Source organism: Methylobacterium durans (assembly GCF_003173715.1).
Lineage (GTDB): Bacteria > Pseudomonadota > Alphaproteobacteria > Rhizobiales > Beijerinckiaceae > Methylobacterium > Methylobacterium durans.
The window spans coordinates 5,117,804-5,175,259 of record NZ_CP029550.1 but is presented as its reverse complement, the minus strand read 5'-3'; the positions used below and the strand labels follow the sequence as shown (position 1 = coordinate 5,175,259).

At 72.1% G+C, this 57,456-nt stretch carries 44 protein-coding genes and 8 pseudogenes (2 of these 52 only partly in view); 33 read left to right on the top strand and 19 right to left on the bottom strand.

The annotated features are described in order from the left end of the window. Positions 1–690, top strand: partial view of an FAD binding domain-containing protein gene (locus DK389_RS23845; protein WP_109893327.1) — the 3' portion only. It extends 126 nt beyond the left edge of the window; only the last 690 of its 816 coding nucleotides appear in the window; the start codon falls outside the window, past its left edge; the stop codon is at positions 688–690. After that, positions 687–3,469 (top strand): annotated as a pseudogene (locus DK389_RS23840) (molybdopterin-dependent oxidoreductase). The gene DK389_RS23845 and the pseudogene DK389_RS23840 overlap by 4 nt, the downstream one beginning before the upstream one ends. A gap of 71 nt (positions 3,470–3,540) precedes the next feature. Here the strand turns inward: DK389_RS23840 and DK389_RS32800 are convergent. Both DK389_RS32800 and DK389_RS32795 read right to left on the bottom strand, forming a co-directional pair. Beyond that, complete coding sequence (locus DK389_RS32800) at positions 3,541–4,224, bottom strand: putative 2OG-Fe(II) oxygenase (protein ID WP_162560812.1); 684 nt, start codon at positions 4,222–4,224, stop codon at positions 3,541–3,543. A 98-nt stretch (positions 4,225–4,322) separates the two neighbouring features. Beyond that, entirely contained in the window at positions 4,323–4,577 is a 255-nt protein-coding gene (locus tag DK389_RS32795; protein WP_162560811.1) for a DUF6894 family protein, read from the bottom strand. A gap of 335 nt (positions 4,578–4,912) precedes the next feature. Here DK389_RS32795 and DK389_RS23830 point away from each other — a divergent pair. From DK389_RS23830 to DK389_RS23815, 4 genes and pseudogenes are all read left to right on the top strand, one after another. Continuing rightward, positions 4,913–6,717: pseudogene (locus tag DK389_RS23830) on the top strand (adenine deaminase C-terminal domain-containing protein). A 49-nt stretch (positions 6,718–6,766) separates the two neighbouring features. Beyond that, a pseudogene (puuE, locus tag DK389_RS23825) lies at positions 6,767–7,666 on the top strand (allantoinase PuuE); the annotation flags it as partial. 5 nt (positions 7,667–7,671) lie between these two features. Then, on the top strand, positions 7,672–9,306 hold the full coding sequence (locus DK389_RS23820; RefSeq protein WP_109893321.1) for an HAL/PAL/TAL family ammonia-lyase: 1,635 nt from the start codon (positions 7,672–7,674) through the stop codon (positions 9,304–9,306). Between the two features lie 46 nt (positions 9,307–9,352). Then, the gene (locus DK389_RS23815; RefSeq protein WP_109893319.1) at positions 9,353–10,702 is read left to right on the top strand and encodes an 8-oxoguanine deaminase; all 1,350 of its coding nucleotides are present in this window, start codon (positions 9,353–9,355) and stop codon (positions 10,700–10,702) included. Between the two features lie 137 nt (positions 10,703–10,839). Here the strand turns inward: DK389_RS23815 and DK389_RS35760 are convergent, their stop codons facing one another. From DK389_RS35760 to uraD, 3 genes and pseudogenes are all read right to left on the bottom strand, one after another. Then, a complete protein-coding gene (locus DK389_RS35760; protein WP_418292075.1) occupies positions 10,840–11,346 on the bottom strand; it encodes a M20/M25/M40 family metallo-hydrolase in 507 nt (168 codons plus the stop codon). Further along, a pseudogene (locus DK389_RS23810) lies at positions 11,301–12,074 on the bottom strand (hydantoinase/carbamoylase family amidase); the annotation flags it as partial. The pseudogene DK389_RS23810 and the gene DK389_RS35760, both read right to left, overlap by 46 nt. A 4-nt stretch (positions 12,075–12,078) precedes the next feature. Further along, positions 12,079–12,963 (bottom strand): 2-oxo-4-hydroxy-4-carboxy-5-ureidoimidazoline decarboxylase, encoded by an 885-nt coding sequence (uraD, locus tag DK389_RS23805; protein ID WP_109893317.1) that lies wholly within the window; start codon positions 12,961–12,963, stop codon positions 12,079–12,081. Between the two features lie 131 nt (positions 12,964–13,094). On the opposite strand from uraD, the gene pucL reads away from it, so the two are divergent. Beyond that, positions 13,095–13,934, top strand: coding sequence for a factor-independent urate hydroxylase (gene pucL / locus DK389_RS23800; protein WP_109893315.1), 840 nt, complete (start codon positions 13,095–13,097; stop codon positions 13,932–13,934). Positions 13,935–13,939: 5 nt separating this feature from the next. On the opposite strand, the gene DK389_RS23795 is transcribed toward pucL, so the two are convergent. Then, the gene (locus tag DK389_RS23795) at positions 13,940–15,136 is read right to left on the bottom strand and encodes an MFS transporter (protein ID WP_109893313.1); all 1,197 of its coding nucleotides are present in this window, start codon (positions 15,134–15,136) and stop codon (positions 13,940–13,942) included. A gap of 97 nt (positions 15,137–15,233) precedes the next feature. Between DK389_RS23795 and DK389_RS23790 the strand changes: the two genes are divergently transcribed. Beyond that, positions 15,234–16,028, top strand: a complete 795-nt coding sequence (locus DK389_RS23790) for a helix-turn-helix domain-containing protein (protein WP_109893311.1) — start codon at positions 15,234–15,236, stop codon at positions 16,026–16,028. A 212-nt stretch (positions 16,029–16,240) separates the two neighbouring features. Here DK389_RS23790 and DK389_RS23785 read toward each other — a convergent pair whose 3' ends face one another. Next, a complete protein-coding gene (locus DK389_RS23785) occupies positions 16,241–16,642 on the bottom strand; it encodes a hypothetical protein (RefSeq protein ID WP_162560810.1) in 402 nt (133 codons plus the stop codon). A 354-nt stretch (positions 16,643–16,996) separates the two neighbouring features. On the opposite strand from DK389_RS23785, the gene DK389_RS23780 reads away from it, so the two are divergent. The 4 genes from DK389_RS23780 to DK389_RS23765 all read left to right on the top strand — a co-directional run bounded on the left by DK389_RS23780 (position 16,997) and on the right by DK389_RS23765 (position 19,055). Then, complete coding sequence (locus DK389_RS23780; RefSeq protein WP_109893307.1) at positions 16,997–17,245, top strand: hypothetical protein; 249 nt, start codon at positions 16,997–16,999, stop codon at positions 17,243–17,245. Positions 17,246–17,375: 130 nt separating this feature from the next. Continuing rightward, the gene (locus DK389_RS23775) at positions 17,376–17,792 is read left to right on the top strand and encodes a thioesterase family protein (protein WP_109893305.1); all 417 of its coding nucleotides are present in this window, start codon (positions 17,376–17,378) and stop codon (positions 17,790–17,792) included. A 252-nt stretch (positions 17,793–18,044) separates the two neighbouring features. Next, positions 18,045–18,512 carry a Ros/MucR family transcriptional regulator gene (locus tag DK389_RS23770; protein WP_236960314.1) on the top strand — a complete coding sequence of 156 codons (468 nt, stop codon included), beginning with the start codon at positions 18,045–18,047 and terminating at the stop codon, positions 18,510–18,512. Positions 18,513–18,719: 207 nt separating this feature from the next. Next, positions 18,720–19,055: a hypothetical protein gene (locus DK389_RS23765; RefSeq protein ID WP_109893301.1), complete on the top strand. Its 336-nt coding sequence runs from the start codon at positions 18,720–18,722 to the stop codon at positions 19,053–19,055. Positions 19,056–19,077: 22 nt separating this feature from the next. Here DK389_RS23765 and DK389_RS23760 read toward each other — a convergent pair whose 3' ends face one another. The 3 genes from DK389_RS23760 to DK389_RS23750 form a co-directional block, all read right to left on the bottom strand. Beyond that, a complete protein-coding gene (locus tag DK389_RS23760; RefSeq protein ID WP_109893299.1) occupies positions 19,078–19,428 on the bottom strand; it encodes a hypothetical protein in 351 nt (116 codons plus the stop codon). Positions 19,429–19,455: 27 nt separating this feature from the next. After that, on the bottom strand, positions 19,456–19,698 hold the full coding sequence (locus DK389_RS23755) for a hypothetical protein (protein ID WP_109893297.1): 243 nt from the start codon (positions 19,696–19,698) through the stop codon (positions 19,456–19,458). Positions 19,699–19,861: 163 nt separating this feature from the next. After that, a complete protein-coding gene (locus DK389_RS23750) occupies positions 19,862–20,359 on the bottom strand; it encodes a Mut7-C RNAse domain-containing protein (RefSeq protein WP_109893295.1) in 498 nt (165 codons plus the stop codon). 151 nt (positions 20,360–20,510) lie between these two features. Here DK389_RS23750 and DK389_RS23745 point away from each other — a divergent pair. Next, a pseudogene (locus tag DK389_RS23745) lies at positions 20,511–21,466 on the top strand (oxidoreductase). A gap of 7 nt (positions 21,467–21,473) precedes the next feature. Here the strand turns inward: DK389_RS23745 and DK389_RS23740 are convergent. Beyond that, the gene (locus DK389_RS23740) at positions 21,474–22,271 is read right to left on the bottom strand and encodes a fumarylacetoacetate hydrolase family protein (RefSeq protein WP_109893293.1); all 798 of its coding nucleotides are present in this window, start codon (positions 22,269–22,271) and stop codon (positions 21,474–21,476) included. Between the two features lie 245 nt (positions 22,272–22,516). Here DK389_RS23740 and DK389_RS23735 point away from each other — a divergent pair, with 245 nt between their 5' ends. From DK389_RS23735 to DK389_RS23720, 4 genes are all read left to right on the top strand, one after another. Then, positions 22,517–22,702 carry a ribosome modulation factor gene (locus DK389_RS23735; RefSeq protein ID WP_109896786.1) on the top strand — a complete coding sequence of 62 codons (186 nt, stop codon included), beginning with the start codon at positions 22,517–22,519 and terminating at the stop codon, positions 22,700–22,702. Positions 22,703–22,951: 249 nt separating this feature from the next. Then, a complete protein-coding gene (locus DK389_RS23730) occupies positions 22,952–23,746 on the top strand; it encodes a TIGR01458 family HAD-type hydrolase (RefSeq protein WP_109893291.1) in 795 nt (264 codons plus the stop codon). Positions 23,747–23,938: 192 nt separating this feature from the next. Then, positions 23,939–24,199: a hypothetical protein gene (locus tag DK389_RS23725; protein WP_109893288.1), complete on the top strand. Its 261-nt coding sequence runs from the start codon at positions 23,939–23,941 to the stop codon at positions 24,197–24,199. Positions 24,200–24,360: 161 nt separating this feature from the next. After that, positions 24,361–24,612: a pilus assembly protein PilZ gene (locus DK389_RS23720; RefSeq protein ID WP_109893286.1), complete on the top strand. Its 252-nt coding sequence runs from the start codon at positions 24,361–24,363 to the stop codon at positions 24,610–24,612. Between the two features lie 162 nt (positions 24,613–24,774). Here the strand turns inward: DK389_RS23720 and DK389_RS23715 are convergent, their stop codons facing one another. The 3 genes from DK389_RS23715 to DK389_RS23705 form a co-directional block, all read right to left on the bottom strand. Then, positions 24,775–25,236 (bottom strand): hypothetical protein, encoded by a 462-nt coding sequence (locus DK389_RS23715; protein ID WP_236960312.1) that lies wholly within the window; start codon positions 25,234–25,236, stop codon positions 24,775–24,777. Between the two features lie 98 nt (positions 25,237–25,334). Further along, positions 25,335–25,826 carry a hypothetical protein gene (locus DK389_RS23710; RefSeq protein WP_109893284.1) on the bottom strand — a complete coding sequence of 164 codons (492 nt, stop codon included), beginning with the start codon at positions 25,824–25,826 and terminating at the stop codon, positions 25,335–25,337. A gap of 283 nt (positions 25,827–26,109) precedes the next feature. Continuing rightward, positions 26,110–28,242 (bottom strand): molybdopterin-containing oxidoreductase family protein, encoded by a 2,133-nt coding sequence (locus DK389_RS23705; RefSeq protein WP_109893282.1) that lies wholly within the window; start codon positions 28,240–28,242, stop codon positions 26,110–26,112. A gap of 315 nt (positions 28,243–28,557) precedes the next feature. Here DK389_RS23705 and DK389_RS23700 point away from each other — a divergent pair, with 315 nt between their 5' ends. Then, a complete protein-coding gene (locus tag DK389_RS23700) occupies positions 28,558–29,454 on the top strand; it encodes a dihydrodipicolinate synthase family protein (protein ID WP_109893280.1) in 897 nt (298 codons plus the stop codon). A gap of 9 nt (positions 29,455–29,463) precedes the next feature. Here DK389_RS23700 and DK389_RS23695 read toward each other — a convergent pair whose 3' ends face one another. After that, positions 29,464–29,937 carry a CYTH domain-containing protein gene (locus DK389_RS23695; RefSeq protein WP_109893278.1) on the bottom strand — a complete coding sequence of 158 codons (474 nt, stop codon included), beginning with the start codon at positions 29,935–29,937 and terminating at the stop codon, positions 29,464–29,466. 169 nt (positions 29,938–30,106) lie between these two features. On the opposite strand from DK389_RS23695, the gene DK389_RS23690 reads away from it, so the two are divergent. The 9 genes from DK389_RS23690 (at position 30,107) to bcsN (ending at position 44,864) form a co-directional block, all read left to right on the top strand. Then, positions 30,107–30,589: an NUDIX hydrolase gene (locus DK389_RS23690; RefSeq protein WP_109893276.1), complete on the top strand. Its 483-nt coding sequence runs from the start codon at positions 30,107–30,109 to the stop codon at positions 30,587–30,589. A 35-nt stretch (positions 30,590–30,624) separates the two neighbouring features. After that, complete coding sequence (locus DK389_RS23685; protein WP_109893274.1) at positions 30,625–31,794, top strand: aminotransferase; 1,170 nt, start codon at positions 30,625–30,627, stop codon at positions 31,792–31,794. A 179-nt stretch (positions 31,795–31,973) separates the two neighbouring features. After that, a complete protein-coding gene (locus DK389_RS23680; RefSeq protein ID WP_109893272.1) occupies positions 31,974–34,406 on the top strand; it encodes a response regulator in 2,433 nt (810 codons plus the stop codon). Between the two features lie 148 nt (positions 34,407–34,554). Continuing rightward, positions 34,555–35,325 carry a cellulose biosynthesis protein BcsS gene (gene bcsS, locus DK389_RS23675; RefSeq protein WP_236961036.1) on the top strand — a complete coding sequence of 257 codons (771 nt, stop codon included), beginning with the start codon at positions 34,555–34,557 and terminating at the stop codon, positions 35,323–35,325. 415 nt (positions 35,326–35,740) lie between these two features. Continuing rightward, positions 35,741–38,128, top strand: a complete 2,388-nt coding sequence (gene bcsA, locus DK389_RS23670; RefSeq protein ID WP_109893268.1) for a UDP-forming cellulose synthase catalytic subunit — start codon at positions 35,741–35,743, stop codon at positions 38,126–38,128. A 7-nt stretch (positions 38,129–38,135) separates the two neighbouring features. Further along, positions 38,136–40,679, top strand: a complete 2,544-nt coding sequence (locus tag DK389_RS23665) for a cellulose biosynthesis cyclic di-GMP-binding regulatory protein BcsB (protein ID WP_109896780.1) — start codon at positions 38,136–38,138, stop codon at positions 40,677–40,679. Continuing rightward, positions 40,676–41,857 (top strand): family 8 glycosyl hydrolase, encoded by a 1,182-nt coding sequence (locus DK389_RS23660; protein WP_109893266.1) that lies wholly within the window; start codon positions 40,676–40,678, stop codon positions 41,855–41,857. Before DK389_RS23665 ends, DK389_RS23660 begins: the two co-directional genes overlap by 4 nt. Continuing rightward, a complete protein-coding gene (locus DK389_RS23655; RefSeq protein WP_236960310.1) occupies positions 41,842–43,827 on the top strand; it encodes a hypothetical protein in 1,986 nt (661 codons plus the stop codon). The genes DK389_RS23660 and DK389_RS23655 overlap by 16 nt, the downstream gene beginning before the upstream one ends. Then, complete coding sequence (gene bcsN, locus DK389_RS23650) at positions 43,824–44,864, top strand: cellulose biosynthesis protein BcsN (RefSeq protein ID WP_236960308.1); 1,041 nt, start codon at positions 43,824–43,826, stop codon at positions 44,862–44,864. The genes DK389_RS23655 and bcsN overlap by 4 nt, the downstream gene beginning before the upstream one ends. Positions 44,865–45,087: 223 nt before the next feature. Here the strand turns inward: bcsN and DK389_RS23645 are convergent, their stop codons facing one another. From DK389_RS23645 to DK389_RS23630, 4 genes are all read right to left on the bottom strand, one after another. Further along, complete coding sequence (locus tag DK389_RS23645) at positions 45,088–45,258, bottom strand: hypothetical protein (RefSeq protein WP_236960306.1); 171 nt, start codon at positions 45,256–45,258, stop codon at positions 45,088–45,090. Between the two features lie 103 nt (positions 45,259–45,361). Next, positions 45,362–47,338, bottom strand: coding sequence for a hybrid sensor histidine kinase/response regulator (locus DK389_RS23640; RefSeq protein WP_109893264.1), 1,977 nt, complete (start codon positions 47,336–47,338; stop codon positions 45,362–45,364). A 136-nt stretch (positions 47,339–47,474) separates the two neighbouring features. Next, a complete protein-coding gene (locus DK389_RS23635) occupies positions 47,475–48,035 on the bottom strand; it encodes a Ros/MucR family transcriptional regulator (protein WP_109893262.1) in 561 nt (186 codons plus the stop codon). A gap of 63 nt (positions 48,036–48,098) precedes the next feature. After that, a complete protein-coding gene (locus DK389_RS23630; protein WP_109896776.1) occupies positions 48,099–49,790 on the bottom strand; it encodes an AMP-binding protein in 1,692 nt (563 codons plus the stop codon). 133 nt (positions 49,791–49,923) lie between these two features. Between DK389_RS23630 and DK389_RS23625 the strand changes: the two genes are divergently transcribed. The 6 genes and pseudogenes from DK389_RS23625 to DK389_RS23605 form a co-directional block, all read left to right on the top strand. Then, complete coding sequence (locus tag DK389_RS23625; protein WP_109893260.1) at positions 49,924–51,099, top strand: acyl-CoA dehydrogenase family protein; 1,176 nt, start codon at positions 49,924–49,926, stop codon at positions 51,097–51,099. 8 nt (positions 51,100–51,107) lie between these two features. After that, positions 51,108–52,714, top strand: a pseudogene (locus tag DK389_RS32790) (carboxyl transferase domain-containing protein). An 8-nt stretch (positions 52,715–52,722) separates the two neighbouring features. Then, on the top strand, positions 52,723–54,690 hold the full coding sequence (locus tag DK389_RS23620) for an acetyl/propionyl/methylcrotonyl-CoA carboxylase subunit alpha (RefSeq protein WP_236960304.1): 1,968 nt from the start codon (positions 52,723–52,725) through the stop codon (positions 54,688–54,690). After that, positions 54,687–55,189, top strand: a pseudogene (locus DK389_RS23615) (MaoC family dehydratase). Before DK389_RS23620 ends, DK389_RS23615 begins: the two are co-directional and overlap by 4 nt. A 2-nt stretch (positions 55,190–55,191) precedes the next feature. Further along, positions 55,192–56,068, top strand: a pseudogene (locus DK389_RS23610) (HpcH/HpaI aldolase/citrate lyase family protein). A 120-nt stretch (positions 56,069–56,188) separates the two neighbouring features. Beyond that, on the top strand, positions 56,189–57,456 hold the 5' portion of the coding sequence (locus DK389_RS23605) for a sensor histidine kinase (protein ID WP_109893256.1). Its footprint extends 181 nt past the window's final position; 1,268 of the gene's 1,449 nt are visible here — the first part of the coding sequence; it begins with the start codon at positions 56,189–56,191; its stop codon lies beyond the right edge, outside the window.

The window sequence follows — 57,456 nt, the reverse complement described above, 5'->3', positions numbered from 1 at the left end:
CGACGGCTGATCGACCTGTGCGGCCTCGGCTGGCCCGCGGCCGAGATCTCGGCCGAGGGCCTGAGCCTGGCGGCGACCTGCACCCTCGCCGCCCTCGACCGGCTGGACCTGCCGCCCGACTGGCGCGCCGCGCCCCTCGTCGGGCAATGCTGCCGGGCGCTCCTCGGCTCGTTCAAGATCCAGAACCGCGCGACCGTGGGCGGGAACCTCTGCCTCGCGCTGCCCGCGGGGCCGATGATCGCGCTCACCGCGGCCCTCGACGGGACCTGCCGCCTGCAGGGCGCGGATGGCGGGCGGCGCCGCCTCTCCGTCCTCGACCTCGTGCGCGGCCCGCTGGAGACCGCGCTCCGCCCGGGCGAGCTCCTGCTCGGGATCGACCTGCCGGCCGCGGCTCTGAGACGGCGCAGTGCCTTCCGGCGCGCATCGCTCTGCCCGAACGGGCGCTCCGGCGCCCTCCTGATCGGCACGCGGGATCCGGGCGGAGCCCTCGCCCTCACGGTGACCGCCTCGACCCGGCGCCCGGTCCGCCTCGCCTTCCCCGAGCCGCCGGACGGAGGGACCCTCCGGGCGGCCCTCGCGGCGGCGATCCCCGACGATGTCTGGTACGACGACGTCCACGGGGCTCCCGACTGGCGGCGGCACGTGACGCACGCTCTCGCCGAGGAGATCCGCGCGGAGCTTTCCCGATGAGGCTCACCGTCAACGGCCTCGCCCAGGAGGCGGCGCCGCGTCCCGGCCAGTGCCTGCGCACGCTGCTGCGCGAACTCGGCTGGTTCGGCGTCAAGAAGGGCTGCGACGCGGGCGATTGCGGGGCCTGCACGGTCCATCTCGACGGCGAGCCGATCCACGCCTGCCTGCTGCCGGCCTTCCGGGCGGCGGGCCGCACCATCACGACGATCGAGGGCCTCGCGGGCCCCTGCACGCCGGGCTCCCCGCCGCCCGCCGCGCTCCACCCGATGCAGGAGGCGTTCCTGGCCGCCCAGGGCTTCCAGTGCGGCTTCTGCACGCCCGGCCTGATCATGACCGCGGCGGCGCTCGACCAGGGGCGGGCGCGCGATCTCGACGACGCCCTGAAGGGCAATCTCTGCCGCTGCACCGGCTACCGGGCGATCCGCGACGCCATCGACGGGGTCGGCCACGCGGAGGATCCCGCGGAGGCCGACCCGGTCGGGCGGAACTGTCCCGCCCCCGCCGCCCGCGCGGTCGTCACCGGCACCGCGCCCTTCACTGTCGACCTCGCTGTGCCGGGGCTGCTCCACCTCAAGGTGCTCCGCTCCCCCCACGCCCATGCCCGCATCGAGGGCATCGAGACCGCGGATGCCCTCGCCGTCCCCGGCGTCGTGGCGGTGCTCACCCACGCCGATGCGCCGGACCGCCTGTTCTCGACCGGCCGCCACGAGATCCCGGAGGACGACGCGGCCGACACCAGCCTCCTCGACCGAGTGGTCAGGTTCGCCGGCCAGCGGGTCGCCGCGGTGGTGGCCGAGAGCGAGGCCGCGGCCGAGGCCGGCTGCCGGGCGCTGCTTGTGCGCTACGCGCTCCGACCGGCGGTCTTCGACCCCGAGGCGGCCCTGCGGCCCGACGCGCCCCTCGTGCACGATCCCGCCGACCGGGGGACGACGGAGGCCGGGGCCGACGCGCCGCCGCTCCACGCCCACCCGAACCTCGCGGCCGAGGTGCACGGGGCGATCGGCGACGTCGCGGCGGGGTTCGCCGAAGCCGACCGCGTCCACGAGGCGACCTTTTTCGCCCAGCGCGTGCAGCACGCGCATCTGGAGACCCACGGCGCGGTCGGCTGGCTCGACGGGGACGGCCGCCTCGTGATCCGCTCCTCGACGCAGGTCCCATTCCTGACGCGGGACGCGCTGGCCACCCTGTTCGGCCTCGACCGGACCCGGGTGCGGGTTCTCGCCGGCCGCGTCGGCGGCGGCTTCGGCGGCAAGCAGGAGATGCTGACCGAGGATCTCGTCGCGCTGGCCGTCCTGAAGACCGGCCGCCCGGTGAAGTGGGAATTGACCCGCGCCGAGCAATTCGCCGCCACCACCACGCGCCACCCGATGCGGGTGCGGGTACGCCTCGGCGCCAGGGCAGACGGCACGCTCACGGCGATCGCCCTCGACGTCCTCGCGAACACGGGCGCCTACGGCAACCACGCGGGCGGCGTGATCCACCACGGCTGCAACGAGGTGATCGGCGTCTACCGCTGCCCGAACAAGCGGGTCGACGGGTACAGCGCCTACACGCACACCCTGCCGGCCGGCGCCTTCCGGGGCTACGGCCTCAGCCAGACGATCTTCGCCCTCGAATCGGCGATGGACGACCTCGCCCGGATGCTCGGGCTCGACCCGTTCGAGATGCGCCGCCGCAACGTCGTGCGCCCCGGCGACCCGATGGTCTCGACGAGCCTGGAGCCCCGCGACGTGGAATACGGCAGCTACGGCCTCGACCAATGCCTCGACCTCGCCGCCGCGGCGCTCCGGGCCGATCCTGGCGAGGCGCCGCCCGGCCCAGAATGGCGGGTCGGCACCGGCATGGCGCTCGCCATGATCGACACGGTACCGCCCCGCGGCCACCGGGCGCAGGCGCGCATCCGCCTCGAGCCGGACGGGACCTACAGCCTCGCGATCGGCACGGCGGAGTTCGGCAACGGCACCGCGACGGTGCACGCCCAGATCGCGGCGCGCGCGCTCGGCACGCATCCCGACCGGATCCGCCTCCACGCCTCGGACACCGACGCGGTCGATCACGACACCGGCGCCTACGGCAGCACCGGCACGGTGGTGGGGCGCAGGCGGCGCTCCGCGCCGCCGAGGCGCTCGCCGCCGCGATCCGCGACCGGGCGGCGCGCGGGCTCGGCGCGGACCCTGCCGCCTGCCGTCTCGGGCCCGACGCGGTCTCCTGCGGGGCGGGGCGGATGAGCCTTGCGGAGCTGGCCGCGGACGATCCTCCGGCGGCGGAGGGCTTCGCCGACGGCACGCCGCGCTCGGTGGCCTTCAACGTCCAGGCCTTCCGCGTCGCCGTGCACCCGACGCGGGGCGAGGTGCGCGTCCTGAAGAGCGTCCAGGCGGCCGATGCGGGGCGCGTCATCAACCCGATGCAGTGCCGCGGCCAGATCGAGGGCGGCATCGCGCAGGCGCTCGGCGCCGCCCTCTACGAGGAGGTCCGCATCGACGGGGAGGGCCGCGTCGCGAACGGGAGCTTCCGCGCCTACCACATCCCGGCGATCGCCGACGTGCCGCGCAGCGAAGTGCTGTTCGCGAAGACCCACGACCGGATCGGCCCGCTCGGCGCGAAATCGATGAGCGAGGCGCCGTTCAACCCCGTGGCGCCCGCGCTCGCCAACGCCATCCGCGATGCCACCGGCGCCCGGCTGACCGCGACCCCCTTCGCGCCGGACCGGATCTTCCGCGCGGTGATGGCGGCGCTGGAGGCGCAAGGAGATGAGGACGCCGGCGCCCGGCACCCCTGACCATCCGCCCTGTCCCGGGCGCCAGGACCGACGGCGGACCGGGGATCCGGGCCGGGAACGGGCCGCTCGCCTCAGGTCTCCGCCTCGGCGCTCGCGTTGAAGGAGAGCGAGCGCCGCTCCCCGGGCCCCGTGAAGGGCTCGACGCCGTGCAGGAGCCAGCCGGGGAAGGTGTAGAGCACTCCCGTCTCCGGCGGCACGCTGAGGAGCGTCCTGGCGAAGCGCTGCTTGCCGCCGGTCAGGAAGTTCAGGTAGCCGGCCTGCCGGCCGGAGATGTAGGTCCTGTCGAGCTCGCTCTCCGGCGGCGGCTCCGGCGCCTTCAGGTAGAGCACGCCCGAGAGGTCGCCCGAGTGGAAATGCACCGGGCTCGGCGTGGCGGCGAACTGGCTGACGATCCAGATCCGGTCGATCGCTATCCGCTTCGCCGGCACGCCCTCCGCCGCCAGCACGTAGCGCCGGAGCCGGTCCTCGATGACGGCGACGAGCGAGGACGCGCCTCCGGCGCAGGCCACGGACGGGGGAACCAGGAACTCGCGACCCCCCGACGCCGCCTCGCCGTCGGCGAAGGCGTTGAGATGGGCGAGGAGATCCGCCGGCACCCGCGTCCGCGCGATCATCGGGCCGAACGGCGAGAACATCTCCAGCGGCGGCTCGCCGCCGTCCCGGCCCGGCGGCGCGAGCGCGGCCTCGTACTTGCGCAGGGCGCGCCGCTTGTGCGCCGCCTCGCGCCTGTGCACCTCGTCCGTCCCGCCGGTCATCGCAGCTCCCGCGGCGTCTCGCGCGCCGGAGCCCGTCATAGCGCGACCCGGCAAGGCCCCGCCAGAGACAAAGCCCCGCGAGAGGCCGGGGCGGGCGCTCAGCCCAGCGAGAACGGCACCCGGAACAGCGTCGTCCGATCCGCGTACTGCACCTCGACCCACCACGAGGTCCAGTCGAACCCGGTCTGGTTCGGGGCGCTCAGCATCTGCCGAATCATCTGCTGCGCCTCCCGGTAGGCCAAGCCGACATTGTTGCAGAACGACCCTTCCAGATCCGAGATCCGCTCGTTCTGCGAACACACATCGAAGAAGAAACGCGCCATCTCTCCGCCACCCCCGCGCAGGATCGTCATCGAGACCTGATGTCCCGGCAGGCGTCTGGTAGCAGTGACTGTCCGGCTCAGGCACTAACATTTGCCGATCCCCCACGTATTCCGCGCGCAGGATCACAGCAAAACACCGTGGATGATCAGAAAATTTGTGCGCAATTACATTTTGCGCTCGGACCTTTCTGCGTTGGTCGAAACACGAATACGGAATTCGAAACGCGTGGATGCTGCCCGGCCAAGCTGCTTCACTCCCCTGCGATCGGTCCTCCGCGGCGGTGACGGACAGCGATGTACCGCTCAAGGGACGCCCGTGGCATGATTGCTGCCCCGTCAGGGCGTCTCAAGGATCGAAGGACCCGATGACGCAATCCGCGCCGCTCAACCGCTTCGCCGTCGCGCCGCTCGCGGCGATGACACGCCGCCTCGCCGACGTCGCCGCGGGCCGGGCCGAGCCCGATCGCGTGGTCACCGGCGCGCGGATCCTCTCGACCTATTCCGAGCGCATCCTGCCCGACCGCGAGGTGTGGATCGCGGGCGGGCGCATCGCCGCGGTGAAGCCCGCCGGCAGCCATCGGGGCGGCGCGGCGCGCTACGACGCACAGGGGGGCCTGATCGCGCCGGGCCTCGTCGATCCGCATCTCCACATCGAGAGCAGCATGGTCACGGCCTGCGCCTACGCCGAGGCCGCGCTCCTCAACGGCACCACGACGATCGTCTGCGACAGCCACGAGATCGGGAACGTCCTCGACGCGGAGGGCGTCGCCTGGATGCTGGAGGATGCCCGGGAGGCGCCGCTCAACATCTTCCTCACGGTGCCGAGCACGGTGCCGGCCACCAGCCCCGACATCGAAAAACGCGGGGGCGACCTGACGCCCGACAAGATCGCCGCCCTTTTCGATGCCTGGCCCGAGGCGCTGGCGCTCGGCGAGAAGATGGATTTCGTGGCGGTGGCCGAGGGCGACGCCCGCGCCCACGCGATCATCGCGGCGGCGCTCTCCCGCGGGCGCCCGGTCTCGGGCCACATCTTCGGGCGGGACTTCGTCGCGCCCTACGCGGCGAGCGGCGTCACCGACACGCACGAGGCGATCGACCGCGACATCGCCGACGACCTCCTCGAGGCCGGTCTCTGGATCTTCCTGCGGGGCGGGCCGCCGACGACGCCCTGGCACAGCCTGCCGCGGGCGATCGGCACCGTGACCGAGTACGGCGCCGCCTGGAAGCGGGTCTGCGCCTGCACCGACGACCGGGATGCCGACGATCTCCTCGCCTACGGCCTCGACTGGGTGGTGCGCGAGGCCGCGCGCCACGGCATCCCGAAGCCCGCGGCCTGGGCGATGGGATCGCTCCACCCGGCGACCCGCTACGGGCTCGACGGGGAGGTCGGTGGGCTCGGCGGCGGGCGACGGGCCGACCTCGTGCTCCTCGACGACGACCTCATCCCGCAGGCCACGTGGTACGGCGGCGAACTCGTCGTGGAGGACAGGCGCATCACGCCGAGGCTGGAGGCCGCCCTCTCCCGGCCCTACCGCTACCCGGGCGCCGCCTACGCGACCGTGCATCTGCCGGACCCCCTCCCCGCCCTCGTGCCCCCGCTGCCGGCCGGACCCTGCACCGTCAACGCCATCCGCACGATGCTGCCCGGGATCGAGCTCGTCCACGAGCGCGTCGCGCTCACGCCCGGCGCCGATTGGGCCGAGACGCTGCGGGCGCACGATCTCTGCCACGTCGCGGTGGTCGAGCGGCACGGGCTCGGGGCCGGGTGGCGCACGGGCTCCTGCGGGCCTTCGGGCTGACGCGGGGCGCGGTGGCGAGCAGCGTCGGCCACGACGCGCACAATATCGTCGTGGCCGGGCTCGACGCGGCCGACATGCGCGTCGCGGTGGCGGCGCTCGCCGCCGAGCAGGGCGGCGTCTGCGTGGTCGAGGACGGCATCGTCGTCGCGATGGTGCCGTTGCCCGTGGCCGGCCTCCTCTCGGACAAGCGCGTCGGGCAGGTCGCGGCCGAGATGCGCGACCTGAAGGAAGCCTGGGCGCGGGCCGGCTGCGCCATCCCCTACATGGGCTTCAACCTGATCCCGCTCTCGGTGATCCCGCAGATCCGCCTGACCGACATGGGTCTCGTCCTCGTGCCGGAGATGCGGCAGGTGCCGCTGTTCGAGCCGTGAGCGGCGACCGGGGGCCTGCCCCTGCCCCATCCTCGATCGGGAGGTGCCGATGGACCCGACCTACCCGCGCGACCTGATCGGCTACGGCCGCGAGCCGCCGCAGGCCCGCTGGCCGGGCGGCGCCCGCCTCGCCCTCCAGATCGTGCTGAACTACGAGGAGGGCGGCGAGAACTGCATCCTGCACGGGGACGCGGCATCGGAAGCCTTCCTCAGCGAGATCGTGGGCGCCCTGCCCTTTCCGGGCGAGCGCCACATGAGCGTCGAGTCGATCTACGAGTACGGCTCGCGCGCCGGGTTCTGGCGGCTGTGGCGGCTCTTCACGGGCCGCGCCGTCCCGGTCACCGTGTTCGGCGTGGCGCAGGCGCTCGCCCGCAACCCGCAAGCCGTCGCCGCCATGCGCGAGGCCGATTGGGAAATCGCGAGCCACGGCCTCAAATGGATCGACTACGCCCATGTCTCCCGCGACGACGAGGCGGCCCACATGGACGCCGCGATCCGCCTGCACGCGCAGGCGACGGGGGCGGCGCCGCTCGGCTGGTACACGGGGCGCTTCTCGGTCCATACCCGCGACCTCGCGATGGAGCGGGATCTCGTCTACCTCGCCGATTCCTACGCCGACGACCTGCCCTACTGGATCCCCGGGCCGAAGGGGCCGGGCCTCGTCGTGCCCTACACGCTCGATGCCAACGACATGCGCTTCTCGGCGCCGCAGGGCTTCAATTCCGGCGACCAGTTCCTCGCCTACCTGCGCGACACGTTCGACGTGCTCTACGCCGAGGGCGCCGAGACGCCGAAGATGATGTCGGTGGGGCTGCATTGTCGCCTCGTCGGGCGCCCGGGCCGGATCGCGGCGCTCATGCGCTTCCTCGACCACGTCGCGGCCCATGACGGGGTCTGGGTCGCCCGCCGCATCGACATCGCCCGCCACTGGATCGCCAACCACCCGCCGGCCGCATGAGCACGACCACGATCATCGACGGCCACAGCCTCGCTCCGGCGGGCATCCTCGCCGTCGCCCGGCCCGACGCCGCGGGCGAGCGCGCCGTGGCCGCCCTCGACGACGGTGCCCGCGCCGCAGTGAGCGCGACCCGCGCCTACATCGACGCGCATTTCATGACCGACGACGCGCCGCTGATGTACGCCTTCAACACCGGCGTCGGCCTGTTCAAGGACCAGCGCGTGCGCATGGCCGAGATGGAGGAATACCAGCGCCGCACGGTCTACGCCCACGCCACCGGCACGGGCGAGCCCTTCGAGGCGGAGGTGGTGCGCGCCACCATGCTGCTGCGCGCCAACGCCTTCGCCTCGAACCATTCGGGGCCGCGGGTCGCGGTGGTGGACCGGCTGCTCGCCTGCCTCAATGCCGGCCTCGTGCCCATCGTCCCGCAGAAGGGGTCGGTAGGCGCCTCGGGCGACCTCGCGCCGCTCGCCCATCTCGCCGGGGCGATCTGCGGCTTCGACGAGGCCGAGATGATCTTCCAGGGCGAGCGCCTGCCCGCCCGCGAGGCGCTCGCCCGCGCCGGGCTCGACCCCGATTTCCCGTTGGAGGCCAAGGACGCCTCGGCGCTCATCAACGGCTCGACCGTCTCCCTCGCTCTCGGCGTGCTGGCGCTTGAGGACATGAAGCGTGTCCTCAAGCACGCCGAGATCGCTCTGGCGCTGACGCTCGAGGCCCTGCGCGCCGAGAAAGCCGCCTTCGACCCCCGTCTCCACCGCGCCCGCCCACACGCGGGTCAGGCGGCGAGCGCGCGCAACGTGCTGCGTCTCATCGGCGATTCGGAGCGCTGCACGGAAGGCGCGCGGCTGACAATCTTCCCCGAGGAGGGTCGCCAGCCGGGCCAAGCCCCGCCGCCACGGGTGCAGGACGTCTACTCCCTGCGCTGCGCGCCGCAGGTGCACGGGCCGGTTCGCGAGGCGCTCGCCTATATCGGCGGCATCATCGGCACCGAGATCAACGCGGCCACCGACAACCCGCTGATCTTCCCCGATGCGGGCGGCTACGCCTGCATCTCGGGCGGGCATTTCCACGGGGCCTACGTGGCGCAGGCGATGGATCTTCTCGCCATCGCCGCGACCGACCTCGGGGCGATCTCCGAGCGGCGGCTCGCCCGCCTGATCGACCCGACCCTCAGCTACGGTCTCCCCCGCAACCTGCTCGCCGGCAGGAAGGGCCTCAACACGGGCTTCGCCACGGTGCAGTGCACGCTCTCGGCGCTGGTGATGGAGAACCGCACCCTCGCCACGCCGGGCTCGGTCGATTCGATCCCCGGCAAGTCGAACGCCGAGGACCACGTCTCGAACTCGACCTGGTGCGGGCGAAAGGCGCGCACCATCGTCACCAACGTCGAGACGATCGTGGCGGGCGAGATCCTGATGGCGGCCCAGGCGCTGACCCTGGTCGCCGAACTCGCTCGCGATCATCCGCTCGGGCGCGGCAGCCGGGCGGCGCTGGAGGCGGTGCGCGCCGCGATCCCGCCGGCGCTCGACGGGGACCGCTGGTACCACACGGAGATGGAGCGGGCGCTGGCGCTCCTGCGCTCGGGCGCGATCCTGGCGGCCGTCGAGGACGCGGTCGGCGAACTCGAATAGACAGGATCGCGACCGCCCGCGCCGGGCGACCAGCAACGAGGATGGGATGACGGCAACGCGCCTCTGGATCAGGGACCCGCTGGCGATCCTCGCCGAGGGGGCGGGCGGCGGGATCGTGGTGGAGGGAAGCCGCATCGCGGAGCTGGTGCCCGCGGGCGGCCGGCCCTCGGCGCCGGTCGACGAGACCGTCGACGCCTCCCGCCACGTGGTGATCCCGGGCCTCGTCAACACCCACCACCACGTCTTCCAGACCCTGACCCGGGCCCACCCGGCCGCGATCAACAAGCCGCTGTTCCCCTGGCTGAAGGCGCTCTATCCCGTCTGGGACAAGCTGAACCCGGAGGCTTTCCGGCTGGCGACCCGGCTCGCCTTCACCGAACTCCTGCTCTCGGGTTGCACCACGGCGGGCGACCACCACTACCTCTACCCGAAGGGGCTGGAGGCCGCCGTCGACATCCAGGTGGAGGAGGCCCGCGCGCTCGGCATCCGCGCCGTCGTCACCCGCGGCTCGATGAGCCTGTCCGAGAGCGAGGGCGGCCTGCCGCCGGACACGCTGGTGCAGGACGACGACGCGATCCTCACCGACAGCGAGCGGGTGCTCGGCCTGTTCCACGATCCCCGTCCCGGGGCGATGGTGCAGATCGGTCTCGCTCCCTGCTCGCCCTTCAACGTGACGAAGCGCCTGATGCGGGAGAGCGCGCGGCTGGCGGACGCGCACGATTGCCGCCTGCACACGCATCTCGGCGAGACGCTGGACGAGGACGCCTATTGCCTGGAGGTGTTCGGTCAGCGGCCGGTCGATTACCTCGAGGAGGTCGGCTGGATGAACCCGCGGGTCTGGCTCGCCCACGGCATCCACTTCACCGATTCGGAGGTGGCCCGCCTGGGCCGGGCGGGCGTCGGCGTCTGCCACTGCCCGACCTCGAACATGACGCTGGCGTCGGGCCGCTGCCGCACCTGCGAGCTGGAGGCGGCGGGCAGCCCGGTGGGCCTCGGCGTCGACGGCTCCGCCTCGAACGACAACTCGAACCTGATCGAGGGCGTGCGCCACGCCGTCATGCTGAACCGCCTGACGTACGGGGCCGAGGCCGTCACCCATCTCGATGCCCTGCGCTGGGCCACCGAAGGCTCCGCCCGCTGCCTCGGGCGCGACGACATCGGCCGCATCGCGGCAGGCCGCGAGGCCGACCTCGCCCTCTTCACCCTCGACGAACTGCGCTTCTCGGGCGCCCACGATCCGCTCGCCGCCCTCATCCTCTGCGGCGCCCATCGGGCCGACCGGGTGATGGTGGCGGGGCGCTGGCGCGTCCTCGACGGAGAGCCCCTCGGGGTCGACACTGGGCGTCTGCGGGAAGAACATTCGCGCCTCGCCCGCACGCTGTTCGGGGGCGTATGAGGCAAACGCCCTCTCCCGTTCGGGAGAGGGTTGGGGTGAGGGGTGTGACATCTCCGGAAAGACCTGTGTCCCTCACCCGGTGCTCTGACGCGCACGCGACCTCTCCCGAACGGGAGAGGTGAACCGTGGCGGTTCGTTCATCGCACGTGGTCCGCGCCCAGCGCCCGCAGCGTCCGCAGCATCACCCGCGCCCCCACCTCGATATCGGGCAGGCTCGCGAACTCGGCCGGGTTGTGGCTGATGCCGCCGCGGCAGCGCACGAAGATCATCGCGATCGGCGCCAGCGCCGCCACCGCCATGCCGTCATGCCCCGCCCCGCTCGGCAGGCGCAGCACCGCGTGCCCCTCGGCCGCGATCGCCTCCGCGACCGCCTCGGTGAGGCACGGATCACAAGGGGTCGCCGCGGCCTCGTGGGTCCGGATCGTCGCGAGACCGAGGCCGCGGCGATCCGCGATGGCGCGCCAAGCCGCCTCGATGTCGGCGAGCGCGGTGAGGCGCCGCGCATCGTCCGGCGCGCGCAGGTCGAGGCTGAAGCGGGCCTCCCCGGGATCACGTTGACGGCGCCGGGGCGGATCTCGGCCGTGCCCACCGTCCCCACCAGACCGGCCTCCGCCCGGCAGCGCGCCTCGACGGCGAGCACGCATTCGGCGGCGCCCGCGAGCGCGTCGCGCCGGCCCGCCATCGCCACCGTGCCGGCATGGCCCGCCTCACCGCGAAGCGTGACGGCGAGCCGCGTCGCGCCGCTGATCGCGGTCACGGCGCCGACCGGCAGGCCCGCCCCTTCCAGCATCGGCCCCTGCTCGATGTGCAGTTCGAGATAGCCGAGGATGTCGCCCGGCCGGCGCGACGCCTCCCCGATCCGGTCCGGGTCGAGGCCGAACGTCCGGAGCGCCTCGGCGAGGCTGATCCCCGCCGCGTCGGTCGCGGCGAGCAGCGCCGGATCGAGGCAGCCGGCAAATGCCCGGCTGCCGATCAGGGTGGAGCCGAAACGCGTCCCCTCCTCGTCGGCGAAACCCACCACCTCGACGGCGAAGGGGGGCGGCCCGTCCTCCCGAAGCCACGCCGCGACGCAGGCAAGGGCCGTCAGCACCCCGAGCGGCCCGTCGTAGTGGCCGGCGTCCCGGACCGTGTCGAGGTGGGAGCCGAGCACCAGGGCCGGCCCGCCGGGCGCGCGCCCCTCGACGCGGCCGATCAAGTTGCCGGCGGCGTCGAGGCGTGGGCTCAGGCCTGCCTCGCGCATCCACGCCCCCACGAGGGCGTCGGCGCGGGCCTGCTCGGGGCTGAGATAGACCCGCGTGAGGGCGCCCGCCTCCGCGCTGATCGCTGCCAGCGCGTCGAGGCGGGCCTGGATCCCGGCGGCGAAGAGGCTCACGCCGTCAGCTCCCCCGGTAGGTCTGGTAGCCCCACGGGCTCGCCACCAGCGGCACGTGATACTGCCCCTCCGGATCGGCGACGCCGAAGCGCAGCGTCACCACGTCGAGGAAGGGCGGCTCCGGCAGGTCGAGCCCGGCCGCGCGGTGATAGTCGCCGAGACCGAAGCGGAGTTCGTAGGCCGCGATCGGAACCGGGCGTCCGCCGATCAGGGGCGCGTCGGTGCGCCCGTCCGCGTTGGTCTCGGTGCGGGCGACGACGACCGCCTCCGTCGCCGAGACGATCTCGGCGAGCTCCACCGCGACGCCCTCGGCCGGGCGCCCGCTCGCGGTGTCGAGGACGTGCGTCGAGAGGCGGCCCGCGGTTCGAAGTGCCCCCTCCCCGCTCACCAGGGCGGCGAGGCGGATCGCGGCGATGCGCAGCACCTCGGCCTCCGCGTTCCGGCGCTCGGCCTCCTCCGTGCCGGCGAGCCGCGCCGCGAAGGTCCTCAGGAGCGAGGCGCGCCCGTGCCGCTTCACGCAGACGATGAAGGGGAAGCCGAAGCGGGCGCGGTAGGCGGCGTTGAGATCGTCGAAGCGGGCGAACTCGGCCTCCGACAGCCGGTCGAGCCCGGCGGCCGCCTGCTCGGCGATCGAATCCGCGGCGATCCGCCCGGCGCGCGCCTCCCGCCCGGCGAGCTCGGGATGGCCCGTCAGCAGAGTGCGGCGCTGCGCTTCGGGCGCGGCGGCGACCGCCTCGCGCATCGCCGCGAACAGATCCTCGACGCGGGCGAAGGGCCGGCGCCGGGAGGTGGCTTCCGCGACCCAGGGCGCGTGCTCGAACACCGCACCGAGGGCCGCGACGACGTCGGCGCGCGGGGCCGTGTTCAGGGTGCCGAGATCCCAGCTCATCGCCCGCGCAACGCTCCTCCGGTGCCGTGGCCCGCGACCGTAGCAGACAACGGGCCAGGGCGGGGGGGCGGCGGCACGGGGCTTGCCGATCCTCCGGGCGGGATCCGAATATCACCCCCGGAGGAACGACCATGCCCCTGACCGCGTCGCGCTATGGCAAGGCCCGCGTGCGGGTGATGCGCCTCACCCGCGACGGCGACCACCACACCCCCCGCGAGCTCGACCTCACGGTCCTGATCCGGGGCGGCTTCGATGCCGCCTGGACGGAGGGCGACAACCGGGCCTGCATCGCCACCGACAGCCTGCGCAACATCGTCAACGTGGCGGCCGCCAACAACCTCTCGGCGGGCGCGGAGGATTTCGTCGGTGCGGTCGCCGCGATCCTGCTCGAGACCTACCCGCAGATCGCGGAGGTGAGCGTCGAGGCGCGGGAGACCCGCTGGAGCCGACACGCCGTCGATGGGGCGCCGCACGGCCACACCTTCCTCCGCGACGGCAACGGCTTCGGCTATGCCGGGCTCGTGGCGGAGCGGGGCTCGCGCCGCCTGCGATCGGGCCTGCGCGGCTTCACCTTCATGAAGACAACGGGCTCGGGCTGGGCCGGCTTCGTGGACGACGGCTACCGGACGCTGCCCGACACGACCGACCGGATCGCCGCGACCAGCATGGACGCCACCTGGACCTGGGCGCGCGCGCCCCACGATTACGCGGCGGCGAACGCGGCCGTGCTCGCCCGCCTCCTGGAAATCTTCGCCACCACCTACAGCGCCGGCATCCAGGACAGCCTGTACCGGATGGGCGAGGCGGCGCTCGCGGCCCTGCCGGAGATCGCCGAGATCCACTTCGCCATGCCGAACAAGCACTACATTCCGCTCGACCTCAGCCCCTTCGGGCTCGCCAATCCGGGCACGGTGTTCCTGCCGACGGACGAGCCGCACGGGCAGATCGAGGCGACGATCGGCCGGACTTGAGCGCTCTACTCGGCCGGGGCGAGGGCCTTCGTCCCGTCGCTCCGGGTCAGCCCGAGGAAGCCGAGGGCCGCGGCGAAGATCACTAGCCCGAACAGGGCCGCCGTCCCGAGGACGAGGCCGAAGCCGCCGCGCTCGTGCATCAGCGCGATCATCGGCACCACGAAGCCCGCGACCGTGAAGCCGAGGAAGTAGCGCACGCTGTAGGCCCGGGCCCGGTATGCGGGCGGCACGTAGCGGGCGATCATCGCGTCGTTGATGACGACCTGCCCGTAGAGCGCCGCGATCGTGATCACGAGCCCGATCAGGAGCGGGATGCCGGAGGTCACCGCCGCGAGGCCGAGCCCGATCGGCTGCAGCACCGACAGGCCGGCGAAGAGGACCGGCAGGGTGAAGCGGTCGACGAGGCGGCCCATCGCGAGCTGGGTCAGGGCGCCGAACACGAAGATGATCGTCGCGACCGAGCCGATCAGCTGGAGCGACAGCCCCGCGGCGAGGCGTTCGTCGATCACCTTGGGCAGGGCGATGGTGGTGAGGTTGAAGGTCAGGCCACCCGCCACGATCGCGATGCCGAACACGGCGAGCAGCGCTGCCGGGCGCGAGACCGGGATCACGCTCGCCCCGGCGCCTTTCCGCGCGGCGCCCTCGCCGTCGCCCGGCACGAGGGCCACGAAGGCGATGCCGCAGACGAGACAGATCGTGCCCGGCACCAGGAAGGCCGCCTGCCAGCCGAGATGGGCGGCGAGGATGGCGGTCGCGCCAGAGGCGAGCGCCGCTCCAAAATTCCCCCAGACCCCGTTGATGCCGAGGTCACGCCCGAGGCGGCGGGCATGGCTGACCAGCATGGTCGAGCCGACCGGATGGTAGATCGCCGAGGCGAGGCCGAGCACGCAGAGCCAGAGGGCGAAGGCGGTGGGGCTGCCGGCGCTCGCGACCCCGAAGCAGGACAGGCCGTAGCCGAAGAAGAACACCGCCAGCATGTTGCGCCGGCCGTAGCGGTCGGCGAGCCAGCCCATCGGCAGCGAGCAGAGGCCGAAGCCGACGAAGGCGCCCGTGGCGAGCCCGATCAGCTCGCCGTAGCCGAGGCCCGTCTGGGCCGCGATGGCGAGCACCGCGGTCGGGTAGATCAGCAGCACGTAATGGTCGAGGCCGTGCGCCACGTTCACGAAGCGCAGGGTGCGGCGGGACAGGAGCTCGGAATCCATCGGGCGGGTGCCTTCGCAGTCTCGCACCTGTGTACCTGACCCGTTGGACGGTGTCGGGCCGAAGGTGTACGCGATCGGGCCAGGTTGGGGGGCGGCCATGCGTTCGATCCGGGCCGAGGATTATCAGGACGTCCCGCGACGGGTCGCGGTGATGCCGAAGCACTTCGCGGCCGGCAGCCGTACCGAGCGCCACTTCCACAAGCGGGCGCAGCTTCTCTACGCCACCACCGGGCTGATGATGGCCACCGCCGAGGACGGGACCTGGGTGGTGCCGGAGGGGCACGCCCTCTGGATCCCGCCGCGCCTGCCGCACGCGGTCGTCATGCACGGTGCCGTCTCGATGTGCTCGGCCTACCTCGCCGCGGAGGCGGTGGCGGCCTTCCCCGAGCGGGCGCAGGTCATCGAGGTCTCGGACCTCCTGGCCGCCGCGCTCGCGGCCCTGACCCGGGAACCCGTCCTCTACGACGAGGCGGGCCGCGGCGGCCATCTCGCGGCGCTCGTGCTCGACGAGATCGGCCGCGCGCCGGAGACGCCGCTGACCCTGCCGCTGCCGCGGGACGGGCGGCTGCGCCGCGTCTGCGTCGGGCTCATCGACGATCCCGCCTCGCCCCTCGATCTCGATGCCTGGGCCGAGCGCGCGGGCTTGAGCCGGCGCACCCTGACGCGGGGCTTCCGCCGGGAGACCGGCCTCAGCTTCGACGCGTGGCGGGCCCGGGCCCGGGTCGTGCGGGCGCTGGCGCTCGCGGCCGACGGGCGCGCGGCCCGCGAGATCGCGTCCGCGGTCGGCTACCGCAGCCTCCAGGCCCTGCGCGGACGGATGAGCAGCCTGCTGCCCGATCGGGGAACGCGCGACGCCGGGGCGGGAAATGTCCGCGCTCGGACAAATCAGTAATCGCCGCCGTTATCGCGCCGTTCATCTCGGATAGGCTAGGACAAAGCGAATCCCCCCGGAGACCGCGCGATGATGAGTGACGATTCCCCAGATCGGAATCAGCAGGCCGCCTCGCGCGTCGCGCTGATGTTCATCCTTCTCGGCCTCGCCATCGTCGTCTACGCCCTGATCCTGACGACCATGCACTGAGCGCTCGGCGGGCCGCCGGACGCCTACGGGAACCGGCAGGAGCCGTAGCTGATGCTGACGTCGCTCTTCGATTCCGGATTCATCTGCGATTTCGCGAATTTCAGCTGCGAATAGTCGATCGTCAGGAAGTAGATTCCGTTCTGGCATTTCATCGTGTTGCGCGGCCGGCCCTCGTTGAGGCGCGGCACGACCTTCTGGCACTCGTAGAACTCCGATCGCCCGGCCGAGATCAGGTTCAGCGTGTCGCCGCCCGAGGTCAGCGAGAAGGAGCGCCGGTCGATCTCCTCGCTCCGCGGCGCGTCGGGCTTCGCCGGCTCGCTCAGGCGGATCGCGACTTCCTCCGAACAGATGAGTGCGCGCCGCGTCTGCGCCATGATGGGTGACGCGCTCGCGAGCAACAGCGCGATACCGATCACCATCCGCATGATGATGCCCCCTGCTGGGCCGCGTCGGCGACGATTCCCGTCGTCCTGCGCGCCAGATCCTTTTGTTCCCCGGCCTCAGGCCGGTTTCAAGAAGCGCGCCGGCCACACCACGGGTATACTGCATCGGTCCGTTAGCGCACGCTCCGATGGGCGGGAGCCTATTCGGTTCTCGCGCAGCCGAGCTTTCCCGCTCATGACCCTTGGCAAGTCACCGATCGCGATCCGAAGCCGCCAGGACAGATACCGATTCCAATCGATCCGAAGAGGCAGGATTGAGGTTGCGAAGAGCTGTTTAACCGAATGATCACATCGGTGCCTTAGCTTCGGCTTCTCAGCCGCCGGAGATCGCCGTTCGTGCCGTTCTGGATCCCAGCACTATCCCTCTGCGGTCTCGTCTGCCTGATGATCATTCCGGCTCCGGGATACTGGGGCGTCCTCATCGGCGGCCTTTGTCTTCTGATCATCCTCGTCTGGGCCGTGCTCGCCCTGCTCGACCGGGTGCTGGAGCCGCTCCGGCGCAGGCTCGCATTCTGGCGGGAGACGCGGGCCCGGAAGCGCCGCCGCGCCGTCCATTCGGGCTCCGGGATCGCCCGGAAGGTCTGACGGCGCGGGCGGCCGGTCCGGCCACTGCAGATCCGGGCAGCGCGGAACCGGGCCCTCCCCTTCCTGCATACCTGTCTGGCGTCGGCGCCCGAGGGGCCCGGCGCAACGACAGCGTTCCGAGAGGATTCGGATGAAGGATGTACCCCTGGGGGCCAAGGGCAGTTTCTCGATGCTGGTCGGGCCGCAGCATCTCGCGAACCAGTTCAAGGACGCGATCCTGCCGCCCGTCTTCGCGACGCCGATGATGGTGCTGGCCATGGAGAACGCCGCCCTCAACGCGATCCGCGCCTATCTCGAGCCGGGCGAGAGCGCGGTCGGCTCAAAGGTCGAGGTCACGCACTTGGCCGCGACGCCGGTCGGCCATTGGGTGCGGGCGGAGGCCGAGGTCGTCGCCGTGAAGGGGCGCCACCTGCAGTTCAACGTCGCCGCCTACGACGAGGCCGAGAAGATCGGAGAGGGCGCGCACGAGCGGGTCGTCGTCGAACTCGATCGTCTCCGCGCGCGGCTCGAGGCCAAGCAGCCCGCCGCGCAGTTCGGCCGTCCCTGACGATTCGCGTCGCGGGCGGCACCCTCCGCCGCCGCGTCAGCGAAGCGTGGCGGGTCCGCAGGCCGACGAGATCAGGAAGGTCGTCGGCGAGCGTGGGCGATAGGGTAAAGGATAAGCTGCCCTATATCGCTGCCGGCGCAGTTGCCGATAGTGTGCGGATTCCTGCAGATTTCTTGTGTGGCTCTCTTGATTCGCTTGCCCGCCGGGTGATCTATGCGCGAGAGGGGTAACGAGAACTATAGGATTGCACACGTGGTGGATGAACCTCAGGTACAGAACCTCGACTTCGTAGAGCTCGCCGGCGACATCGTGTCCGCCTACGTTTCCAACAATTCTCTGCCCGTGGCCGAGCTGCCCGCGCTGATCATGAGCGTTCACACGGCCCTGAATGGCCTCATGAAGGGTGGCGCCGCCGCCCCGGTCGAGACGGTCGAGAAGCCGACGCCGGCGCAGGTTCGCAAGTCGATCACGCCGGACGCGCTGATCTCGTTCATCGACGGCAAGCCCTACAAGACGCTCAAGCGCCATCTCTCGACGCACGGGCTCGACCCCTACAGCTACCGCCAGCGCTACGGCCTGCCCAACGACTACCCGATGGTGGCGGCAAGCTACGCCGCGCAGCGCTCCGAGCTCGCCAAGTCGATCGGCCTCGGACGCCCCGGCGGCCGTACCGAGGACGAGCCGTCGTCGAAAGGGCGCCGGAGCCGCAAGGCCGCCTGACCCGGGCCCCGTGGCCCGATGCCAAGGCCGCTCGACGCGCGATCGGAGCGGCCGGCCGGGCTCGTTCCGACGTTCCGGGCTTTCCCGCAGGGCACACCTGACGGCGCCCCGGAACGTCGATCGCCCGCGTTCCGCGCGGTGCCCCGATGATGAGAATGCGAACGGTTTCGTTCGGCGGATCGCCAGGTTTCGCGGTGATGCTGCGGCATGATCCGCGACCCGCTCAATGCGCGCGTCCTCGCCGCCGCCGCCGCCCTCGGTGGTCTCGTGGTGATGATGCTCGAGCCCGCGCCGAACTGGCACACGGTCGCCGTCGGCCTCCTGGCGCTCGCCGCCTTCGCGGGTCTCTCGCTCGCGGGCGGCCGCCGTCCGGCCGGCGCGATCCAGGGCCCGCGCCGGATCACCGTCGAGGTGATCGTCGAGGATCGGCCGCTGCCCGGGCCCGCCTCGTCGCCGGACGCGTCCCCGGCCCGGCAGCGGGAGGGCATCTCGGCGCATCCGGCGATGCTCGCGGGCGTGCGCGCCCGGCGCGCCCGGCGCTAGCCGGCGATCGGACCGACTCGCATCAACGCGTCCGTTCGCTGCTGGAACTCATGCGGCGCGCGACGTAGTCGCCCGAGCGCGACGCCTGCCCGAAGATGAGCCAGGCGAGGCCGAAGCCGATCGCTCCGGCGATCAGGAGGCCGGTGGCGGTGGTGCCGTCGACCTCACCGACGGCCCGGCTGCCCTGTCGATAATAACGGGCGCCGCGCTTCGAGAGGTCATCCCAGGTGTCGGACGCCCGGTCGCCGACGTCCTGAAGCGTCTCCCTGGCCTGCTGCGCCATCCCGGGGCCGCCATCGGCCGGCCGCCTCGTGCCGGATCCGGCCTGCCCCGACGAGGCTCCGTGCGGATCGTTCGCGTGGATGTCTGCCACGGCGTGTCTCCCTAGCTGGCACGGCCCTCAGGCCGGCGTGCCCTTCCTGCTGGTCATCCGGCTGCGGTCCGCCGGCTGCTCGTTGCCGATCTCTGGGTTGCCGCGCGGCTCGGTCTTCGGATTGGTCCCGCTCTGGATCGATCTGTCCTCGGCACCCCCGAGATCGAAGCCGGGCCGGTCCGCGCCGCCGCTCGGTCTGCCGGCCGCCTTCGGATCGGGGCGCTCGGTCGGAACCTTGGGCTCGATGCCTCCGTCCTTGCCCTGATTCATCGCGGCATCTCTCCCTTCGCCCCTGCATCGCGGCATCTCTCCCTTCGCCCCTGCATCGCGGCATCTCTCCCTTCGCCCCTGCACGGCATGATCGAATTTTGAACGCCAGGTTGTAGTCCGATGTTCCTTCGACGGGCGTGACCGCGCGCTTCGCCGCAAAATCTCACGTAGAAGTTGAATTTTCGGGGCGGCCCGCGCTGGTGCAGAGGCCGGCCAGGCGATCGAGGCAGATCCGCATCCGCCTGACATGGCTGCCCGGCCAATAGAGGCGCGCGCAGGCCGGACAGATTCGGAACGGCCCCGGCAGGACCCGGCTCGATGCCGGGGCCCGGGCGATCTCGTCGGCGCCCGCTTCGCGCAGGGGCGTGTTGTCCACGAGGCAGCGGCTGAAGGCGGCGGAGCGCCAGTCGACCGGCCGGATCCGGCTCAGCTCGGCGGCCTGATCGTCGGCGCGCCCCTCCCGCAGCAGGAGCGCGCCAGCGCCCACCCGTGCCGCGAAGGCGCGGTCCCGGGTCAGCAGGAGGCGCTCCTCGTTTGCGGCCAGGGCCAGGAGGTCGGCATCCGGCGCGCCGGGCGCGGCGAGGCGGGTATCGTGCCCGGCCGCCCTCAGCAGGCGGGCGAGGCCCCCCATCATCGCGTCGCAGAGGTAGCGCTCGTCCATCCGGGGGTGGCCTCATCGTCCGATTCCGTGAACCAAGCGCTGGGCGCTCCGGCGGTTCAGCGGCCCGGTGATGCGCCGCGGGCTGAACCGTGGCCGCCCCCGCCGACTTTCCGAGCGACAGGGACAAGCATGGACCGGGAGATCGTGGCCGATGACGAAGAGCCGCTGGAGTGATGCCGACATCCCTTCCCAGGCGGGGCGCCTCGCAATCGTAACCGGCGCGACGAGCGGCCTCGGCTACGAGGCGGCGCGCGCGCTCGCGGGCGCGGGAGCCCGCGTCGTGCTGGCGGCGCGTGACGCGAACAAGGCCGCCCGCGCGATGGCCTCGATCCGGCGGGTCCATCCCGAGGCACGGCTGGATTTCCGGCCCCTCGACACCGCGAGCCTCGCCTCCGTGCGCGCCTTCGCTGACGGCTGGCAGGCCGAGGCGCAACCGGTCGACGCGCTCCTGCTCAATGCCGGGATCGCCTCCGTCCCGCGCCGGGAGGAAACCGCGGACGGGTTCGAGCGCCAGCTCGGCACGAATTATCTCGGCCATTTCGCCCTCGCGGGGCTGCTCCTGCCGCATCTGCGGCCGGGGCCCGCCACGCGCGTCGTCGCGGTCGCGAGCATCGCGCACCGGTCGGGCCGGATCCATTTCGACGACCTGCAGCTGCGCCACGGCTACGCGCCCCAGGTCGCCTATCGCCAGACGAAGCTCGCCCTGCTGATGTTCGCGCTCGAACTCGACCGGCGCCTGCGGGCGGCCGGATCGGCCGTTCGCGCCCTCGCCGCCCACCCGGGGCTGGCGCGAACGGACATCACCCGGCGCGGCGACCGGGCGGGCCCCTGGCGCGGCTCGCCGGACGCGCGATCTTCGGCGCCATCGGCCAGTCGGCCGCCCGGGGCGCCGGCCCGATCCTCCACGCGGCGACCGCGCCGGAGGCCGAGGGCGGAGCCTATTACGGGCCGGACGGGTTCCGCGAGTTCTGGGGCGATCCGGCCGTCGCGGACGTCGCGCTGCACGCGTGCGACGCCGACGCGGCCCGGCGCCTCTGGGCCCTCTCGGAGGCACTGACGGGCGTGCGCGTCCCTCTCCCCGGGCCAACCGCCGCCCCGCTCGGGTGAGCCGCCCCTACACGATCCGGATCGACAGGTCGGGCAGACCCTCGATCCGGCCCCGCAGCACGTCGCCACGCACCACCGGGCCCACATTCTCCGGCGTGCCGGAATAGATGATGTCGCCGGCCTTCAGCTCGAAGGCCTGGGACAGGTGCGCGATCTGCTCGGCCACGGACCAGATCATGTCGGAGAGGTCGGCCCCCTGACGCACCGCGTCGTTCACCGCGAGCTCGATGCGGCCCCGCACCGGGTGGCCGATCCGCTCGGCCGGCGTGATCGGCGTGATCGGCGCGGAATGATCGAAGCTCTTGCCGATCTCCCAGGGCTTCTTCTGGTCGCCCATGCCCCGCTGCAGGTCGCGGCGCGTCATGTCGAGGCCGGTGGCGTAGCCGTAGACGTGGTCGAGCGCCCGCTCCTTCGGGATGTCGCGCCCGCCCGACCTCAGCACGGCGACGAGCTCGATCTCGTGGTGGTAGTTCTTCGTCAGCGTCGGATAGGGATGCTCGCCCACCTGCCCCGGCTCGACGACCTGGATCGCGTCCGCGGGCTTCTGGAAGAAGAAGGGCGGCTCGCGGACCGGATCGGAGCCCATTTCGCGGGCATGCGCGGCGTAGTTGCGCCCGATGCAGTAGATGCGCCGGACCGGGAAGGCCTGCGCCTCGCCGAGGATCGGGATGACGGCCTGCGGCAGGGCGAACAGGGCCGGCGCGGCCGCGGGCTCCGCCGCGGCCGTCCGCGCGAAGGTATCGGCCGCCGTGGCGGCGAGGCCGCCGGCGACGCTGAGGGCAAGGCGGCGGGTGATGGTGCTCATCGATCGGATTCCACGGGTGCGGGGGCGGCCCGCGATGCCGGCGCGCCGGTACGGAACGCTACCGCAGGATGCGCGGCGCGGGTAGCCGACTGCGCGACCACGGTGCGCCGGAGGGCGTCCGCCCCGGCGGTGCCGAGGGCTCCGGGCTCGGTGACGAACGCTCTTTGCGCGCGGCCGGAACCTCGGGCGCGGCCGGTGTTGTCTCCAGTGAGGGCAAATCGCCGCCGATCCTCAAGGAGGCAAGCATGACCGAGCGACATGCGCAGATCACCGATCCCATCATGGAAGGCGCCCATGCCCGGGCGGTCGGGCGGCCGAAGGACGCCTGTCCCTACCCGGCGGGCTCGGCCGAGCGGCGGGCCTGGTTCGAGGGCTACGACGGCGCGCCCGCCGACGACGGTCCGGACCTGCCCCTCGATGCGGGCGGCTGAGGCGGGACAGAAAAACGGGCCGCCGGCGCGGCGGCCCGAAGTCGAGGGAGGAAACGCCCGTCCGTGACGGGAGGCAGCCCCGCCGAGACGACACGACGGGGACCAGCCCACCAACCGGTGCCCCTGGCCCCGGTTCCTGGAAAGGAGTCTTGCGCCGCTCCGCCCGCGCTGCGGGGGTTGACCGGACCCCGGCTTCGGCGCCACCGCTGGAGCGCTGCGCACGACGCGCAGCCCGCGTGCGAGGCCGCCATGCCCGAGACCGCGCCGAGGGATCCGCCCAGGATCACCGGAATCCTCCTCGACCTCAGCGGGGTCGTGTTCCTCGGCGACGCGGCGATCGGCGATGCGGTCGCGAGCCTCGCGGATCTGCGGGCGAAGGGCCTCCCGCTGCGCTTCGTCACCAACACGACCTCGAAGCCGCGCCGCGTCCTCCTCGACAGGCTGCACCGCCTCGGCATCCCGGCCGAGGGCGGCGACGTGTTCACGCCGGCTCTCGCCGCCCGGGCGCTCGTGGCGGAGCGGGGACTCTCGCCGTACTTCCTGGTGCATCCGGACCTCGCCGAGGATCTCGACATGCGGCCGACCGGCCCGGTCGACGCGGTGATCGTCGGGGATGCCGCACGGGGCTTCTCCTACGACGCCCTCAACGCCGCCTTCCGTCTGATCGACGGCGGCGCGGCCTTCATCGCGCTTGCCCGCAACCGCACCTTCGAGGACGGGGACGGACGGCTCAGCCTCGATGCGGGACCCTTCGTCGCCGCGCTCGAATGCGCCGCGCGCCGGGAGGCCGAACTCGTCGGCAAGCCGGCCGAAGCCTTCTACGCCGCCGCCGTGGCGGATCTCGGCACCGCGCCGGCGGAGACGGTGATGGTGGGCGACGACGTGGAATCGGATGTGGCCGGCGCGCTCGCCGCGGGGATCGCGGGCATCCTCGTCCGGACCGGCAAGTATCGGGTGGGCGACGAGACGCGGATCGATCCGGGGCCGACAGCGACGGTCGCCGATCTGCGCCGGGCCGTGGACTGGATCCTCGAGCGCGCCTGAGGACGCCTCGCCGATCCGGCCGGCCGGTTGCGGTCCGGCACGGCCCGGGGCGGGGCGTTGCCCGCCTGCCGCACTCGCGATCGCGCGCTCCGAACCCCTCGGAATCAGGCCGCTTCCCGCCCGTTCCGGTAAGGAACCGTTAACGAATGGGGCGGAGAAATGATCTTGCCAATACTTCGCGGGATCATCCCGATGTCAGAAAATCGCAGCCTTGTACGTCGGCAGACATTTCGGCATGCCGAGATCATCATCAGCGCGGCCCTCGCCTTCACCTGCTCCGTCGCGAACCTCACGGAAGCGGGTGCGCTCCTCCTCGTGCGCAGCGAGAGCGCCGTTCCGGACGTGTTCGATCTGACGATCGGCCCGAGCGACGACCGGCACCCGTGCCGCGTGATCTGGCGGCTTCCGGGCGAGGTGGGCGTCTGCTTCGAGACCACGCGGGCCGAAGCCTGAGCGCGGACACCTTTCGCGGGCGCGCTTGCCTCTTCCGAGGTATCGCGCAGAGCATTCGAGCCCTCGAATTGACAGTGCCGGGCGGCTGAACTCTGCTCAGATCAAGACGAATACGGTCTAGGAGGACGCCGGCTTCCGCAGGGCAGCGACAGGAGCTTGGCATGTTGATCGATCGGCACGGGCCATTCACCCGAATCGTGTTCGGGCTCGGCAAGGTGGCCTTCGACGGGCGGCCGGACGACCTCGACTGCGTCGTCTGGGGGACGACCGACACCGGGGCGACGATCGAGGTCGATCCGCAGATCGCCCTGCCCTACACGGTCCGGTTGCGCGTCGAGGGCTACGCCTTCGACAGGCTCTGCGTCGTGGTCTGGCGCCAGGGACGCAAGCTCGGCCTCGACTACGCCTGCTGAGCGGTAACGAATTCTTAATCGCTCCCGCGCGAGCCTGGCAGGGTCGCTGCGGCCTCGTCCCTCTCGGGGGCCGAACGGCACACGGGCCGCGCAGCTCCGGTGCTCCCACCGAACTGCCGGCCCGCTGTGATTCCCCCGCCCTCTCTCCGGCGGGTGCCCCCGTCAGCCGCGGCGGCTGAGGGCGGCGGGGACGGGGCAGGCCGCCTCGAACGGCCCCAGCACGACGTCGCCCTGCCGCGGATTGTTGACCGTGAAGGGCTTCGTACCCTGTTGCCCGAAGAAGCCGCGGCCGAGTTCCGCAACGAAGAACTGCGTGCCGAACTCGACGTAGCAGCGGTCGATGAGCGCTTGATAGCGGAACTGCGTGCGCATGACGGGCTCGCCGCCGGAGCCGAGGCACTGGACGCCAAGATCGAGCGTGCCGGGCTGCGCCAGGCGCAGGGTCGCCGACCGTCCCGGGCGAACCGCGATCGGCGGTCCGCCGTCCTGGCTGACGATGAGGAGATTGGCCGAGCGATTGTAGACTCGCCGCAGGCAATCCGCGGAGGCGTCGCCGGCCCATCCGGCGAGCGTGGCGGCGGCGACGAACGCGGCACAGAGTTTCGATTGCGGGCGCATGGCCATTCCGTCTCCCCGGGCCGCCGGCGGATGCCGGGACGCGCCCCATCTCGATCCTTCCCGGGATCTAGGGCGCAACCTGCGCCCTGGCAGGGGCGGCCGGCTCAGCAGCGGTTGCAGATCGACCGGGCCGCCTTCGCGCCCTCGTCGAGCAGGTCGCTCATCATCTTCTCGCGGTCGTAGGAGGGACCGAGCACTCCCGTGCCCGCGGCGAGCGTGCCCTTCCCGGCGCGGACGCTGGCCGTCGCGTGCGGTTCCTCCGCGGGCTTCGCGTCGTCCTCGGCAGCCGGAGGATCCCTCAGCGCCCGCCCGGTCAAGTTCACCGGAGGCTCGATCTTCGCGTAGTCCACGCGCGGCTGGGCCTCCCAGCGGGCGCGCGCCGTCGCCGTCCGCTTGAGGGCCGTGTAGGGCTCGACGGCCCCGCGCCCGGCTCCGCCGCGGCCGAGCAGAGTGCCCGGTATCGCGACGTCGGGCATGGCGGCCTCGGGCCCGTTCACCTCGGGAATGACCGTCCCGGGCCCCGTCGCCGGCATCGCGGCGGGTGCGAGGGAGGCGTACTGCGCCGAGGGCGGGAACAGATGGTTGCACCCGCTCACGGAGAGGAGAAGCCCCCGCCCACCAGTAGCCGCTTGCTCACCATGCCGGATGCTCCCTCAGCTCTGGCCTTCCTCGCAGATGGGGCCGGAGCTTAGGCGTAAAGGGAGTCTTAATGACAGTGCCGAATGGTCACACCGCACCGACGGTATTGCTTACGACGTTGGGATTATTTGCGGAGCATGCCAGAAGCGGTGGGGCATTATTTCCGCGACGGTTGCCGGCCCCGCGCGGGCGGGGCCGGTGATTGTTCGAGTCCCGGAGAGCAGGAGGCCGGGCGGTGCCCTACTGCGCCAACCCGACCTCGACGAGGTTGTCGCTGTAGGTCGGCGAGTGCCCCATGCCGCCGTAGGTCGACGCGCTGATCACGTTGACCGCCCCGTCGCGGTTCAGCGCGTGCCAGTAGCCGAGCGAGGCCACCACCATGCCGGGCGGCACGTCCTCGGTGACCCTGGCCTCCCCGTGGAAGGCGCCGCGGTCGTTGAAGACCCGGACGAGCGCCCCTTCGGTGACCTGCCGCATCAGCGCGTCCCGCGGGTTGATCAGGATGGCCTGCTCGCCCTGCGCGCGGATCTTGTGCGCCTCGTTGGCGTATTGCGAGTTCAGGAAGCCGTGGCTCTTCGGGGAGACGATGTTGAGCGGGTAGCGCTCGGCCAGGGCCGGATTGGATTCCGGCCGCTCATTCGCCGGCACGTAGCCGGGCAGCGGGTCGAGGGCCTCGCCGCCCTGCTTCGCCTCGTACATCTGGCGGAAGGGCGGCGCGACGAAGTTGCCCGCATCGAGGGCGGCCTGCGAGAAGAACTCGCACTTGCCCGTCGGCGTCGGGAAGTTGCCCTCCGCGTGCGGCGTGCGGGTCTCCGGATCGCCGATGTCGAGCCGGTACCAGCCGTGCTCGCGGAAATGCGCCATCGTGATGCCGCCGAGCTTGGGGCTGTCCCAGTCGAGATACCACTCGATCAGCTCGGCCTCGCTCATCGCGAATTGCGGCTCGGTGAAGCCGAAGGTTCGAGCGAGCCGCCGGAACAGCTCGGCGTTCGAGACCGCCTCGCCCGGCGGCTCGATCGCCTTCTGGTTGAGGGTGAAGAAGAAGTGCCCCCACGAGAACATCATGTCGTCGTGCTCGGCGGCCATGGTGGCGGGGAGCAGGATGTCGGCGTAGCGCGCCGTGTCGGTGACGAAATGCTCGCTGACGACCGTGAACAGGTCCTCGCGGGCGAGGCCGCGCTTGATCTTTCCCGTCTCCGTCGCGTTCGAGACCGGGTTGGCGTTGTAGACCATCAGGGCGTGGATACCCGGCTCGATGCCCGCCTCGCCGGTGAGGATCTCGCCGAGCTTGAGCACGTTGAGCGCCCGCGTCCCCTCGGGGATCAGGTCGGGCCGGCAGACCCGGTCCCAGTGCACGGGGAATTCCCAGAGCGGCATCTGGTAGACGCCGCCGCCCGGATCCTTCCAGGAGCCGGTCAGCGCCGGGAGCGAGAAGATCGCCCGCAGCGCCTGGGCGCCGCCCGCGCTGCGCTCGACGGCGATGCCGGGCCGCAGGGCCGCGTTCCGGGTGGTGGCGTATTCCCGCGCGAGTTGCCGGATGTCGTCGGCGGGGATGCCGCAGATCTCGGCCGCGTATTCCGGTGTGAAGGAGGCGGCGCGCTCCTTCAGGGCGTCGAAGCCGACCGTGTGCCGGGCGATGTAATCGTCGTCCGTCAGCCCCTCGGCGATGATCACCTGGATCATCGCCATGGCGAGCGCCCCGTCCGTGCCGGGCTTCGGCATCAGGTGCCAGTCGGCCTCCTTGGCGGTGCGGGAGCGGAAGGGGTCGATCACGACGACCTTGGCGCCGTTGCGCTGCGCCTCCTTCACGATGTGCCAGTGGTGGAGGTTCGTCGAGACGGAGTTGCAGCCCCAGATCACGATGTACTTCGACTGGGCGAAGCTCAGGGGATCGGTGCCGTTCGTCGGGCCGACCGTCAGAAGCCAGGCCGTGCAGGAGCCCGAGCCGCAGAAGGTCTTCTCGGCGACCGTGGCGCCGAGCCGGTTGAAGAAGGCGTCGCCGACCGTGAGCCCCTGCACCACGCCCTCGTTGCCGAGGTAATTGTAGGGTAGGATCGCCTCGGCGCCGTGCTCCGCGATGATCCCGCTGAAGCGCCGGTGGATCTCGCCCAGCGCCTCGTCCCAGCTGATGCGCTCGAACTGGCCCGAGCCCTTCGGACCGGTGCGGCGCATCGGGTAGAGGACGCGGTCCGGATTGTAATGGTGCTTGTCGAAGTCCTTGACCTTCGCGCAGAGCGCGCCGCGGGTCATCGGGTGGTCCGGATTGCCGCGAACGTTCGTGAGACGGCCCGCCTCGACCGTGTAGATCATCGAGCAGGTGTCTGGGCAGTCGTGCGGGCACGCGCCGAGCTTGGTTGTGGCCTCTTCGAGCATTGTCCGATCCCTATGGTTTGATTTGGTTTTTATGATTTTGCTTCGGTGCGGCCCGGCGCCGTTCGGGCGCGCGTTTCGGCGGCCGGAGGCCGGCCTGGGCCCCGGTTCGACACGGTGCGGAGATCGCCTGCCGCGATCGATCCGTGAGAGACGTGGACCACGGCATCGGGCGCGTCCGGGCCTTGCTCAGCCAGCGCGCCGAGGGTGCATGAATCTGGAAGCGTTGCAAGGTGGCGCGTCGCGCGCTCCCGTCGTGACGCACGATCCCCCTGATTCGGCCGCGGCCGATCCGATCCTCGGCCCGGGAGCCCCGCGATGCGCCTCTTTCACGGCCTCTCGGCCTTTCCGCTGACGCCGGCCGACGCGAGCGGGCGGGTCGACACCGAGGCGCAGGGCCGGCTCCTGGATCCTCTCTGCGCGGCCGGCGTCGATTCGATCGGTCTTCTCGGCAGCACGGGCATCTACGCCTACCTGACGCGCGAGGAGCGGCTGCGCGCGGTCCGGGCGGCCGTCGCCCGCGTCGGGGGACGGACGCCCCTCCTCGTGGGTATCGGCGCCCTGCGGACGGATCAGGCGCAGGGGCTGGCGCGGGATGCCGCCGACGCTGGGGCCGACGCGCTGCTCCTCGCACCGGTCTCCTACACGCCGCTGACGCAAGGAGAGGTCTACGAGCATGTCCGCGCCGTGGCGCGGGCGACCGACCTGCCGATCTGCCTCTACAACAACCCCGGCACCACCCACTTCACCTTCGGCCGTGAGCTCATCGAACGCCTCGCCGGCCTCGAGGCCGTCGCGGCGGTGAAGATGCCCCTGCCCGCCGACGGGGACTTCGCGGGCGAATTGACGGCCCTGCGCTGCCGCACCGCCCTCTCGATCGGCTACAGCGGCGACTGGGGGGCGGCCGACGCGCTCCTGGCCGGGGCCGACGCTTGGTACAGCGTCGTCGCGGGCCTCCTGCCGCGTCTTGCCCTGTCGCTCGTGCGGGCCGCGCGAGCCGGCGACGAGGTGGAGGTGCGGCGGATCGACGAACGCTGCCGGCCGCTCTGGGACACGTTCAGGACGTTCGGCAGCCTGCGGGTGATGTACGTCCTGCAGGATCTCCTCGCGCTCGGGACGGCCGAGCCTCCGCGCCCTCTCCTGCCGCTCGGCGACGCCGACCGCGAGCGCATTGCGGAGGCGCTCGCGCCGCTGCGTGCCGGGGAGGCAGGTTGACGCGCCGCCTCAGGCGGCGAGCTCGATCGGGAGCCTCGCGCGGGCGAGGCGCGAATTCCGGTAGCGCTCGTCCTGCGTCACCTCCCGGCCGATCCAGGGCGGCAGGTCCACGGGCTGGTCCTCGTGGGTCAGCTCGACCTCGGCGAGGATCAGGCCCGCCAAGCGGCCCTCGAACACGTCGACGTCCCAGACGAGGCCGGCATGCTCGATCCGATAGCGGGTCTTGGCGACGCATTCGTCGGTCCTGAGAGCCAGGAACATCGCCTCTCCCACCTCGGTCGAGACCTCGCGTTCGACCTCCTCCCGGGATGCGCCCCTGCGCCTGCCCTTCCAGGTGAAAAAAGTCCGGTTGCCCGCCCGACGCACCCGGAGGGTGTTCTCGGCATCGGTGTGCAGGTAGCCCTGCAGCATGGGCAGCCCGAACCGGCAATGCTCCAGCACGGCGCGGCTGGCGAGGAACTTGCGCTCGATCTCAAGGGCCATGCAGGAGCCAGACGCTGTTGCGGGGCGGGGTCGGTACGCACGGGCTTCACGCGAGGGCACTCGCAGGAGCGGTGCGCGTTGTCATGTCCTCGTCGCCGCAGTCCGGAGCCTGCGATCCACTAACCAAGGTGAATGCCCCCATTTTGGTTGCAGCGGCGCAGAGCACCGGATGGCAGGCGCACCCACAAGCGCACCTAACGAGGAGGCGGAACTGAAGAAGAAGCGGCGCTCGCCCTACGCACAGGTCGCGGCCCTGCCGTTCCGGCTCGGCGTGAAGGGCCGGCCCGAGATCCTGCTGGTCACGTCGCGGGAAACGCGGCGCTGGATCATCCCGAAGGGCTGGCCGATGCCGGGGCGCAAGGACCATCGGGCCGCCGAGCGCGAGGCGTACGAGGAGGCCGGGCTGAAGGGACAGATCGGCAAGAAGGCGGTCGGCAAGTATCGGTACGACAAGCGGCTGGGCGACGGCAGCACCGTGGCCTGCGCCGTCAAGGTGTTCCCGCTCGAAGTGTCGGACGAGCGCAAGCGCTGGCCGGAGAAGAAGCAGCGCCGCCGCCGCTGGTACCGACCGGCCGAGGCGGCCGACCTCGTGAACGAGCGCGACCTGCAGAAGCTCCTGTTGAGCTTCGGGGCCGAGATCGACCGGGGCTGACACCCCATCCCCTGCCCGGCCCGGAAATACCCTCGATGCACCCGTTGAACCCGCTGCTGCGCGCCACGGACCGGCCGGCCATCCCGCTCGTCCAGGCCTGGGCCTCGCGCTACGCGCAGGATCGGGGGCCGTTGCTCGACCTGTGCCAGGCCGCTCCGGGCTACCCGCCCCCACCCGGCCTGCTGGTGCGCCTGGCCGAGGAGGCGCGGGACCCGTCGAACGCGCGCTACGGCGCCATCCTCGGGGAACGGTCGCTGCGAGACGCCTACGCGCGGCAGGTCTCGGACCGGCTCCGAGGGCGGATCGAGCTCGATCACGTCGCGATCACCGCCGGCTGCAATCAGGCCTTCACCCTGGCCGTCCTCGCCCTCGCCCAGCGCGGCGACGCCGTCGTGCTGCCGAGGCCGTGGTACTGGAACCACAAGATGACCCTCGACATGCTGGGCATCGAGGCGGTGCCGCTTCCCTGCGCCGAGGCGGCCGGCTTCGTGCCGGATGCCGGGGCGGCGGAGGAGCGCATCACAGCGCGGACGCGGGCGCTGGTCCTCGTCACGCCCAACAACCCGACCGGCGCCGTCTATCCGCCCGCGACCCTCGCGGCCTTCCGCGATCTCTGCCGGCGGCGCGGCATCGCGCTCATCCTCGACGAGACCTATCGCGACTTCCTTCCGGACGGCGCGGCGAGACCGCACGACCTGTTCTGCGACCCCGACTGGGCCGACACGCTCGTCAACCTCTACAGCTTCAGCAAGGCCTACGGCATTCCGGGCTACCGGCTCGGGGCCGTCGTCGCGGCCCCTGCGCTGATCGAGCAGGCCTTCAAGGTTCTGGATTGCCTCCACGTCTGCCCGCAGCGGCCCGCCCAGGCCGCCATGGCGGCTCTGCTGCCCGCCCTCGACGATTGGCAGGCGGCCAACCGCGCCGAGATCAACCGGCGCGGCCGGGCAATCCGCGCGGTCTTCCGGGACCTGCCGGGCTGGTCGGTCGCGTCTCAGGGTGCGTTCTGCGCCTTCGTCCGCCATCCCTTCGCGGGGGAGACCGCCGCCCGAATCGCCGAGCGGTTGGGCTGCGAGCACGGGGTGGCGTGCCTCCCCGGCAGCGCGTTCGGCGACGGGCTCGAGGCCTATCTGCGCCTCGCCTACGGCGGGATCGGCGAAGCCGATATCCCCGAACTCGGAGCGCGCCTGTCTCGCTGGCCGGCCTGAGACCCGCAAGGGTAGGGAGCGCGGGGGCGGCGTGAGCCGGGGCGCTTGCGGCCCGGGATCTCAGCCGGGCGACCGCATCGTTAACCGGACCTTAAACGCTTCGCGCCCTCGTTGGGCCAGTCGAGAGAACTCAACCCCGGCTCCCTGATGCCTGCGGGGCGCGCCGGCGGAGCAAGTGCATGCTGGACTCCGTCCGGATTCCGCTCAAGGTCTTGAACGCCGTCCAGACGGCCGGTGTCGCCGCGGTCGCGATCTGGCTGGCCTCGCTCGGCCTCGGCGACGCGCGCGTCGACATCGGCGAGCCGCAGCGCACGGCGCTCGCGGCCTCACGCGCCTTCTCCGAGGCCGTCGACGATGGCCTGAACACCCTCGTTTCGGATGTGCGCGGCGCCGCGCTGCTGCTGCGGCCGGACGATCCCGGGCTGTCCGATCCATCCCGGTCCGCGCTGCTGCGGGACTGGATCGCCCTGAACCCGGCCTACAGGTCCATCCTCCTCGTCGCGCCGAGCGGCGAGGTGCGGGCGGCGGATCTGGGCCATCTGGCCGGAATGACGCTCGCGCGGGAGCCGTGGCTCGGGCGGGTCCGCAACGCGCAGATCGCGCTCGCCACGGCCGCGGACGGCGCGGGCAGCGCCTTCGAGGTTGCGCTCGCCCTCGGTGTTCCGGGCCGCTCCGACCGCCTTCTGCTGCGCGTCGACGCCACCTTCTTCTCGCGGATCGAGGAGCGGGTCCGCCGCGCGCTCGACTTGCCAGCCTCGGTCGCGTTCCTGGTCACGGCCGCGGACGGGCGCGCGCTGGCCGGCATCTCGGCGGCGGAGGGCGGCGCGCAGGCCAGCGCGTCGACGCCGACGCGCGGCTTCCGCGACCTCGGCAGCCCGGGCTGGCTCGTCACCGCCCGCGCCGAGGGCGCGCCGGGCGCCGGCGGCCGGTCCGGCGCGCCGTGGCTGGCGCTCGCGCTGGTGCTCGCGGCGGCCGGGATAGGCTATGCCCTCGGCGGGCGCATGGCCCGGCCGTTGAGGGACCTCGTGGCGCGTTCCGGCGCGGACGACGCAGGGACGGGCTCGCCCGTCAGCGAGATCGATGCGGTCGCGCGGTTCGTCGCCGGCCGCGCGCAGAGCTCCGACTCGCTGCTCGCACGGGCCGGCACCGGCATCGATCGGGTCAGGGGGCGCCTCCAGACCTTCGAGGCGATGTCGGGCTGGACCTACTGGGAGGTCGATCCGCAGACGCGCCGGGTGATCTGGTCGGACCGGGATCTCGTCGGTGCGCCGGCTTGCCTCGACCGGACGGCCGAGTGGTCCGACCTGACCGGGCGCATCGATCCGGACGACCACGCCCTCCTCGAACTCACATTGACGGCCGCCCTCGCGGCCGACGGACCGCACGACATGGTCCTGCGGACCCGCCCGTCCGGGTCCGCCGGGTGCCGCCGGGTGCTCGTGCGGTTCCTGCGGAGCGGCGAGCCGGCCAGCGGCCCGCTCCGGCTCCACGCCCTCAGCCGGGAGCTGCCCGAGGGCGAAGCGCCGGGCCAGGACCTCGCGGCCAGCGCGAACGAGCGGCGGCGCAGCCTCGTCCTGCGGCGCGTCACGGACGGGATCGTCCACGATGTCAACGACGTCCTGACCGTCATGCTCGTCAATCTCGGCGTTCTGCGCCGCCGCCACCGCCTCGACGGGGAGCAGATGCGCTTGGTCGACGGCGCGCTTGCCGGGGCGCTGCGCGGCTCGGCGCTCACCCGGCGCATGCTAAGTCTCGTGCGCGGCGAGGCCGAGAGCCTCGCCGCGTGCGATCTCGCCGCTACGGTGGCCGCCGTCCTGCCCTTCCTGCAGTCGAACGTCCTGCAGGGCACCCCGGTGATCGACCGCGTGCCGAGCGATCTCCCGCGGGTCCTGTGCAGCGACCGCTTCCTGGAGGTGATGCTCCTGAACGTCGCGTTCCATTTCCGCGATCTCGGCCTCGATGGTTTCGCGATCGGCGCCGCCGAGCACGAGGGCCGCCCTGCGCCGGACCTCGATCTGCCACCGAGGGCCTATATCCGCGTGCTCCTCGCGAGCGGGCGGCCGAGGCCCGGCACGCGGCCGCGCCCGGCCTCGACGCGGGCGCTCGAGGCCGCCTCCCGGCTCATCGCCGAGGCCGGCGGCGGCTGGCGCCTCGTGGCCGATGGAACCGGCGAGGCGGCCTTCCTCGCAGAAATCTGGCTGCCGGCCGCCGTGCGCGGCGCGGCGGCGGAGCCCGCCGCGTGGCAGCCTTCCCTGCGCATCCTGCTCGTCGAGAGCGACGGCCTCGTGCGCGCGAGCCTGGCCGAGGCCCTCGGCGATCTCGGCCACACGGTCGTCCAGGCGGCCTCCGGCGACCACGCCCTCGCCCTCCTCGCCGAGAGCGCCGCCTACGACGCGATGATCGCCGACCAGTCGATGCCGGTGATGACCGGGCTCCAACTCGCCGCCACGGTGGTCGAGCGCCATCCCGGCATCCGCATCATCCTGGCGAGCCCGCACGGGCAGCTGCCCGTGGCCGCCCGGCGATTTCTGCAGCTCGACAAGCCGTTCCGGCAGGAGGATCTTGCGGCGATTCTCGCCGAGGCCGCCATACCCGAAGCGCGCGCCGCCTGAGCGGATCGCGCCGTCTTTCCCGGCCTTTTACAACTTGAAGATGAGCGATTGTTAACCCTCGTCGCGGATAAGTCGGTGGATCGAGGCACCGGGATCCGGGGAGGGAGCGGCCGTGGGGACGTTCAGCCGCCAAAGCGGGATCCGTGGCCTGGGCCGGCCCGCCTTTCTCCTCGCCGCTGCGTGGCTTGCACCCGCGGACCGCGTCCGTGCCGCCGACCTCTCGGCGAACGCGGGCGGCGTCGATTGGTATACCGGCGCGCAGCAGCAGGCGGTCGACGACAGCTGGGCGGTGGCGGTCGACGGCTCGACCAGCGTCACCTCGAACAGCTCGGCCTTCGGCTCCCTCACGGTCACGGCCGCGCCCGGCGGCGCGCCGACCCAGAGCGGCGTGCGGGTGCGCGTCGAGGCGCTGGCCGGCACCTACTCCTATCCCGGACAGGCCGTCACCTCCCGGGTCACCGGCTACCAGCAGGAGGGTGCGCTCCTGACCGGCTACGAGTGGATCTGGCGCGACGCGGCGCTCGCCGGCTTCATCGGCTTCAACGTGCGCAGCAACCAGCTCTCGATCCCCGATCCCGGCAACCCGGTGGTCGGCACCGGCGTCGGCCTGAAGGTCGCGGGCAGCTTCTACGCGAACCCGACCGACCGGACGATGGTCTCTGCCTACGGGTCGTACTCGACCAAGTTCAACGCGTATTACTCGCGCTTCCGCGTCGGCTACATGGTCGCCGACGGCGTCTATATCGGCCCGGAGGCCCTGTTCCTCGGCGACGACTTCTTCCGCCAGTACCGCGTCGGTGCGCATCTCACCGGTGTGAGCTTCGGTCCGGTCCAGATGTCGCTCGCGGCGGGCTACGTCCGCGACCGGGTCCAGGGCTCCGGCTACTACTCGAGCGTCGAGGCGCGCGCGAAGTTCTGATCCGGGCCGTTGGCCGGGCGCCATTCGCCGCTCCGGCCGGCCGCCGGCCGTTCCGGATCCGGAAAACTGTTTTGCAGGGCCGCAAAAATCGCGGGCACGGGCGACGTGCGTCGGTGGCTCGGCGCGCCGTTCGATCACCTGGATCGTGCATCTGCCCATACGGAATGAAGCAAATTTTAAGCAATCTTGGCGTGTACATCCGCCGAAACAATCATCTGGGAAGAATTTTCTATCGCACGCTGAAACTTGTGCTCAGTGACACTCTGTCTCTTGCTGGAAACGCAGCATCTCTGACTTAATTGAGTTCTTCAATGATACCGCTGGCGTGGGGTTTCGGTTGGAATTTCGTGGATTGATCGAGAAATGGACATAATCCGATGATGTGCCGAGTGGCGGCGCGGGAGATGCAGGCGTGATGCGTGCGGTGCGGTGGCTGGTATGGATGGGGACGACGGCGGCCGGCCTCGTCCTCCTGAGCCAGCCCGTCGGCACGCAGAACCAACTCGCCATGAGCCTCGCCGCCATGGCGGCGATGATCGGGCTTTGGCTGTTCCTCGACGGGCCGCGCACGCGCTTCGTGTTCCTGGCGATGGGAAGCCTCGTGGTGCTCCGCTACATCCTGTGGCGGGTCACCAACACGCTGCCCTCGCCCGGCGACCCGGTCAGCTTCGGCTTCGGGCTGCTCCTCCTCCTCGGGGAGCTCTACTGCGTCTTCATCCTGTTCGTCAGCCTGATCATCAACGCCGACCCCCTGCGCCGCCGGCCGCCGACGCCGCAGCGGGCCGCCGAGCTTCCCACCGTCGACGTCTTCGTCCCGAGCTACAACGAGGATGCGTCGATCCTCGCGATGACCCTCGCCGCCGCGCGCCAGATGAACTACCCGCCCGAGAAGCTGACGGTCTGGCTCCTCGACGATGGCGGCACCGACCAGAAATGCGCCGATGCGGACCGCGGGAAGGCCGAGGCGGCGCGGGCTCGCCGGGCCCAGCTTAAGGCGCTCTGCGCCGAACTCGGCGCCCGCTATCTCACCCGCGAACGCAACCTGCACGCCAAGGCCGGCAACCTGAATAACGGGCTCGCTCAGGCGAGCGGCGACATTGTGGTCGTGCTCGACGCCGACCACGTGCCGTTCCGCTCGTTCCTGCGCGAGACGGTCGGCTACTTCGCCGAGGATCCGCGCCTGTTCCTCGTGCAGACGCCGCACGCCTTCCTGAATCCCGACCCCGTCGAGCGGAATCTGCGCACCTTCGAGCGGATGCCGTCCGAGAACGAGATGTTCTACGCGGTGACGCAGCGCGGGCTCGACAAGTGGAACGGCTCCTTCTTCTGCGGCTCGGCCGCGCTCCTGAGGCGCGCGGCCCTCGACGAGGCGGGCGGATTCTCGGGCATCACCATCACGGAGGATTGCGAGACCGCCTTCGAGCTTCACGCTCGCGGCTGGACCAGCGCCTACGTGGACAAGCCGCTGATCGCCGGCCTCCAGCCGGACACGCTCGCCGACTTCATCGGCCAGCGCTCCCGCTGGTGCCAGGGCATGTTCCAGATCCTGCTCCTGAAGAACCCCGCCCTGAAGGCGGGGCTCAAGCCAATCCAGAAAATCGCCTACCTGTCGAGCATGACCTTCTGGTTCTTCCCGATGCCGCGGCTCGCGTTCATGTTCGCACCGCTACTGCACATCTTCTTCGATCTGAAGATCTTCGTCGCGAGCGTGGCCGAGTCCATCGCCTATACTGCGACATACATCATCATCAACCTGATGATGCAGAACTACGTCTACGGCAAGTTCCGCTGGCCCTTCGTCTCCGAGCTCTACGAGTACATCCAGGGCCTCTACCTCTCGAAGGCCATCGCCTCGGTGATCCTGTCGCCGCGAAAGCCCACCTTCAACGTCACGAGCAAGGGCGCCAGCCTCGACCACGACCACCTGTCGCCGCTCGCGCTGCCGTTCTTCGCGGTCTACGCGCTGTTGCTCGCCGGCTGCGCGGTGGCGGGCTGGCGCTACCTGTTCGAGCCTGGCGTGACCAACCTGATGCTGGTGGTCGGCCTTTGGAACTTCTTCAACCTGCTGACCGCCGGCGCCGCCCTCGGCGTCTGCGCCGAGCGGCGCCAGCTCGAGCGGATGCCCTCCCTGCCGGTCGACCGGCGCGGGGTGCTGAGCCTCGGCGGCCGGGCCGTCGACGTCTCCGTGACGCGCGTCTCCGCCGAGGGCTGCACCCTGCGCCTGCCGGGCACACTGCTCGCGCCCGGCGCCGGCCAGCGCGCCATGAGCGGGAGCCTGACTGTGATCCCCGTCGACGGCGCGCGGCAGGCGGCTCCGCTGCCGGTGATCCTGGAGGGCGTCGTGCGCGACGGCGACGAGGCCGTCTGCCGTCTGACCTTCGGCGCCCTGCAGGCCCCGGACTACGTGGCGCTGGCCGGCCTGATGTACGGCGACGCGGACGCGATGCAGCGCTTCCAGCTGCGCCGGCGCCGGCACAAGGACATCCTGACGGGCACCCTGCAATTCGTCTGGTGGGGGCTCGTCGAGCCCCTGCGGGCCCTGCGCTACGCGCTGGCCGGCGACGCGCGGCCCGTCGCCGATGAGACCGCCGCCGCTCCGTTTCCGGCCTACGATGCGCCCGAGTCCGCGCCCGTCGCCGCCGCCCGCCCGAGCCTCCCGCTCAACCTGCCCGCGCGCCCGGTCGAGCCCGTCCGCGCCGGCCCGGTTCCGGCCGAGGCGGAGGGCGACTGGGTCCGGCTGATGCTCGAATTCGAGAACGACCGCCTGCTGGCTGCCGAGGGGCGCCGCACGGGTGCCCGGTGAGGCGGCCATGAGGGCCTCACCGCGCCTGCTGGCGGCCGCAGCGGCCGCCCTCGTCCTCGCCTGCGCCGGTCCGGCCCTCACGGCGCGGGCGCAGAGCTTCCTCGGGGCGGGGCCGGCCGAGCGGCTCACGGTCCCGCCCGCGGGCGACGCCATCCGCTCCCCGCCTCCCGCGCCCCGGCCGGAGGCGGCCCCGGCGCCGCGCCCCGATGCGGGCTCCGAGGCCGCGCGGCGTCTTTCCGTCCAAGCCACCATCGCGGCGGCCCGGCGCTTTCCCGCCGGAACCCGGGGCTTCCGCCTCGCGGGCGAGGAGGACACCCTGCAATTCCCGGTCTTCCTGACCGAGGCTCAGGCCCGCGGGCCGGCGCGCCTGCGGGTCTCCTACCTGTCCGCGATCTCGGTCGCGCCCGAGGTCTCCGAACTGACCGGCCTCGTCAACGGCACCAAGGTCGGCTGGACCCGGATCCAGGCCCCCGGCGCCGTGAAGGTGGTGGAGTTCACACTACCCGAGGGGCTGCTCAAGGGCGGCTACAACGCGGTGAGCTTCATGGCGAGCCAGCGCCACCGGGTCGATTGCTCGACCGGGGCGACCTACGAGCTCTGGACGCAGATCGACCCGTCCCGCTCGGGGCTCGTGGTGGCGCCGGCCTCCGACCTCGACCTCCGATCCCTCGCGGCCCTGGAGCCCGATGAGAGCGGGGCGCTACCGGTCGGCATCGTCCTTACCGAGAAGCCGAGCCTGGAGCGCCTGGAGCGCATGATCGGCGCGGTGCAGGCGGTGGCCCTCGTCGGGCGGCTCGCGCGGCCGGCCGTGACGTTCGGGCCGCCGCTCTCCGGGCGCACCGGGGTCAACCTCGTCGTCGGCACGGCGGCTGAGATCCGCGGGGTCGAGGGCGTCGAGGAACTGGGGCCGATCACCGGGCCGAAGCTCGCGCTCCTTCCGCCGCGGGCGAACCGGGCGCCGGTCCTCGTCGTCGCCGGGGCGAACGACGCCGATATCCGCCAAGCCATCGCGACGCTCGCGGCCACCGGGGACGCGGCGGGCACGCCCGCGGGGACGCGGCTCGCCAGCCTGACCCGGGGCTACAGCGTCTCGGGCGGCGAGAGCCTCACCCTTGACCGCCTCGGGGTCGCAACCCGGGAGTTCAACGGTCGGCTGCTGCGGGTCGGCTTCGAGATCCGCTTCCCGGCCGATTTCGTCCCGGCCGATTACGGCAAGGTGATGCTGCACCTCGCCGGCGGCTACGCGGCCGGGCTCGAGCCGAGCGCACAGATCGTCGTCGACATCAACGGGCGCAACGCCGCCAGTGTGCCGCTGCCCTACGCCCGCGGCGAGGTGTTCGAGGACAGCGCCATTCCCCTCCCCTTGAGCCTGTGGCGGCCGGGGCTGAACCGCGTCGAGATCTCGGCGCACCTGCCGACGGCCTCCGACCGCGCCTGCGACACGCTCGCGCCGAGCGCCCGGCAGGCCCGGTTCCTGTTCCTCGACCGGACGCGTATCGAGGTGCCCGCTCTCGCCCGCGCCGCCCGCAGCCCCGATCTTTCCGCCATCAAGGGCGGCGCGGTGCCCTTCGTGGCGGAGGGCATCCGCCCGCGCCTCGTCCTGCCGACGCCCGACCGGGATTCGGCGGACGCCGCCGCCATGCTGGCGGCCCGGCTCGCCATCGCGGCCAAGCGCGTCATCGACTTCGAGGTGACGTCGGACGAGCGCTCGGCCGACGGGGCCATCAGCCTCGTGGTCGCCCCGGCGCGCGCGCTGAGCCCGCTGACGATCGCATCCGTCGGCCTCGATCCCGATCAGGTCCGGCGGATCTGGGAGGGTCGCGCCGAGACAGTGGCGACGCCCGGCCAGTTCGGCGCGGAGGGCGTGCTGACCCTCGACCGGATGCGGCGAAACCTGCCGATGCGCTGCGCGCTCCCACCCGCGACCATGCCGCTGCGCGTCGCCTCGGCCGCCGCCGCTCCCCCCGCGCCTGCTCCCGCGACGGCCCCCACGCCTGCGCCCGCCCCGGCCGGTCAGGATCCGCTCGCGCGCTGGGGCGAGAACCTGCGGGGACCGGGTTCGGTCGGGACGATCCTCGACGGCGCCCGGGACGAAGTCGTCCGGCGGGGTTCGGAGGCCCGGGAGGCGATGCGGGACTGGCTGCGCTGGCCCACGGAGGGCGAGGCCGTCCCGGTCGATCCGCGCGCCTCCCTCGTCCTTGCTGAAGGGGCCGCCGGGCAGCTCGGCGGCCGGATCGTGCTGGTCACCGCCCCGAACGCCTCGATGCTGAAGGCCTCCGTCTCCTGCCTCGTTGATCCCGTCGTATGGACCCGCCTCGTCGGGCGGGCCGCCTTCCTGGACGCTTCGGACGGCAGCCTCAGCATCGTCCAGCCGGATCAGGTCGATCTCGTCGAGACGCAACCCTGGACGCTGCCGAACTTCCGGCTGGTCTCGGCCGCGTGGCTCTCCCTCAATCCGGCCTATTATGTCGGCATGACGCTGCTGATGGCGCTCTGCCTCGGCCTCGCCACGACGAGCCTCGTGCGCCAGCTCGGCAGGAAGAATTCATGACGGCCCGCACCGGAGGCGCGCGCCGCCGCGGATCGATCCTTGCCGCCGCGCTCGCACTCACCGCCCTCGCGCTCGCGCCGGCGCGGGCCCAGCAGCCGGAGACCGGTGCCGTGCCCCCCGCGACCGCCCAGCCCAGCACGCCCCGCCCGGACAGCCCGTCGCCCCCGGCCGCCGGCCTCCCGCTCGCCGGCACGCTCGGCGACCACCCGGGCTGGCGCGCCTACCGGGCCCGCTTCGTCACAGAGCAGGGCCGCGTGATCGACACGGCGAACGGGCAGATCAGCCACAGCGAGGGCCAGGGCTACGGCATGCTGCTCGCGGTGGCGGCCAGCGACCGGGCGAGTTTCGAGCGGATCTGGGGCTGGACGCGCGCCAACCTGATGGTGCGCTCCGACGCATTGCTGGCTTGGCGCTGGACGCCGGACCACCGGCCCGCGATCGCCGACATGAACAACGCCACAGACGGCGACATCCTGGTCGCCTGGGCGCTGACCGAGGCGGCCGAGGCCTGGGGCGAGGCGAGTTACCGCACGGCCGCGCGGCGGATGGCGGTGGAGTTCGGGCGCAAGGCGATCCTGTTCAAGGACCCGCACGGGCCCCTCGTCCTGCCGGCGGTCTCGGGCTTCTCGGCCCGCGAGCGCGCCGACGGGCCGTTGCTGAACCTGTCCTACTGGGTCTTCCCCGCCTTCCAGCGCCTGCCCATTGTCGCCCCCGAATACGATTGGGCGGCCGTGATCCGCAGCGGCGTCGACATCCTGCGGCAGGCCCGCTTCGGGCCGAGCGGTCTGCCGACCGAGTGGATCTCGGCCAAGGACGCCCCGCGACCGGCGGACGGCTTTCCGGCCCTGTTCTCCTACAACGCGATCCGCATCCCGCTCTACCTTGCCTGGGCGGGGGCCGGGCGGCCCGAGGATCTCGCGCCCTTCCGCAGCCTCTGGGGCGGGCTCGACCGTGAGCGGCTGCCGATCGTCGACACCGCCAACGGACGGCCCGTCGAGTGGCTGACGGAGCCCGGCTACGTCGCGCTGTCGGCCCTCGTCGCCTGCGCCCAGGACGGCACCCCCTTCCCCGACGGGATGGACGCGGTACAGGACAACCAGAACTACTATCCGACCACCCTGCACCTCCTCGCGCTGATCGCGGCCCGGATGCGCTACCCGTCATGCGTGACTCGGTGATCCCCCTGCCCCTCTGCCATCCCCTGGTCGGGCTCGCCGCCGCGTGCGCCCTCGCCGCCGCATGTCCCGCCACCGCGCAGACGGCGCAGACGGGCGGCGCGCCCGAGGCCCCGCCCCGGATCGTTTACGGCGACGGCACACGGGCGCCGGCGATCCTCGTCGAGCCGGACACGTCGGGCAGTTCCGGCATGGTCGACGAGAGTGCGCTCCGCTACTACGCCTCGCAGAAGCAGACCGCCCGGATGCGGGCGGAGATCGCCCGCCTGAAGAGGCTCTATCCGGGCTGGACCGAGCCCGCCGACCTCGACAGCCTGCAGCCGAGCCCGCCCGAGGAGGCGCCCCTCTGGGATTTGTTCACCGCGGGCCGGTTCGAGGATCTGCGCGCCGCGATCGCCGCGCGCCGCTCGCTCGACGCGAGTTGGCAGCCCTCCGAGGAACTGGCGCGCAAGCTCCGCCGGGCGGAGTTCCGCAACCGCATCAAGGCGCTCGCGGGCCGCAGCGCCGAGGAGGTGGTCGCGCTCTACCGGGCCGATCCGTCCGCCCTCGACCCGGCCGACGTCGAGAGCATCTGGGCCATCGCGGATGCGCTCGCGGCGACCGGGGCCTCCGAGGACGCCTTCAACCTCTACAAATCCGTCCTCGACGCCAGCAACGATGCTGGCGCGCGCCTCGCCACGGTCCAGAAGGCGATGGCCCACATCAAGATGGACCAGGCCGAGCGCCTGATCGCCATGGGCCGGCAGGATGCGGAGGCGCGCTCGGAATTCGACGCGATCCGCCTCGACATCACCCGGGCGCGGATCGCCGCCTTCCTGCACGACGAGCCGGCGCAGGCCCCGACGCTCGCCGACCTCACCGCCTTCCAGGCCTATGCCCGCAAGGTCGGGGACCCCAGCCAGACCGGTCTCCTCGGCTGGTATGCCTACAAGCGCCGCCAGTTCCGCGAGGCGCTCGAATGGTTCAAGCAGGCGATCGCGCGCGGGGGCGACGCCATGGTCGCGCACGGCCTCGCCCACACGCTCCGCGAACTCAACATGCTGCGCGAGGCCGAGGAGGTCGCCTATGCCTGGCGCGACCGCTTCGTCGGCAACGAGATCCTGTTCATCGACATCCTGGAGCGCAAGCTGACGCTGCCGAGCCCGCCCTTCATCGAGCCCGCCCGCATCGAGCGCTACGCGAAGGTCGTGATCGCCTCGGGCTCCGGCGAGGGCGCGCAGGGCCTCGGCTGGTACGCCTACAATTCCTGCCAGTTCGAGGCGGCCCTCGAATGGTTCCAGCGCGCCGTCGCCTGGATGCCGGGTGAGAGCACCGTGTTCGGCTACGCGCTCACCCAGCAGCGGCTGAAGCGCCAGCGCCCGTATCTCGAGACCGTGAACCGCTACGACGGGCTGTTCCCCAAGGTGGTCGACCTCCTCTTCCGCGAGGATCTGGGCGGGCCGCCCCTGCCCTGCGCGCGCGAGCCGGCCCAGACTCAGCCGGCGCGCTCCGCGCCGGCTCCGGCGCCGCGGCCGGAGCCGCAGACCTACGGCCGGGTGCCCCGCCCGGACGCCGCCGGCGTCGGGCAGCGGGCCGACGCCAAGCCGCCGGCCGTGCAGCGGAGCGAGTTTCCCCTGGCGGTGTCCCTCGACAACCCGCTGCGCTTCCCGCCCGCCTCCACCCAGCAGAAGCTGGCCGAGCCGGTCCAGCCCGGTACCTACGCCCGTGAGCCGGCAACCAACCCGGCTCCCCTGGTGGCGCGCCGCGTGGCCGGGGCCGGCGCCATGCCCTACGAGCGCTACGGCTACGCGCTGCTGCCCGGGGACAACGGCCTCGACAAGCCGGAGGGATTGGCGCCGCCGCCGCAGGGAACGCTCTGGCAGGAGCAGCAGGCCGAGCGCGGCCGCCAGAACCAGCCGGAGCTCGACCGCTTCTCGGTGCCCGGTCGGCCGGCCTCCGAGCGGGCCGCCTCGAATCCGAAGACGCTGCCGTGAGACGTCACCGGAAAGGCGATCCCGCCGCCAGAATCCTGGCCTGCTGTCTCCTCCTCGCGCTCGCGGGCCCTGCGCGCGCGCAAGGCGCCTCGCCGGCCCTGCATCTGCCGGGCGCCGGCGCGGTGACGGCGGTCGTCGAGACTCCCGTCCGCGACGGCTTCGACCAGCGCATCCAGTTCGCGGGCGGCGATGGGCGCAACCACGCCGAGATCGCGCTTCGCAACGAGACTGGCGACCTCCTGCTCGCCTTTCCGCCGCGGCTCTCCAAGCCGAGCCAGTTCGGCATCGAGGGCGAGATCGCGGTCCGCTTTCCCGGACAGCCGATGCGGGTGCTTGCCGCCCCGCGGCGCAACGCCTATGGGCCGGTCGGGCTGGCGCTGGGGCCGGACTGCCTCTACGCGTGGCAATGGTTCGAGAGGCCGCGCACCGGCCCGCAGGCGGGCGGGCCATCCGCCCTGTTCGGGCCGCTTCCCGAATGGCGGGACGGGCGGCGGGCGCTGTCGCTGCGGATCCGGCTCTGCCGGACCGAGCGGGCGAGCCTCGGCGACCTCGTCGGCGCGGTCGAGCGCATGGCCATCACGCTGCCCGCGGGCCTCGGCGCCCGCAGCGTCCCGGCCGTGCGCCGGAGCCCCGCCCCGCCACGGGTCCCGCTGGCCCGGAGCCGCCCTCCGGCGCCCCAGGCCGCACGCCCGGCACAAGCCGAGCCTCCGCCGCGCAGCGAGCCGCGGTCGGCCGCGCCGCCGCAACCCGTCGAGCAATCCCGCATCCCCGCGCCCCCGCCGCCGCAGCCGAGCCCGGCCGATACCGGGCGGCGCTATCTCGCGCCGACGGGCCCGGAGGCGGGGGCGCCCGCGGCAGCCCCGGCCGTCCCGAGCGTCGGCGGACCGCAGCGCTACATCACGGACGGCCTGAAGCCGGCCGAGCCACCGGGCCCGAACCTGATGCCGAGTCCCGCCCCGGGCCGTGCGACGGGCGAGAGCCTCTCGCGCGACCTCCCGGCCGAGGCCTACCAGCCGCCCGCGAACCGAGGGCCCTGAACTGGCGGGCGGGTGTAGGCCGGGCCGGCTTCCGAGTTCGGGTCGCCGCCAGACGTCTCTGTAAGCTCTATTTAGGCTTGCCGGCTGATTGGTCTTTCGCGGGCTTGTGCACCTTCTGCGTCGCCCAAGCCTTCGCCAGCGCTTTCGCGGCCTCTGCGGTCAGTTTCATCGCTCAGCCTCCCGTACGATCGAATCCTGCTCCCGGCGGATGCATCGCGCATCCTCACGCCGTGATCATCTCCTCCTGCACCCCGGTGAGATAGCCCGTGAGCCGGAGGGTCACCTCGCGGTCCGCGCATTGAACCCAGATCGCGGCCGGCAGGACGACCGGATCGAAGTTGCGCAGGACCGACTCGGCCGCGAGCGCGATGTCCCTCTCCGACGAGTGCGCCAAAAGGCGACGTCCCCCGGTGTAGCGATCATGACGGCGATGGTAGCCATAGGGGACAACGGTGCAGGCCCCTCAACGTTGCAGGCGCGCGCCGGGGTGACGGGCGTCAGCGTCCGTCCGCGGCCGGCCGCGTGATCGCGACGACCGTGTCCCGCCGGGGCGACAGGGCGACCAAAGAGGCCGCCTTTTCGATGGCCACGAGCAGCGCCGCGGGCTGGTAGGGCTTCGAGATCAGCGGGAAGCCGTCCTTGATCGCCTTCTCGGCCTGATCGCTGTAGCCGGTCGCCAGCAGGATCGGCAGATCGGGCCAGCGGCGGCGCACCTGCCGGGCGAGGTCGAACCCATTCATGCCGCCCGGCATCACGAGGTCGGACAGGACCAAGTCGAAGCGCTGGCCCGCGGCGAGCACCTGCAGCGCCTCCGGCGCACTCGCGGTGCTCACGACCGCGTGGCCCCGCTCGTGGATCACCGAGACCGCAACCTCCGCGATGTGGGGATTGTCCTCGACGAGGAGGATGTGCAGCGGACGACGCATCTCGTCGGGCCGCGGGGCGCCGATCTCGGCGTCCGTCGCCGGCGCGTCCGTGCGCGGCAGGGCGATCGTGAACGTCGTGCCGTGGCCGACCTCGCTCGCCGCGCGCACCGACCCGTGCGCCTGCTGGGCGAAGCCGTAGACCTGGGGGAGGCCGAGGCCCGTCCCCTTGCCGACGTCCTTCGTGCTGAAGAAGGGCTCGAACGCGCGGGCGAGCACGTCTGGCGGCATGCCGTGGCCGGTGTCGCTCACGGCGATCTCGACGCTGGCGGCCGCACCCGCCTCGGGACCGGTCGCGTTCTCCGTCCGGATCCGGAACCGGCCGCCCTCGGGCATGGCGTCGCGTGCGTTCACGGCGAGGTTGATCAGGGCGATCTGCAGCTGCGAGGGATCGACCTCGACCGGCCAGACGCCCTCGGCGAGATCGAAGACGAGGTGAATATCGCCCCGCAGCGACTGCTTCAGCATGTCGTCCATGCCGAGAATCAGCCGGTTGACGTCCACCACTTCGGGCAGAACCACGTGCCGGCGCCCGAAGGTGAGCAATTGCTGCGTCAGCCTGCGGCCCTGCTCGACCGCCTGGACGGCGTTGTCGATCAGGCGGGCGCGCCGCTCCTCGGGAGCGCGCCGCAGCAGGTCGAGGTTGCCCAGCACGACGGTCAGGAGGTTGTTGAAATCGTGGGCGACGCCGGAGCTCAGGCCGCCGAGCGCCTCCATCTTCTGCGCCTGGAACAGGGCGGCCCGGGTCTTCTCGAGGGCCTGCTGCGCGCTCCGCCGTTCGGTGATGTCCCGGGTGACCTTGGCGTAGCCGACGAGCGCCCCCATCTCGTTGCGGATGGCGTCGATGACCACGCTCGCCCAGAACCGGCTGCCGTCCTTCCGCAGCCGCCAGCCTTCCGCCTCGTACTTGCCCTCCCGGAGCGCCGTCTCCAGGGCCCTGGCGGGCAGGCCCGCCGCCCGGTCTCCCTCCGTGTAGAAGCGGGAGAAATGCTGGCCGACGATGTCCGATTCCCGATAGCCCTTGATCCGGGCCGCACCGGCATTCCAGTTGGTGACGATCCCCTCCGGGCTCAGCATGAAGATGGCGTAGTCGGTCACGCCCTGCACGAGGATGCGGAAGCGTTCCTCGCTCGCGCGCAGAGCCTCCTGCGCCGCCTGACGCGCCGTGATGTCCCGCGTGATCTTGGCGAAGCCGAGCAGGGCGCCGGATGCATCGCGGATGGGGTCGATCACGACGTGCGCCCACATGCGCGTTCCGTCCTTGCGGACCCGCCATCCCTCCTGCTCGAAGCGGCCTTCGCTGGCCGCGGTCTCGAGCGCGCGCCGGGGCAGGTCCGTCGCCTTGTCCTCGGTCGTGTAGAACCGGGAGAAGTGCTGGCCGATGATCTCGGCCTCGGAGTAGCCCTTGAAGCGCTCCGCGCCGGGGTTCCAGCTGACCACGATGCCGGTCGGATCGAGCATGTAGATGGCGTAGTCGGTCACCGCCTGGATCAGGAGGCGGAAGCGGTCCTCGGCGATCCGTCCGCCTCCGGACAGGTTCTCTGATGACATGTAAACCTCGGCCTGCCCTCCCGCCTGCCTGGGCAGAATGAGTCGTCCCGTTTTGCTCAACGTACGGTTGAGTATCCCGTTCGCCTCGGGTCGAGCAAGCGGCCCCGGGCCGCGGATCGTCCGCTCGGTTGCGCCGCTACCGTCGCGCCCCGGCCCGCGCGACGGCGCCATCCCGGCCGGGCCCGTCGCGCTGCGTTTCGTCTCCGGCCTCCCCGCCCACCGGCAGCCCGGCGGCCGCGTGCCCGGCGAGGCCCGGATCAGGGTCTTCTCCGGTCTGCCGCGCCGGTCCAGCGCGGTCCGGCCTGCCGAGCTGGAACGAGCGGGCGAGTTCCGAGCGCCGGGCCGAGTAGGTCGCCGCGATCATCGGATAGCCGACGGGCAGTCCCCACTTCGCCCGGTACGCCTCGGGGCTCAGCCCCCTCCGCCGCAGATGACGGGCCAGGGTCTTATAGCGCTGTCCGTCCTCGAAGCTGACGAGGTAGTCCGGCGTCACCGAGCGCTCGATCTCGGCCCTCGTCGCCGTCCGGGCAGGCGCGGGGGCGGCCCCGCCGTTGCCCAACCCGGCCAGGGTCCCGTGCACCCGCGCGATCAGGCCGGGCAACTCCTCCGGCGGGACGGGATTGCCACGCAGGTAGGCCGAGACGATCTCCGCGGTCAGAGCCGCGAACCCACCCAGTTCGAGACCTTCCTCCGACATGGAACCCTGCACCCTGGTGACGGTCGGGCAGCCGAGATAGTGGCGCAACCAGCGGTGGCAAGATCATCCACTCGGCCGAGCCGCCTCGCCGGTCAGCATCCGCACCATCGCCTCGCGCATCAGGAATTTCTGGACCTTGCCCGTGACCGTCATCGGGAAGGCATCGACGAACGCGATGTGGCGCGGGATCTTCTGGTGGGCGATCTGCCCGGTGCAGAATGCACGGATGTCCTCCGCGGTCGCCTCCGCGCCGGGCCGGAGCCTGATCCAGGCGCAGACCTCCTCGCCGTAGCGGGGATCTGGCACCCCGAAGACCTGCACCTCGTGGATCGCCGGGTGCCGGTAGAGGAAATCCTCCACTTCCCGCGGGTAGATGTTCTCGCCGCCGCGGATCACCATGTCCTTGATCCGCCCGACGATGCTGCAGAAGCCTTCCGGGTCCAGGGTGGCGAGATCGCCCGTATGGATCCAGCCGGCCTCGTCGAGCACCTCCGCCGTCCGTTCCGTCTCTCCCCAGTAGCCGCGCATGACGCTGTAGCCGCGGGTGCAGAGCTCGCCGACGCCGCCGCGGGGGAGGATGTGTCCCGCCGCGTCGACGATCTTGACCTCCAGGTGCGGGTGTACGCGTCCGACCGTCGAGACGCGCCGCTCCACGGGATCGTCGACGGCGCTCTGGAAGCTGACCGGGCTCGTCTCGGTCATGCCGTAGCAGATCGTCAATTCGGAGAGGTTCATCCGGTCGATGGCGCGCCGCATCAGCGCGATCGGGCAGGGCGCGCCGGCCATGATCCCGGTGCGCAGGCAGGACAGGTCGAACCGGTCGAAATCCGGGTGTTCGAGTTCGGCGAGGAACATGGTCGGCACGCCGTAGAGGGCCGTGCAGCGCGCCCCGGCGACGGCGCGCAGGGTGGCGAGCGGATCGAAGCCCTCGCCCGGATAGACCATGGCGGCGCCCGAGGTGAGCGCCGCGAGGTTTCCCAGGACGAGGCCGAAGCAATGGTAGAGCGGAACGGGGATGCAGATCCGGTCCTCCGGCCCGAGCCGCATCGTCCGCCCGACGAAATGGCCGTTGTTGAGGATGTTGTGGTGGCTCAGCGTCACGCCCTTCGGCGTGCCGGTCGTGCCGCTGGTGAACTGGATGTTGACGGGGTCGTCGCACTGGATCGCGTCGGCGAGATCGGCCAGGGCGGATCGCTCCGCCGCGCCGGCCCGCTCTGCCAGGGCCGCGAAGGGCAGCATGCCGGGAACCTCCGCGTCGCCGATCCGGATGACGAGGCGCAGAGCCGGCAGGCGCGCGGCGCGCAGGGCGCCGGGGGCCGCGTCGGCGAGTTCCGGCGCGAGGGCGTTCAGCAGGCCGACGAAGTCGCTGCCCTTGTGCCGCGAAGCCATGACGAGGGCGGCGCAGCCCACCGCGTTGAGGGCGAATTCGAGCTCGGTGAGCCGGTAGGCCGGGTTGATCGTGACGAGGATCAGGCCGGCCTTGGCCGCGGCGAACTGCGTCAGCGCCCAGGCGGCGTTGTTCAAGGACCAGATTCCGATGCGGTCGCCCGGCTTCAGGCCGAGGGCGAGGAGGCCGGCCGCCAGCCGCTCGGATTCCGCGTTCAGCTCCGACCAAGTCAGCTCCCGTCCATCCGCGATGAGGGCGATCCGGTCGGGCCAGCATTCGGCGGCGCGCGTGAGCATCTGCCCGATCGTCCGCCCGATCAGAGGCGTGGCGCTGGCCCCGTGCACGTAGCTGAGGGCGTCTTCCGCCATCATCGCCGTCTCCCTCGCCACACGGGGCTCGCGCGGTTTCCGGTGCGTCGCTGCAGAATCCTGCCACGAGACGATAGCTCCTTCGCGGCGAACTGGGCGTATAGTTCGAGAAATCTTTGCCGAGGGCTGAGCGATGTTTCCCGACACCGCGCGCGAGTTCGATTTCGGCTTGGGCGAGGCCGCAGATGCGGTCCGCGACAGCGTCCGGAGCTTCGCCCGCAGCCGGATCGCGCCGCGCGCCGACGAGATCGACCGGAGCAATGCCTTCCCGCGCGATCTCTGGCCCGAGATGGGCGCGCTCGGCCTGCACGGCATCACGGTCGAGGAGGCGTTCGGCGGGCTCGGGCTCGGCTATCTCGAGCATTGCGTCGCGATGGAGGAGGTGTCGCGCGCCTCCGGCTCCGTCGGCCTCTCCTACGGCGCGCACGCAAATCTCTGCATCAACCAGATCCGGCGCAACGGCTCGCTCGCGCAGAAGCGCCGCTACCTGCCGCCGCTCGTCGCGGGGGAGGTGGTGGGCGCCCTCGCCATGTCCGAGCATGAGGCCGGGTCGGACGTCGTCGGCATGCGCACCCGGGCCGAGAAGCACGGCGACCAGTACCGGCTGAACGGATCTAAGATGTGGATCACGAACGGCCCCGTCGCCGAGACGTTCGTGGTCTACGCCAAGACCGATCCGGGCGCGGGCCCGAAGGGCATCACGGCCTTCCTCGTGGAACGGGGCTTCGCCGGCTTCTCCACCGGCGCGAAGCTCGACAAGCTCGGGATGCGCGGTTCGGACACCTGCGAGCTGATCTTCGAGGATTGCCGTGTGCCCGAGGAGAACGTGCTCGGCGCGGTGGGCGGAGGCGTCGGCGTGCTGATGTCGGGTCTCGATTACGAGCGCGTCGTGCTGGCGGCCGGGCCGCTCGGCATCCTCCAGGCCTGCCTCGACGTGGTGATGCCCTATGTCCGCGACCGCCGGCAGTTCGGCCGGCCGATCGGGACGTTCCAGCTCGTGCAGGGGAAGCTCGCCGACCTGTACGTTCAGGCCAACGCCGCGCGGGCCTACGTCTACGCGGTGGCGCGGGCCTGCGACCGGGGCGAGACGACGCGGGAGGATGCGGCCGGGGCGATCCTGTTCGCGGCCGAGCGGGCGACGCGCTGCGCGCTCGACGCCATCCAGCTCCTTGGCGGCAACGGCTACACGAACGACTACGCGGCGGGCCGCCTCCTGCGAGATGCCAAGCTCTACGAGATCGGCGCCGGAACGAGCGAGATCCGCCGGATGCTGATCGGGCGCGAGCTGTTCGCCAGAGCCTCGGCCTGAGGCGTCGGATGGCGACCCTGCGCACGAGCGCCGACCTGTCGTCCGATGCGGCCGCCGAGAACCGTGCGGCCTGGGCCGCCCTGCGCGAGACGCTGAAGGCGCGCCGGGCGGCCGCCGCGACGGGGGCCCCGAGAGGGCGCGCGCCCGGCACGTCGCCCGCGGGAAGCTCCTGCCGCGGGAGCGCGTGGAGCGGCTCCTCGATCCGGGCTCTCCCTTCCTCGAGATCGGGGGCCTCGCTGCCTACGGGCTCTACGAGGGCGATATTCACGCCGCCGGCCTGATTGCGGGGATCGGCCGGGTCTCGGGCCGCGAGGTCATGGTCGTCTGCAACGACGCGACCATCAAGGGCGGCACCTACTACCCGATGACGGTCAAGAAGCACCTGCGCGCCCAGGAGATTGCTGGCGAGAACCGGCTACCCTGTCTCTATCTGGTCGATTCGGGCGGCGCGAACCTGCCCCATCAGACCGAGGTCTTTCCCGACCGCGAGCATTTCGGCCGCATCTTCTACAATCAGGCCCGGCTCTCGGCCGCCGGCATTCCGCAGATCGCTTGCGTGATGGGCTCGTGCACGGCCGGCGGGGCGTACGTACCGGCCATGTCGGACGAGAGCGTCATCGTCCGCGGGCAGGGCACCATCTTCCTCGGCGGACCGCCGCTCGTGAAGGCGGCGACCGGGGAGATCGTCACCGCGGAGGATCTCGGCGGGGCCGCAATCCACACCCGCCTGTCCGGAGTCGCCGACCACGAGGCCGGGGACGACGCGCACGCGCTCGCCATCCTGCGGCGCATCGTCGGGACCCTGCACGCGCGCGCACGGCCCGACCTCGACATCCTGTCTCCCGTGGAGCCCCGGCACGACGCGGGCGATCTCGACGCCGTCGTGCCGGTCGACCTGCGCCGGCAATACGACGCCCGCGAGCTGATCGCTCGGATCGTCGACGGGTCGGATTTCGACGAGTTCAAGCGGCTTTACGGCACGACCCTCGTCTGCGGCTTCGCCCGCCTCTGGGGCATGCCGGTCGGCATCCTGGCCAACAACGGCATCCTCCACTCCGACAGCGCGCTGAAGGGCACGCACTTCATCGAGCTCTGCGGGCAGCGGCGCATCCCGCTCCTCTTCCTGCAGAACATCGTCGGCTTCATGGTCGGGCGGGAGGCCGAGGCCGGCGGCATCGCCAGGAACGGCGCGAAGCTCGTCACCGCGGTCGCGACCGCCACGATCCCCAAGCTCACCCTCCTCGTCGGCGGCTCCTACGGCGCCGGCAATTACGGCATGTGCGGCCGGGCCTACGGGCCGCGCTTCCTGTTCTCCTGGCCGAACGCGCGCATCTCCGTGATGGGTGCGGAGCAGGCCGCGAGCGTCCTCGCCACGGTGCGGCGGGATGCCGTCGCGGAGGCGGGCGGGACTTGGAGCGATGCCGAGGAGGCGGCGTTCCGGCAGCCGATCCGCGCCGCCTTCGAGGCGGAGGGCTCGCCCTACTACGCCACGGCCCGGCTGTGGGACGACGGCATCATCCTGCCCGAGGAGACGCGCCGCGTGCTCGGGCTGGCCCTGTCGGCCTGCCTGAACGCGCCGGTCGAGGAGCCTCGCTTCGCCCTGTTCCGGATGTGAGGCTGGACGTGAGCAGCCAGCGCCTCGCCTCCGTCCTGATCGCCAATCGCGGCGAGATCGCCTGCCGGATCGCGCGGACGGCGCGGCGCCGCGGCATGCGGATCGTCGCCGTCTATTCCGAGGCCGACCGCGACGCGCTCCACGTGGCGATGGCCGACGAGGCCCACCTGATCGGCCCCGCGCCGGCGGCGGAATCCTACCTCCAGCGCGACCGCATCGTGGAGACCGCGCGGCGGGCCGGCGTCGCTTGCCTCCACCCCGGATACGGCTTCCTGTCCGAGCAGCCCGAACTCGCCGAGGCCTGCGCCCGGGCCGGGATCGTGTTCGTCGGGCCGCCGGCGTCGGCGATTCGGGCGATGGGCCTCAAGGACCGCGCCAAGGATCTCGTCGCCGCGGCCGGGGTCCCGGTCATCCCGGGCTATCAGGGGGAGCGGCAGGAGGACGCGTTCCTGCGGGCGCAGGCCGACGCCGTCGGCTACCCGGTCCTGATCAAGGCGGTGGCCGGCGGCGGCGGCAAGGGCATCCGGCGGGTCGACGTGCCGGATGCGTTCGCGGATGCCCTGGAATCTGCCCGCCGCGAGGCCGAGAGCGCCTTCGGAAACGCCCGCGTGCTGATCGAGCGTTGCGTGCCGAGCCCGCGCCACATCGAGGTTCAGGTCTTCTGCGACGCGTCCGGCGGCGCGATCCACCTGTTCGAGCGCGACTGCTCGCTGCAGCGCCGGCACCAGAAGATCGTCGAGGAGGCGCCCGCGCCCGGCATGACGCCCGAGACGCGCGCGGCGATGGGCCGGGCCGCGGTCGAGGCCGCCCGCGCGGTCGGCTATGTCGGGGCCGGGACGGTCGAGTTCATCGCGACCGGGGATCTGCGGCCGGACGGGTTCTGGTTCATGGAGATGAACACCCGCCTCCAGGTCGAGCACCCGGTCACGGAGGCGATCACGGGGCTCGACCTCGTCGATTGGCAGTTCCGGGTCGCGGCCGGCGAGCCGCTTCCCCACGCCCAAGGGGCGGTCCGGATCCGGGGGCACGCCATCGAGGCGCGGCTCTATGCCGAGGATCCGCAGGCGGATTTCCGGCCCTCGACGGGGCGGCTGCACGCCCTGCGACTGGCCGAGCCGGAGGGCGTGCGGGTCGACACGGGCGTCCGGGAGGGCGACGGCGTCACGCCCTTCTACGACCCCCTGATCGCCAAGCTGATCGCGCATGGACGGACGCGGGCGGAGGCCGCCGCGCGCCTGCGGGTGGCCCTCGACGGGACGCTGGTCGCCGGGCCCCGGACGAACCTCGGCTTCCTCCGGCGACTGATCACGTCGGAGGCCTTCGAGCGATCACGAACCGACACCGGATACGTAGATCGCGATCATGCCGCGCTCGTCGAATCCGCGCCGGGCATCGATGCGGGCTGCCTGCGACGGGGCGTCCTGGCGCTGCTCGCCTCCGGACAACCGCCGGCGGCCGGAACCTCGCCCTGGGACGTCGCCGACGGCTTCCAGCTCGGCGCGGCGCGGGTGCAGGTCTGGCCGCTCGCCATCGACGGGCGCCGCGACGCGGTCACCCTCGTCTGGCCGGAGCCGGGAGCCGGGGGCGAGCCGGAGATCCTGTATCGCGGGGAGCCGGCATCCGGGTCCGGCGGGGACCGCATCGCAATCGTGCCGGCCGAGGGCGGCGTCCTCGTCCTCCGGGACGGCCGGCAATGGCGCCTCGACGCGCTCGACGAGGCCGAGGCCGCGCCCGAGCGGGAGGCCGGGGGCGGCGGCATCGCCGCGCCGATGCACGGCCGGATCGTCGCCGTCCACGTGGCGCCGGGCGACCGCGTCGGGCGGGGGCAGCGCCTCGGCCTCATCGAATCCATGAAGATGGAGCACGCGCTGACGGCGCCGGCCGCCGGCACGATCGTCTCGGTGGCGGCCCGGGCCGGCCTGCAGGTCGCGGAGGGCGCCCTCCTGTTCACCCTGGCACCCGAGGCATCCGAATGACCGGCCGGCCCTCTCCCCCGCCCCATCCCCGCGGCGGCCTCTATTACGAGGATTTCGCAATCGGCGCGCTGGTGGCCCATCGCCTCACCCGCACCGTGACGCAGATGGACAACATGCTGTTCTCGAACATGACCCTGAACCCGCAGCCCCTCCACATCGACGCGCATTTCTGCGCCCACGAGACCGAGTGGGGCCGGCCGCTGATGAACTCGCTGTTCACCCTCGGCCTGATGATCGGCATCTCGGTCAACGACCTGACCCTGGGCACCACGATCGCCAATCTCGGCATGACCGACGTGCGCTTCCCCTCCCCCTCTTCGAGGGCGACACGATCCGCGTCACGACGGAGGTGGCGGGAAAGCGCCCCTCGCGCTCGCGGCCGGATGCGGGCATCGTCGATTTCATCCACCGGGCCTACCGGCAGGACGACGTCCTCGTCGCCGAGTGCCGCCGGCAGGCCTTCATGCGGCGGCGGTCGGCCGCCGCAGGGGAAGGCTGAGGATGCGCGCGCTGCTGTTCGTCCCCGCGGATGCGCCGCGCAAGGTCGAGAGGGCGCTGGAGAGCGGCGCCGACGCCCTCATCCTCGATCTGGAGGACTCGGTCGCCGCCGGGGGGAAGCCGGCGGCGCGCGATCAAGCCGCCGCGTCGATCGCCCGCCTCCGCGACCGCGCCGGGGGCCGAGGCTTTTCGTGCGCGTCAACGGGCTCGACACCGGCCTGACCGACGACGACCTCGCTTCCGTCATGCCGGCCCGTCCGGACGGGATCGTCCTGCCGAAGGCCGTCTGCGGCCCGGATATCGACGCCCTCGGCGCGCGGCTCGCGGTGCACGAGGCGGTGATCGGCCTTCCCGCCGGCGCGACGCGGATCCTGCCGATCGCCACCGAGACGGCGTGGGCGGTGCTGGCGCTCCTGAAGCCGCCCGCGGGCAATCCGCGCCTGTGCGGCCTCACCTGGGGGGCGGAGGACCTCTCCGCCGATCTCGGCGCCGAGGCGAACCGCGACGCGGCCGGGGCCTGGACGGGGCCGTACCGTCTCGCGCGCGACCTCACCCTGCTGGCGGCGGCCGCGGCGCAGGTCGACGCGATCGACACCGTCCATCTCGGCTACCGCGATCCCGCCGCCCTCGAGCGGGAATGCCGGGATGCGCGCCGGGACGGGTTCTGCGGAAAGCTCGCCATCCATCCTGCCCAGGTTCCGGTGATCAACGCCGCCTTCACGCCCTCCGACGAAGACCTCGCCGAGGCGCGGGCGGTGGTCGCCGCCTTCGCGGCCGCCCCGGGGCGGGCGTGATCGGGCGGGACGGCCGGATGCTCGACGCGCCGCACCTGCGCCGGGCCCGGCGCCTCCTCGCCCGGAAGGATCGCGCGGGGGAATGAGCCGGAGAGGGCCCGCGCTCCGGGCGCGCCCGGATTGACGACGGCCCCGGCGCATGTTTCGCGGAAGGGGCCGCGCCGTTCGACCCTGCGCGCCTCCGTGAAGCGAGCGTCGCCCGCGTGATGCACAAGCCACTGATCCAGCTCGGCCTGCGGTTCGAGCAGCCCGCCGACGAGCGCGACTTCGTCCGGCATTTCACCCTCGACGATCTCGGCCGCACGCGGGCCGCGATGCTGCTCGGCGCCTTCGTCTACTGCGCCTTCGCGGTCTGGGACTGGATCCTCGATCCCGCCGCCTGGACCACGACCCTGGCGATCCGGCTCGCGGTCGCCGGTCTCGTGCTGCTGCCGCTCACGGCCGCGCTGGGGTCGCGGCCCGCGCAGGGCTCGGCGGAGTCGATCTACCTCGCCTACTGCGCCGTGCCGGGCTGCGTGCTCAGCCTGATCTACCTCCAGCTCGAACCCGGCTTCGAGCATGCGGCCGCGGGGATGATCATCGTCATCCTGTTCGTCTCGACGCTGCTGCCGCTCCGGCTGACCTCGCTCGCGATCTTCTGCGTCCTGACCTGGACCTGCTTCGCCCTGTGCGAGTCCTTCGCCGTCCACGAGCGGGCGGGCATGCGCTTCGTGAACAATTTCGAGATCGGCATGGCCTACGCCCTCTCGCTCTACGCCGTCGGCGCGCGGGAATTCCGGGCCCGGCGCCAGTTCCAGACGGAGCGGGCCCTGCGCCGCGAGAAGGAGCGCTCCGAGGCGGCGCTCGCCGAATTGCGCGATGCCCAGGCCCATCTCGTCCAGGCCGAGAAGCTCGCCTCGCTCGGACAGCTCGTGGCCGGCGTCGCCCACGAGATCAACACGCCGCTGGGACTGGCGCTGACCACCTCGACGGCGGTCGAGGGCGACCTGAAGCAGTTCGTGCGGACCATCGAATCGGGGCAGGTCCGCCGGTCGGACCTCACGCTGGCCATCGCGCGGCTCCGGGAGGGGATGGGCCTCCTGTTCTCGAACCTCACCCGGGCGGCCGACCTCGTCACCAGCTTCAAGCAGGTGGCGGTCGATCAGGCCAACGAGGAGCGGCGCGCCTTCGCGCTGGGGCCCTGGCTGCGGGAGCTGATGAGCACCCTCGGGCCCCTGCTGCGCCGGAAGGGCCACGAGATGCGGATCCAGTGCGAGGACGGGATCGTCCTCGATTCCTATCCGGGCGCGCTCGCGCAGGTGATCAGCAACCTCGCCCTCAACGCCGTCATCCACGCCTACCCCGAGGGACGGACCGGCCACCTCGACCTCACCGTGTCGCGCCTCGACGAGAGCGGCCTGCGCCTCGTCTTCAGCGACGACGGCCTCGGCATCCCGGCCGACCACCTCCAGAAGGTGTTCGAGCCCTTCTTCAC

Excerpts from the sequence above, each read along its gene's own strand:
- DK389_RS23665 (WP_109896780.1), top strand. The coding sequence starts at position 38,136 with ATGAGGGCCTCACCGCGCCTGCTGGCGGCCGCAGCGGCCGCCCTCGTC.
- DK389_RS23655 (WP_236960310.1), top strand. The coding sequence starts at position 41,842 with ATGCGTGACTCGGTGATCCCCCTGCCCCTCTGCCATCCCCTGGTCGGG.
- DK389_RS32795 (WP_162560811.1), bottom strand. The coding sequence starts at position 4,577 with ATGACGATCCTGCGCGGGGGTGGCGGAGAGATGGCGCGTTTCTTCTTC.
- bcsA (WP_109893268.1), top strand. The coding sequence starts at position 35,741 with ATGCGTGCGGTGCGGTGGCTGGTATGGATGGGGACGACGGCGGCCGGC.
- DK389_RS23755 (WP_109893297.1), bottom strand. The coding sequence starts at position 19,698 with ATGAATCAGGGCAAGGACGGAGGCATCGAGCCCAAGGTTCCGACCGAG.
- DK389_RS23685 (WP_109893274.1), top strand. The coding sequence starts at position 30,625 with ATGCACCCGTTGAACCCGCTGCTGCGCGCCACGGACCGGCCGGCCATC.
- DK389_RS23690 (WP_109893276.1), top strand. The coding sequence starts at position 30,107 with ATGGCAGGCGCACCCACAAGCGCACCTAACGAGGAGGCGGAACTGAAG.
- DK389_RS23790 (WP_109893311.1), top strand. The coding sequence starts at position 15,234 with ATGCGTTCGATCCGGGCCGAGGATTATCAGGACGTCCCGCGACGGGTC.
- DK389_RS23815 (WP_109893319.1), top strand. The coding sequence starts at position 9,353 with ATGACGGCAACGCGCCTCTGGATCAGGGACCCGCTGGCGATCCTCGCC.
- DK389_RS23630 (WP_109896776.1), bottom strand. The coding sequence starts at position 49,790 with ATGGCGGAAGACGCCCTCAGCTACGTGCACGGGGCCAGCGCCACGCCT.
- DK389_RS23625 (WP_109893260.1), top strand. The coding sequence starts at position 49,924 with ATGTTTCCCGACACCGCGCGCGAGTTCGATTTCGGCTTGGGCGAGGCC.
- DK389_RS23775 (WP_109893305.1), top strand. The coding sequence starts at position 17,376 with ATGAAGGATGTACCCCTGGGGGCCAAGGGCAGTTTCTCGATGCTGGTC.
- DK389_RS23715 (WP_236960312.1), bottom strand. The coding sequence starts at position 25,236 with ATGGCCATGCGCCCGCAATCGAAACTCTGTGCCGCGTTCGTCGCCGCC.
- uraD (WP_109893317.1), bottom strand. The coding sequence starts at position 12,963 with ATGAGCTGGGATCTCGGCACCCTGAACACGGCCCCGCGCGCCGACGTC.
- DK389_RS23680 (WP_109893272.1), top strand. The coding sequence starts at position 31,974 with ATGCTGGACTCCGTCCGGATTCCGCTCAAGGTCTTGAACGCCGTCCAG.
- DK389_RS23765 (WP_109893301.1), top strand. The coding sequence starts at position 18,720 with ATGATCCGCGACCCGCTCAATGCGCGCGTCCTCGCCGCCGCCGCCGCC.
- DK389_RS23730 (WP_109893291.1), top strand. The coding sequence starts at position 22,952 with ATGCCCGAGACCGCGCCGAGGGATCCGCCCAGGATCACCGGAATCCTC.
- DK389_RS23785 (WP_162560810.1), bottom strand. The coding sequence starts at position 16,642 with ATGCGGATGGTGATCGGTATCGCGCTGTTGCTCGCGAGCGCGTCACCC.
- pucL (WP_109893315.1), top strand. The coding sequence starts at position 13,095 with ATGCCCCTGACCGCGTCGCGCTATGGCAAGGCCCGCGTGCGGGTGATG.
- DK389_RS23695 (WP_109893278.1), bottom strand. The coding sequence starts at position 29,937 with ATGGCCCTTGAGATCGAGCGCAAGTTCCTCGCCAGCCGCGCCGTGCTG.
- DK389_RS23820 (WP_109893321.1), top strand. The coding sequence starts at position 7,672 with ATGAGCACGACCACGATCATCGACGGCCACAGCCTCGCTCCGGCGGGC.
- DK389_RS23640 (WP_109893264.1), bottom strand. The coding sequence starts at position 47,338 with ATGTCATCAGAGAACCTGTCCGGAGGCGGACGGATCGCCGAGGACCGC.
- DK389_RS23705 (WP_109893282.1), bottom strand. The coding sequence starts at position 28,242 with ATGCTCGAAGAGGCCACAACCAAGCTCGGCGCGTGCCCGCACGACTGC.
- DK389_RS23720 (WP_109893286.1), top strand. The coding sequence starts at position 24,361 with ATGTTGATCGATCGGCACGGGCCATTCACCCGAATCGTGTTCGGGCTC.
- DK389_RS23700 (WP_109893280.1), top strand. The coding sequence starts at position 28,558 with ATGCGCCTCTTTCACGGCCTCTCGGCCTTTCCGCTGACGCCGGCCGAC.
- DK389_RS35760 (WP_418292075.1), bottom strand. The coding sequence starts at position 11,346 with ATGCGTGCTCGCCGTCGAGGCGCGCTGCCGGGCGGAGGCCGGTCTGGT.
- DK389_RS23740 (WP_109893293.1), bottom strand. The coding sequence starts at position 22,271 with ATGAGCACCATCACCCGCCGCCTTGCCCTCAGCGTCGCCGGCGGCCTC.
- DK389_RS23635 (WP_109893262.1), bottom strand. The coding sequence starts at position 48,035 with ATGTCGGAGGAAGGTCTCGAACTGGGTGGGTTCGCGGCTCTGACCGCG.
- DK389_RS23725 (WP_109893288.1), top strand. The coding sequence starts at position 23,939 with ATGTCAGAAAATCGCAGCCTTGTACGTCGGCAGACATTTCGGCATGCC.
- DK389_RS32800 (WP_162560812.1), bottom strand. The coding sequence starts at position 4,224 with ATGACCGGCGGGACGGACGAGGTGCACAGGCGCGAGGCGGCGCACAAG.
- DK389_RS23660 (WP_109893266.1), top strand. The coding sequence starts at position 40,676 with ATGACGGCCCGCACCGGAGGCGCGCGCCGCCGCGGATCGATCCTTGCC.
- DK389_RS23735 (WP_109896786.1), top strand. The coding sequence starts at position 22,517 with ATGACCGAGCGACATGCGCAGATCACCGATCCCATCATGGAAGGCGCC.
- DK389_RS23750 (WP_109893295.1), bottom strand. The coding sequence starts at position 20,359 with ATGGACGAGCGCTACCTCTGCGACGCGATGATGGGGGGCCTCGCCCGC.
- DK389_RS23795 (WP_109893313.1), bottom strand. The coding sequence starts at position 15,136 with ATGGATTCCGAGCTCCTGTCCCGCCGCACCCTGCGCTTCGTGAACGTG.